43 protein-coding genes and 1 pseudogene are annotated in these 57,671 nt (G+C 56.6%); 36 read left to right on the top strand and 8 right to left on the bottom strand.

What is annotated here, in order from left to right; all coding sequences use genetic code 11:
• Positions 1–251 precede the first annotated feature (251 nt).
• The 3 genes from FKG94_RS18065 to FKG94_RS18050 form a co-directional block, all read right to left on the bottom strand.
• Positions 252–1,574, bottom strand: a complete 1,323-nt coding sequence (locus FKG94_RS18065) for an amidohydrolase (protein WP_142928333.1) — start codon at positions 1,572–1,574, stop codon at positions 252–254.
• 212 nt (positions 1,575–1,786) lie between these two features.
• Positions 1,787–4,834, bottom strand: a complete 3,048-nt coding sequence (locus FKG94_RS18055) for a PKD domain-containing protein (RefSeq protein ID WP_179957702.1) — start codon at positions 4,832–4,834, stop codon at positions 1,787–1,789.
• Positions 4,835–5,245: 411 nt separating this feature from the next.
• A complete protein-coding gene (locus tag FKG94_RS18050) occupies positions 5,246–6,181 on the bottom strand; it encodes a LysR family transcriptional regulator (RefSeq protein ID WP_142928330.1) in 936 nt (311 codons plus the stop codon).
• A 172-nt stretch (positions 6,182–6,353) separates the two neighbouring features.
• On the opposite strand from FKG94_RS18050, the gene FKG94_RS18045 reads away from it, so the two are divergent.
• The 5 genes from FKG94_RS18045 (at position 6,354) to FKG94_RS18025 (ending at position 11,890) form a co-directional block, all read left to right on the top strand.
• Complete coding sequence (locus FKG94_RS18045; RefSeq protein WP_142928329.1) at positions 6,354–7,376, top strand: zinc-binding alcohol dehydrogenase family protein; 1,023 nt, start codon at positions 6,354–6,356, stop codon at positions 7,374–7,376.
• 548 nt (positions 7,377–7,924) lie between these two features.
• Positions 7,925–9,043, top strand: a complete 1,119-nt coding sequence (locus FKG94_RS18040; RefSeq protein ID WP_218943573.1) for a D-alanine--D-alanine ligase — start codon at positions 7,925–7,927, stop codon at positions 9,041–9,043.
• Between the two features lie 93 nt (positions 9,044–9,136).
• Positions 9,137–10,921, top strand: a complete 1,785-nt coding sequence (locus FKG94_RS18035) for a bifunctional lysophospholipid acyltransferase family protein/GNAT family N-acetyltransferase (RefSeq protein WP_142928328.1) — start codon at positions 9,137–9,139, stop codon at positions 10,919–10,921.
• On the top strand, positions 10,905–11,444 hold the full coding sequence (locus FKG94_RS18030) for a hypothetical protein (protein WP_142905730.1): 540 nt from the start codon (positions 10,905–10,907) through the stop codon (positions 11,442–11,444). The genes FKG94_RS18035 and FKG94_RS18030 overlap by 17 nt, the downstream gene beginning before the upstream one ends.
• On the top strand, positions 11,432–11,890 hold the full coding sequence (locus FKG94_RS18025) for a YHS domain-containing (seleno)protein (RefSeq protein WP_142905729.1): 459 nt from the start codon (positions 11,432–11,434) through the stop codon (positions 11,888–11,890). Before FKG94_RS18030 ends, FKG94_RS18025 begins: the two co-directional genes overlap by 13 nt.
• Positions 11,891–12,616: 726 nt before the next feature.
• Here the strand turns inward: FKG94_RS18025 and FKG94_RS18020 are convergent.
• The gene (locus FKG94_RS18020) at positions 12,617–13,831 is read right to left on the bottom strand and encodes a mandelate racemase/muconate lactonizing enzyme family protein (RefSeq protein ID WP_142905728.1); all 1,215 of its coding nucleotides are present in this window, start codon (positions 13,829–13,831) and stop codon (positions 12,617–12,619) included.
• A 361-nt stretch (positions 13,832–14,192) separates the two neighbouring features.
• On the opposite strand from FKG94_RS18020, the gene FKG94_RS18015 reads away from it, so the two are divergent.
• The 3 genes from FKG94_RS18015 (at position 14,193) to FKG94_RS18005 (ending at position 18,433) form a co-directional block, all read left to right on the top strand.
• Entirely contained in the window at positions 14,193–15,572 is a 1,380-nt protein-coding gene (locus FKG94_RS18015) for a 3-keto-disaccharide hydrolase (protein WP_142905727.1), read from the top strand.
• A 26-nt stretch (positions 15,573–15,598) separates the two neighbouring features.
• Entirely contained in the window at positions 15,599–16,942 is a 1,344-nt protein-coding gene (locus FKG94_RS18010; protein WP_142905726.1) for a Gfo/Idh/MocA family protein, read from the top strand.
• Between the two features lie 285 nt (positions 16,943–17,227).
• On the top strand, positions 17,228–18,433 hold the full coding sequence (locus FKG94_RS18005) for a Gfo/Idh/MocA family protein (RefSeq protein WP_218943572.1): 1,206 nt from the start codon (positions 17,228–17,230) through the stop codon (positions 18,431–18,433).
• Positions 18,434–18,568: 135 nt separating this feature from the next.
• On the opposite strand, the gene FKG94_RS18000 is transcribed toward FKG94_RS18005, so the two are convergent.
• Both FKG94_RS18000 and FKG94_RS17995 read right to left on the bottom strand, forming a co-directional pair.
• Positions 18,569–20,035: a sensor histidine kinase gene (locus FKG94_RS18000; RefSeq protein WP_142905725.1), complete on the bottom strand. Its 1,467-nt coding sequence runs from the start codon at positions 20,033–20,035 to the stop codon at positions 18,569–18,571.
• Positions 20,025–21,455: a sigma-54-dependent transcriptional regulator gene (locus FKG94_RS17995; RefSeq protein ID WP_142905724.1), complete on the bottom strand. Its 1,431-nt coding sequence runs from the start codon at positions 21,453–21,455 to the stop codon at positions 20,025–20,027. The genes FKG94_RS18000 and FKG94_RS17995 overlap by 11 nt, the downstream gene beginning before the upstream one ends.
• Positions 21,456–21,738: 283 nt before the next feature.
• Between FKG94_RS17995 and FKG94_RS17990 the strand changes: the two genes are divergently transcribed.
• The 25 genes from FKG94_RS17990 to FKG94_RS17875 all read left to right on the top strand — a co-directional run bounded on the left by FKG94_RS17990 (position 21,739) and on the right by FKG94_RS17875 (position 51,228).
• Positions 21,739–23,049: an efflux RND transporter periplasmic adaptor subunit gene (locus FKG94_RS17990; protein WP_142905723.1), complete on the top strand. Its 1,311-nt coding sequence runs from the start codon at positions 21,739–21,741 to the stop codon at positions 23,047–23,049.
• Between the two features lie 222 nt (positions 23,050–23,271).
• The gene (locus FKG94_RS17985) at positions 23,272–23,955 is read left to right on the top strand and encodes an ABC transporter ATP-binding protein (protein ID WP_142905722.1); all 684 of its coding nucleotides are present in this window, start codon (positions 23,272–23,274) and stop codon (positions 23,953–23,955) included.
• Positions 23,956–23,975: 20 nt separating this feature from the next.
• On the top strand, positions 23,976–26,408 hold the full coding sequence (locus tag FKG94_RS17980) for an ABC transporter permease (RefSeq protein WP_142905721.1): 2,433 nt from the start codon (positions 23,976–23,978) through the stop codon (positions 26,406–26,408).
• Positions 26,409–26,435: 27 nt separating this feature from the next.
• Positions 26,436–27,680, top strand: coding sequence for a serine hydrolase domain-containing protein (locus FKG94_RS17975; RefSeq protein WP_246125251.1), 1,245 nt, complete (start codon positions 26,436–26,438; stop codon positions 27,678–27,680).
• A 625-nt stretch (positions 27,681–28,305) separates the two neighbouring features.
• A complete protein-coding gene (locus FKG94_RS17970) occupies positions 28,306–33,504 on the top strand; it encodes an Ig-like domain-containing protein (protein WP_179957701.1) in 5,199 nt (1,732 codons plus the stop codon).
• A gap of 61 nt (positions 33,505–33,565) precedes the next feature.
• Positions 33,566–34,213 (top strand): hypothetical protein, encoded by a 648-nt coding sequence (locus FKG94_RS17965; protein ID WP_142905718.1) that lies wholly within the window; start codon positions 33,566–33,568, stop codon positions 34,211–34,213.
• A complete protein-coding gene (locus FKG94_RS17960) occupies positions 34,210–34,983 on the top strand; it encodes a phage baseplate assembly protein V (RefSeq protein WP_142905717.1) in 774 nt (257 codons plus the stop codon). Before FKG94_RS17965 ends, FKG94_RS17960 begins: the two co-directional genes overlap by 4 nt.
• 98 nt (positions 34,984–35,081) lie before the next feature.
• On the top strand, positions 35,082–35,441 hold the full coding sequence (locus FKG94_RS17955) for a GPW/gp25 family protein (protein ID WP_142905716.1): 360 nt from the start codon (positions 35,082–35,084) through the stop codon (positions 35,439–35,441).
• A 96-nt stretch (positions 35,442–35,537) separates the two neighbouring features.
• Positions 35,538–36,857 carry a phage tail sheath family protein gene (locus tag FKG94_RS17950; protein WP_142905715.1) on the top strand — a complete coding sequence of 440 codons (1,320 nt, stop codon included), beginning with the start codon at positions 35,538–35,540 and terminating at the stop codon, positions 36,855–36,857.
• Positions 36,854–37,354 carry a phage major tail tube protein gene (locus FKG94_RS17945; protein ID WP_142905714.1) on the top strand — a complete coding sequence of 167 codons (501 nt, stop codon included), beginning with the start codon at positions 36,854–36,856 and terminating at the stop codon, positions 37,352–37,354. Before FKG94_RS17950 ends, FKG94_RS17945 begins: the two co-directional genes overlap by 4 nt.
• 444 nt (positions 37,355–37,798) lie before the next feature.
• Complete coding sequence (locus FKG94_RS17940) at positions 37,799–38,047, top strand: phage tail assembly protein (protein ID WP_218943571.1); 249 nt, start codon at positions 37,799–37,801, stop codon at positions 38,045–38,047.
• 32 nt (positions 38,048–38,079) lie between these two features.
• Positions 38,080–38,202 (top strand): hypothetical protein, encoded by a 123-nt coding sequence (locus tag FKG94_RS29385; protein ID WP_281284257.1) that lies wholly within the window; start codon positions 38,080–38,082, stop codon positions 38,200–38,202.
• 4 nt (positions 38,203–38,206) lie between these two features.
• Positions 38,207–39,313 (top strand): hypothetical protein, encoded by a 1,107-nt coding sequence (locus FKG94_RS28775; protein WP_179957700.1) that lies wholly within the window; start codon positions 38,207–38,209, stop codon positions 39,311–39,313.
• A gap of 46 nt (positions 39,314–39,359) precedes the next feature.
• Positions 39,360–40,769 carry a baseplate J/gp47 family protein gene (locus tag FKG94_RS17930; protein ID WP_142905713.1) on the top strand — a complete coding sequence of 470 codons (1,410 nt, stop codon included), beginning with the start codon at positions 39,360–39,362 and terminating at the stop codon, positions 40,767–40,769.
• 50 nt (positions 40,770–40,819) lie between these two features.
• On the top strand, positions 40,820–41,782 hold the full coding sequence (locus tag FKG94_RS17925; protein WP_142905712.1) for a baseplate J/gp47 family protein: 963 nt from the start codon (positions 40,820–40,822) through the stop codon (positions 41,780–41,782).
• Positions 41,763–42,443, top strand: coding sequence for a phage tail protein I (locus FKG94_RS17920; RefSeq protein ID WP_179957699.1), 681 nt, complete (start codon positions 41,763–41,765; stop codon positions 42,441–42,443). The genes FKG94_RS17925 and FKG94_RS17920 overlap by 20 nt, the downstream gene beginning before the upstream one ends.
• A gap of 30 nt (positions 42,444–42,473) precedes the next feature.
• Positions 42,474–44,390: a hypothetical protein gene (locus FKG94_RS17915; RefSeq protein WP_142905710.1), complete on the top strand. Its 1,917-nt coding sequence runs from the start codon at positions 42,474–42,476 to the stop codon at positions 44,388–44,390.
• A gap of 5 nt (positions 44,391–44,395) precedes the next feature.
• Positions 44,396–44,830: a phage tail protein gene (locus tag FKG94_RS17910; RefSeq protein ID WP_142905709.1), complete on the top strand. Its 435-nt coding sequence runs from the start codon at positions 44,396–44,398 to the stop codon at positions 44,828–44,830.
• A 16-nt stretch (positions 44,831–44,846) separates the two neighbouring features.
• The gene (locus FKG94_RS17905; protein WP_142905708.1) at positions 44,847–45,170 is read left to right on the top strand and encodes a tail protein X; all 324 of its coding nucleotides are present in this window, start codon (positions 44,847–44,849) and stop codon (positions 45,168–45,170) included.
• On the top strand, positions 45,158–46,198 hold the full coding sequence (locus tag FKG94_RS17900) for a phage late control D family protein (RefSeq protein ID WP_142905707.1): 1,041 nt from the start codon (positions 45,158–45,160) through the stop codon (positions 46,196–46,198). Before FKG94_RS17905 ends, FKG94_RS17900 begins: the two co-directional genes overlap by 13 nt.
• On the top strand, positions 46,195–48,144 hold the full coding sequence (locus FKG94_RS17895; protein WP_142905706.1) for an ATP-binding protein: 1,950 nt from the start codon (positions 46,195–46,197) through the stop codon (positions 48,142–48,144). The genes FKG94_RS17900 and FKG94_RS17895 overlap by 4 nt, the downstream gene beginning before the upstream one ends.
• Before the next feature lie 19 nt (positions 48,145–48,163).
• Positions 48,164–48,517 (top strand): hypothetical protein, encoded by a 354-nt coding sequence (locus FKG94_RS17890; RefSeq protein WP_142905705.1) that lies wholly within the window; start codon positions 48,164–48,166, stop codon positions 48,515–48,517.
• Between the two features lie 29 nt (positions 48,518–48,546).
• Positions 48,547–49,578 carry an eCIS core domain-containing protein gene (locus tag FKG94_RS17885; RefSeq protein ID WP_142905704.1) on the top strand — a complete coding sequence of 344 codons (1,032 nt, stop codon included), beginning with the start codon at positions 48,547–48,549 and terminating at the stop codon, positions 49,576–49,578.
• On the top strand, positions 49,578–50,021 hold the full coding sequence (locus FKG94_RS17880; RefSeq protein ID WP_142905703.1) for an SMI1/KNR4 family protein: 444 nt from the start codon (positions 49,578–49,580) through the stop codon (positions 50,019–50,021). Before FKG94_RS17885 ends, FKG94_RS17880 begins: the two co-directional genes overlap by 1 nt.
• A 424-nt stretch (positions 50,022–50,445) precedes the next feature.
• Positions 50,446–51,228 (top strand): hypothetical protein, encoded by a 783-nt coding sequence (locus FKG94_RS17875; RefSeq protein ID WP_179957698.1) that lies wholly within the window; start codon positions 50,446–50,448, stop codon positions 51,226–51,228.
• A gap of 164 nt (positions 51,229–51,392) precedes the next feature.
• Here the strand turns inward: FKG94_RS17875 and ilvD are convergent, their stop codons facing one another.
• Positions 51,393–53,075, bottom strand: a complete 1,683-nt coding sequence (gene ilvD, locus FKG94_RS17870; protein ID WP_142905701.1) for a dihydroxy-acid dehydratase — start codon at positions 53,073–53,075, stop codon at positions 51,393–51,395.
• 895 nt (positions 53,076–53,970) lie between these two features.
• Between ilvD and FKG94_RS29235 the strand changes: the two genes are divergently transcribed.
• Positions 53,971–54,945, top strand: coding sequence for a hypothetical protein (locus FKG94_RS29235; RefSeq protein WP_246125234.1), 975 nt, complete (start codon positions 53,971–53,973; stop codon positions 54,943–54,945).
• A 20-nt stretch (positions 54,946–54,965) separates the two neighbouring features.
• Here FKG94_RS29235 and FKG94_RS17865 read toward each other — a convergent pair.
• Positions 54,966–55,871, bottom strand: a pseudogene (locus tag FKG94_RS17865) (integron integrase); the annotation flags it as partial.
• 341 nt (positions 55,872–56,212) lie between these two features.
• Between FKG94_RS17865 and FKG94_RS17860 the strand changes: the two are divergent.
• Together FKG94_RS17860 and FKG94_RS17855 are read left to right on the top strand one after the other, a co-directional pair.
• Positions 56,213–56,545, top strand: a complete 333-nt coding sequence (locus tag FKG94_RS17860; RefSeq protein ID WP_142905699.1) for a hypothetical protein — start codon at positions 56,213–56,215, stop codon at positions 56,543–56,545.
• A gap of 109 nt (positions 56,546–56,654) precedes the next feature.
• On the top strand, positions 56,655–57,311 hold the full coding sequence (locus FKG94_RS17855) for an SMI1/KNR4 family protein (RefSeq protein ID WP_142905698.1): 657 nt from the start codon (positions 56,655–56,657) through the stop codon (positions 57,309–57,311).
• The last annotated feature ends 360 nt before the right edge of the window (positions 57,312–57,671 follow it).

Here is a 57,671-nt window from a genome sequence, read left to right as displayed (position 1 = left end):
TGCAACAACGGCGGGCATGCGCGGTGCCGGCCTGCCAAGCAGATTACCCGTACAGAGGAGGGTCAGGTGCTATTGTAGGGAGAAATATGATCGCACCTAACATCAATGTTTGACATGCCTGGCGCGAGTTTTTTGTTCTGTTTGCCAAGCTAGTAGCTAACAAATTGTGCGTGAGTTCACGTTGTCGGCGCCGACCGCATCACGCTGCGGCCGGGGTTTATGACAGTCCTGTTGCGGGGGCGATGTCACGCCTATTTTTGCAGCAACTCCATCAGTGCGATCACGGTTGCCTCCACGCCTTTGGTGATCGCCGGTTGCGGGCTGATTTTAAACAGCGGGCTGTGGTGGCTGGGTACCGGCGCACCGCCGGCGGCCTCCCGCTCGAAGTCCGCTTTGGGGGTGCCGCCCACGGCGAAATAGACCGACGGAATATAGGGGTCGATGGTAAAAAACGGAAAGTCTTCCGCTCCCATACCCAGGCGCCGGTAGTTTTGATCGAAGGCGTCCTCGCCCAGCCGGGCGCGCCAGACTGCTTTCAACCGCTGGGTCAGGGGAATGTCATTGACCGTGGGCGGTGTCGGCTCTTCGCTGTGGATGACCCGGGGCAAGTTGTCCTCGGGCAGGCCGGCGGCGCGGCCGGTGTTGACGGCCACCCGCTCGATGGCGCGCATCAGATACTCGCGGGTTTCGAGATTGTCGTTGCGCACCGTGACCTGCAGCTTGGCCTGATCGGAAATGATATTGTGCTTGGTGCCGGCGTGAAACGAACCCACGGTAATGACCGCCGGCTCTTTCGGCGCAATCTCGCGGCTGACGATGGTTTGCAGGGCGAGTACGATCTGCGCGCCTATCACCACCGGGTCTTTGCCGCGGTGGGGCGAAGCGCCGTGGGCGCCGATGCCGGGCACGATGATATCGAGGGAGTCGACACCGGAGTAGGGCGAGCCCTCGACCGCCACCAGTTTGCCCGCTTCAATTTCGGAGCTGACGTGAAACGCCATGGCGTAGTCGGGCTGGCCAAAGCGCTTCCAGATGTTGTCCGCCATCATGCCCTTGGCGCCGCCCACCCGCTCTTCGGCGGGCTGCCCGATCAGCATCAGGGTGCCGGACCAGTCGCTGCGGCGTTTTGCCATCTGCTTGGCGGTACCCACCAGGCTGGTGATATGCACATCGTGGCCGCAGGCGTGCATCACCGGCACCAGGTTGCCGTCCCAGTCTTTTTGTTTGGCGGTGGAGGCGTAGGCCAGGCCCGACTTCTCCAGCACCGGCAGGCCGTCCATATCGGCGCGCATCATCACCAGCGGGCCCGCGCCGTTTTCCATCATCGCCACGATACCGGTCTTGCCGACGCCCTCGGTCACCTTGAAGCCTGCAGCGCGCAACTCTTTTGCCAGCCGTTTGGCGGTTTCGAATTCTAAATGCGACAGTTCGGGATTGCGGTGAAAGTGTTCGAACAGCGAGCCCAGGTGTGAGCGGTAATCTTTGGCGATATCGGCGGCCAGATCATCTGCCGCCTGTGCGGTTTGGGCGGCGAGGGCAAGGGAAAGCGAAAGGGTCAGCAGTAAGCGGCGCATAGAGGTCTCCTGTGTTTAGACTGGGACGTTTGGAGGATATAACGCCTCAACCCTATAGGAAAGCCGATACTGCGCTGAGTCCCGAGTCCCGAGTCCCGAGTCCCGAGTCCCGAGTCCCGAGTCCCGAGTCCCGAGTCCCGAGTCCCGAGTCCCGAGTCCCGAGTCCCGAGTCGCGGTGCCGGGACGATCCCGGCACCGGTGCGGTGATGACCTCAGTTGAGGCCGGTGATTTCAATATCGTCGATCGCCATATCGCCGCGGAAGCCGCCGTCGGCGACAGCGCGAAAGCGCACCCGCAGCGGGCCGCTGAAGCTGCCCAGGTCGATTGACACCGGTGTGTAGGCGGCGTCATTGTCGTTTTGCTGCTGGCCGCTGATGCTCCACACGCCCTCGTCCCAGGCGCCGTCGCTGTACACATCGACATTCAGGGTACCCATATCCGAGCCATACATATGATAGAAAAAGCTCAGCGTGCGGGCCGCGCCGCCGACGCTCGGGCCTTCCAGGATGGCGGTATCGCCGGCGTTAAAAGCCCCGCGACCGTCCGAGGTTTCCAGGTAGGTGTACCACTGGCTGCCGTTGTTGCCGCTGTCGGGGCCGGTGCGGTTGGAAGCGGTGCCGCCGGCATCGCGGGTCCAGTCTTCGTCATCACCGGTGCTGACATTGCGCCAATTGCCGAGTCCGTTTTCGAAGTCTTCCGCTTCGAGCACCACCGGGGTACCGGCATCCACAAAGGTGATCTGTATATCATCGCTGGCGCTGAGCTCGGTATCGTCGGCGCTCAGGCGCAGTACATAGGTGCCGGCAACCGAGGCGCTGGCGCTGGTGTCGACAGCCGCCGCATTGCCGAAATTGACAGTGCCGGGCCCGGATACCCGGCTCCAGGCAGTGGTGATACCGGCGCCTTCCGGCAGTCCGTCGTCGCTGACTTCGCCGTTGAGTGTTGCCGCGTTCGGCAGCACCACGGTTTGATTGACGCCGGCGTTGACCCGCGGGGCGCGGTTGATCGCCGGGCCGGCGCTGCCGCCGCTGGCCACCAGGGCGTAGACGGCGTCAGTGGTCGCAGTGGGCGGGTGTCCGTCGAGCACGATATCATCCCCCAGCACCTCGATGCTCCAGGTGCCGGCGGCCGGTGTCTGGATAAAGACATTTTCCACCGTATCAATGGTATTGGAGCTGCCGCCGGGCGTCGACCAGTTGCCGTTGCGCAAACCGTTGTTGCCCCAGTAAACGGTTCCTGCCGGGCTGGTGACTTTGAGGCTCAGGTCATTGATGCGATGGATGGCGGCGGCCGGGTTGCCGCGCAGGTCGCGGTAGACCAGCGTCGCCTTCAGCGGTTGGCTGCCGTCGACATTGAGCGCGTAGCTGTTGGTACCGCCCGGTGTCAGCACGTCCTGTTCATCGACCAGAATGGGCAGGCGCCAGCCGTTGTCCCGGGCGGTGTCGTACAGGTTTCTCAAATCGGGCGCGCCCCAACCCTGGTGCACCCGGCTCATATTGGCGTTGTCGCCGCCGCTGAACGCGTAGCGGTAAGCGCTGTGTATCATCAGGGCCTTGGCGGTGGCGGCATGGGGTCGCGCGTCGAACACATCGCGGTTTTGGCCGGGGCCGCCGGCGAATACCCCGTCGGCCCACATTTCGAACATAATGCCGAAGGCGCCGGCGACCGTGGGGGTGGCGCCACTGGTGCCGCCGAAATTCCGGTAGGCGGTGTTGCTGGCGTCGTCGATGGTGCGAATGCCGCCGTACTGGCCGGACAGGTCCGGTTTTATACGGTTGTCGGCGGCCGGGCCGATACTGGCGCTGCCCCAACTGTCGTCGCTGCGCTCGACGGTATTGTTGGTGTCAAAACCGCCCACAGCGACGACATTCTTGGCCCAGGCGGCCGGGCGCGAATTGCGATTGCCGGTGTTGCTCTGGGATTGCAGTTTGACCAGATCCAACTCGAACAGCACCTCGTCGTATTCCGCCGACCAGGTCGTGTAATTGGTGGTGGTCGAATAGTCGGTGCTGCTGGTTTGCACGACCGCCCGATAATCGCCGGCCGGGTCGACCAACTCGGCCAAGTGGCCGCGCAGTTGCGACTCGGTGGGCCGATTGTTGCCGGGAAAGGCGCTGAACCTCGAAAACACGATCGGGCGCGCCGCGCAACGCAGTAAGCCGCTGCTCATGGCGATGCCATCGGCATAGAGGATGCCGGCGATCTCCGTGCCGTGGTTCAGGCCGCCGGAGCCGGACGCCGCCGGGCTGCGCACCAAAATGGATTTGTTGACCAGTTCCTGGTGTGAGAGGCGAAAGCCCCTGTCGTAGACTTCGATGCCGACGCCCCGGCCGCAGTAGCCCGCCACCTGTTCGATATAGTCGAACTCCTCGCGCTCGCGCACCTGGCCCAGGTCCTCGCTCTCTTCGCCGCGCAGGTCGATAAACAGGGTTTCCGGTCGCCGGCTCACCTGCAACAACTGAGCCGCGTTCAGTTTTGCGGAAAACCGGCTGCCGTCGTTGACACTGGTGGCGAGAGCGGCGCGTTGTGTTTGTGCCGGGTCGCCTTTGAGCACGATGCCGCCGATGGACTCCGTGAAGCGCACCAGCGCGGCGCGGTGGGATTTGCTGACGCTCATAATCGAGTAAGTCTGTAAATCGGCGCCGGCCGCGGCGATACGATTTTCCAGGCCCTGCTGTAACTTATACGCCGGCAGGTAATCGACCGTTGCCCGCACAAACGGCCGCGACTCGATCGCCGCCCGGGTGGTCTTGTCCATCAGGCCGACGACGGCGTTGGGTGGCAGCGCAGTAACAATTTCCACCCCTGCCGCTTGCAGGGCCCGCTGGTAAGCGGGCAGCGCCTGGGTGTGAAACTGGATGATATAAGCATCGACGACGTTGGCAGTATCGCGCCTGTAGAGATCGGGCGCGGGGGAGGTCAGACGCTGTGGCAGAGTCAGGTGAACGCCCGTCAGCGGATCGAAGGGCGGTGCGCGGCGCAATTGAATCAGCTTGCTGGCCTGGCGCGGACGACTCAGTGTGTTGTCGTCGGCACGAATGCGGTAGGTGCCGTCGGCATTGCGTATTTCCCGGGTGCCGGCAACCTCCTGCGGTGTCTGCTTGTCGTAACCGGCGGCGTCGCGTCCGGCGCCGGTTGCAGGCAGGGCCAGCGCGACACCGGCGAGCACCAGTGTTGCCAGCTTATAGGTGAACCCCACGACGGTTTTTATTCCGCGGATGGAGGAAAGTTTTTTTATTTTATAGCGTTTTTTTTTCACGATAGCTCCCGCTCTGCATGTCTGAGCATGCATAAAGAATGGTTGATTGACGGATGGTTCTACCGGGGCAGAACCGGGTTCGCCGGGATATCGCATCAAGCGGTACAGTCTCAACCCGTACTACTGGTAAGCGCACACTACCGCCACCAGGTTTTGGTGTGGGCGTGTTAGTTTGAGCGTGCACCGGTGCAAGATCCGGGCTGGGCGGGGAATTACTGAGTGCTACTGCGTTACTGCCTGACTGGCCTCGCCGTTTTTATTTTTTACTGCCGAATCAGATTAACAGATCGACCGCGCCGGCTTTATGTTATTTCCGTCATATCTTATGACGGAAAAACATTGGCGGTTTGGCGCAAGGGTGATCTCGTAGAAAATATTCTGGCTATAGTGGGTCGTTTAAGTGCTTGCCGTTTAATCCGCCCAGTTTTGGTGCTTGCTACTGATCACCGCCTCGATTTCGCCCAGCAGGTGTTGGCAGCGTTCCCGCAGGTAGTCGCGCAGCAGGCGAATCGCCGGCGTGATCGAGTTGCGCGAGGGACACACCAGCCACAGCTCCGAGGCCAGCGGCCGATAGTCCGGCATAACGATATCGATCCTGCCGGCCATTAAATCCGGCGCCATATCCAGCGCGGATTTCGCCGCTATGCCTTTGCCGGCCACACACCAGCGGCGCACCATATCGGCGTCGTTGGCAACGCGGTCGCCGCGCAGCCTGACCCGGTAGCGCTCGCCGTTGCGGGTCAGGGTCCAGACATCGTGGGTGACGTCGCGCATCTGGTAGAAGAGGCTGTTGTGAGCGCTCAGCTCAGACGGGTGTTGTGGCGCCGGGTGGCGCGCCAGGTAGTCCGGCGACGCATACAGAAAACGGGGCACATCACAGATTTTAAAACCGTATAAATTGCTGTCCTCAGGCGAGCCGTAGCGCAGTGCGGCGTCCACCGGGTCGCGGTAGAAATCGAGCAGGGCATCGCTCAGTGTCAGTTTCAGGCTCAGTTCGGGATGGTGCTCCAGCCATTCGTCGAGCCAGGGTGCCAGCAGGTTGCGACCAAAATCCGATGACACGGTCAGGCGCAGTTCCCCCGCAATCCGCTCGCCGCCCAGGGCTTCGGCACCCGCCCGCTCCAGCATAGCCAGTGCCTCCCGGCACGGGGGCAGGTAGCGTTCCCCCGCCCTGGACAGCCGCAGGCGGCGGGTCGAGCGCACGAACAACTCGACGCCGAGGACCTTTTCGACCCGTTTGATCGCCGCACTTGCCGTCGCCACCCGCAGGTCCAGCGCGGTGGCAGCCCGGGTGATACTGCCCAGCTCAGCGGTTTTGACGATTAGATGCAAATCTGAGATCAACACGATTTATGCCTGCCGCTCTTTGTGTAGGTTACTATTCATGCTCGTCACTATTTATGCATAATTTATGCATAGAACTATCAATTTTTATTTGAATATAATTCATTGATTTTACTGTTTTTAAAGAAAATAAAAAGGCTTACAGTCTGCCCGTCATTTACTGGAGGGCGCTGTCATGAAAGCCGTAGGCTACAAAGAATCTCTACCGATTACCGACGCCAACACGTTAGTTGATTTCGAACTGCCCCAGCCGGTGGTCGGGGGTTACGATATGTTGGTTCGCATCGACGCCATTGCGGTCAACCCGGTGGACTACAAGGTCCGCCAGACTATGCCGCCGGCCGGCGGCGCATACCGTATCCTGGGTTGGGACGCCAGCGGCGAAGTGGTGGCTGCCGGCAACCAGGTTAGTCAGTTTCAACCCGGCGACAAGGTTTTTTACGCCGGCGATATTACCCTCCCCGGCAGCAACGCCGAATACCAGCGGGTGGATGCGCGCCTGGCGGGCCACAGGCCGCGCAGCCTGTCCGCTGCCGAAGCCGCTGCCCTGCCGCTGGCGGCCATCACCGCCTGGGAGATTCTCTTCGATCACCTCAAACTGTCGCGGGTCAACGGCAACCGGGACGGGGCGCCGACGCTGCTGGTCACGGGCGCCGCGGGCGGAGTGGGTTCCATGTTGGTCCAGTTGGCCAGGCGGCTGACCAACGCCACGGTCGTGGCAACCGCATCGCGACCGCAAAGCCGAGACTGGGTAACCGCACTCGGCGCTCATCATGTCATCGACCACCACGGCGATATGGTGGCGCAACTGCGGGCGCTCGGTATCGACCAGGTCAACCATGTCGCCAGCCTGAACGGCACCGGCCGGCACTTCGCTACCCTGGTGGAGGTGCTCAAACCTTTTGGCAGCCTGGTGCTGATCGACGACCCGGTCGAACTGGATATTGGCAAGCTCAAGTCGAAGAGCCTATCCTTGCATTGGGAGTTTATGTTTGCCCGCTCGATGCATCGGGCCGACGATATGCAGACACAGGGCGAACTGCTGTCGCGCATAGCCCTGCTGGTGGATGACGGTTTGATTAAAACGACCCTGGGGCAGAACCTGGGGACAATAAATGCAGCCAATCTGCGCCGCGCCCATACCCTGCTCGAAGCGGGCGATACGATCGGCAAGATTGTGCTTGAGGGATTTGACTGACAGTTGCAGCGTCGCCCAGAGGTGACACTTTACCGTGGTTGGCGTCGATATGGGGTAGAGATGGACGGCGCTCGCTGAAGTAAACAAGTGCCACTCGACCGGTCTGCCTCTGGAGAGGGCTTTCAGAAACACGTTGTGAATCCCCGCAAGCGGGTCCAGCCCAAAACCAGAGGTTTTGGGCGTTCCGCGGGGCGAAGCGGGGCTTCGCTGTTTCCCGCTCCACCCCTGGGAACTCGCCTAAAGCGCCTACTGTTGGTCGCTACAGCATCCCTGCTGTCGAGAGTTTCTGAAAGCCCTCTCCAGAGGCAGGCCTCCCCCCAATGTTTTTAACCGGGGTTGGTCGGGATGGCATGCGGAGTCGTAGACAGTGCAAATCCCCTGATGCAAGCGCCACTCGGGTTTGAGATATGGCTCGATGCCAGGGCGTGAATTGTTTTGACAAGCCTGGCCATGGCCGCTTAAGCAATGGCGCGATTGAGTAATGAAACCTTTTTAACATTATCCAGTCTGATTGAACCAATAAGACACACTCGAGTTAGGAAACCCAATTGCCAGCGCCGAACCGAACCACGCCTTATGTCACGCCCGGGATGCCAGCGCTGGATACCTCGGGCAAAGCGCTGTCGTTTTTCGAATTCTGGCCGACCTGGTTAATGTATTTTCCAGTCGTTATCCAGTGGTTGTTGCTCAGCGTGCGCCACGGCTCGGTTACCCTGCCGTTACTCGCCAATCCGAAGCTGCCGCTGGCCGGCATGGCGGGTGTACCCAAGAGCACCTTGTTTGCGCAGGCCGAAGGCGAGTGCGAGGCGGCAATACTGCCCTGGTTTACCCATACCGTCGGCGCGCAGGACTGCGCGCAGCAGGCGCAAACGTTGTTGCAGTTGATCGAGCGTAAGGGCTTGCAACTGCCGGTCGTGTGCAAACCCGATATCGGTTGTCGCGGCGCCGGTGTGAAACTGATCGACAACGCCGGCGATCTTGCCCGCTGCCTGTCCGCCTACCCGGCCGGGACCTCATTGATCATCCAAAAACTGTCGCGCTGGGAGCCCGAAGCCGGCTTGTTTTTTATCCGCCATCCGCAGCAGCCACAGGGAACCATCGTGTCCCTGGCTTTGAAATATACGCCCTATGTTGTCGGCGACGGCGAGCACACGCTCGCGCAATTGATTGAACAGGATACGCGGGCGGGAAAACTCAGCCACCTCTACAAGGAGCGCCACCGCGACCGCTTGTCTGACGTTATCGAAAAAGGCAAGCCCTATAAACTGGTCTTTTCTGCCAGTCACTGCCGCGGCGCGATTTTCCGCGATGCGCGGGAATTTATTACACCGGCGTTGACCCGGCGTATCAATCAGATCATGCAGGGGTTACCCGAGTTTTACTACGGCCGTATGGATATCAAGTTTCCCGATATCGAGCAGTTGCAGTTGGGGCAGGGTTTGGAAATCGTCGAGATCAATACGGCCAGTTCCGAGTCCCTGCATATTTGGGACAGGAATACATCGCTGAGAGAGGCGGTCGGTGCGTTGCTGTTTCAATACCGCACGCTGTTCCAGTTAGGTAGCCAGAACCGCAAGCGGGGTTTCAAGACCCCCGGGATCAGGGCTTTTCTCAAAGGCTGGCAGGCCGAGCGCCGGCTGCACGGTTTTTATCCGGCGACAGATTAGCGGCTATATTGATGTCAAGGTGTAATACACATTTTAGAGAAGAGTTTGAAGCTGGTTTAAAGGCCGGGTTCAAGGCAGTGTATGAGGTTATGGATGAGCACCGGTGACAACCCATTTCGACTGCCACTGAAAAGCCGTTTTCTCGCTGCGACACTGGAGCGACTGCTGGGCTTATCGCCGTTGGCGCAGGCCTATGAGCGGCGCCCGGCGCTGGATATCAACTCCCCGCAGGCGGGCCCGGCATTTCTCGATTTTACGCTGGCGGCGCTGGATATCGGTCTGGATATCGGTAATCCGCAGTTACTGGAAACCGTGCCGCGTTCCGGCCCCGTGATCTTTGTCGCCAACCACCCACTCGGTGGTCTCGAAGGGGTGGCGATGACGCAACTGCTATTGAAAACCCGCCCCGATACCAAAGTGCTGACCAACAAGTTGCTCAGTCGGATCCCCGAATTCAACCAGTTGTTTATCGGTGTCGATGTCTTGTCGCGAGATGCCGCCCGGGACAATGCCAGAGGTATCCGCGCTGTCTATCAACACCTGGGCAACGGCGGCGCGCTGCTGATTTACCCGGCCGGTATGGTCTCCGCACTCAATCTAGGCAGCGGCGCTATTGAGGATCGTCCCTGGAATCCCCTGGTCGGCCGCCTGGCACGGCGCTATGCCGCCCACTGTGTGCCGTTTTTCGTAGAGGGTTATAACAGCCGTTTGTTTTATCTGCTCGGTTTGATCCACCCGCGTCTGCGCACGCTGATGTTGGCGCGTGAACTTGCCAACAAGCGCGGCCGGCGGTTCACCCTGCGTATCGGCAGGGGCGTGCCGCCCGCCGAACTTGAGGCGTTGGACAGCGAACAGGCCGTCACGCACTACCTGCGGCTGGCTACGGATATATTAAAGTTGCCGCCGGAGTCCGCACCGGACCCGCAGTCGGCCACTCAGCCGGTGCAGCAGGACCCGCGCAGCACGCGCGGGCTCGCCGAACTGCGCCGGGATATTGCCGGGCTGGCCGATTGCCGGTTACTGGCGCAGCGCAAGTTTGCCGTTTATTGCGCGCCCTATGCAAGGCTTGGCAGTGTTATGAATGAAATTGCCCGGGTCAGGGAGTTGACGTTTCGCGCCGCCGGTGAAGGCACCGGCAAATCGCTGGATAAGGATCAGTTCGATCCTCACTATTTGCATTTATTTGTCTGGGATACCGAGCGCGAACAGATAGTCGGCGGCTACCGTATGGGCAGGGTGGATGAGATTGTGCGCGAGCGGGGTTTGTCCGCGCTTTACAGCCGCTCTCTCTACCATTTTGACCAGCGTTATCTGAAATCCCTGGGCAATACCCTGGAAATGGGCCGCTCCTTCGTGGCGCCCGACTACCAGCGCCATCCCCGCGCCCTGGACCTGTTGTGGCGGGGTATCGGTGCCTACCTCGCGCAACACCCGCAGTATCACACGCTGTTTGGGTGCGTCAGCATCTCCCAGGAACACAGCAAATTGGCGCGCGCGTTTTTGTCCGAATCGATGATGCACAGTTTTCGCGTCGAGCAGGAGCATTTGGCCGCGATCCGGCCGGTGAAGCCGTTAAAGGTGCGCGGTAAGGTCTGGACCCGGGAGGTCCTGGCATCGTTGAGCAGTTTAGTGGTTATCAATAAACTGATCGGCCGCTGGAACGCCGGCAAAACGATACCGGTTTTGTTGCGCCATTACCTGGCGTTGAACGGCCGCTTTGTGTGCTTCTCCGTCAACGCCCAGTTCAATAATTCACTCGACGGGCTGATCCTGGTGGATTTGCGCAAGACACCGCACAAGTACCTGCAGCGCTATTTAGGCAAAGCCGGTACTCAACAATTTCTAAAACGATGGGGCCTGGATGAAGTTGCCGCCTGATACCGATGTACTGACCGACCAACTCAGCGACGCCACCCTGGCAGTGCTGCAACAACTGGCAGCCCTGGTTGGCGCCGTGGGCGACTGCTACAGCCGCGAGCCGGAGGCGAACGCTTCCAGTATTGGCTGTCACGTTCGCCATATTCTCGATCATTTTGCCGCGCTGCACGGCGCCGCGCAGACCGGTCGCATCAACTACAATACCCGCAGCCGCGGCAGCGATATTGAAGTCGACCCTGCATCAGCGCTGGCCAGGATAGCGGTGTTGAGCAGCTGGGTCGACAATCGCGGTCTGCAGGACAGGGCGATAGAGATAGAATCGGAAGTATCCGTCAGTCACTATGAAAATGTGTGTATGCCGGGCAGTCTCTACCGCGAAGTGATCTATGTCATCAACCATACCATCCACCATATTGCCTACGCTCGGATGATTGCCGGGCGCATGGGTATTACGTTGGATGATTATCTCGGTATTGCACCGGCCACTGCCACTTATTTAAGGTCAACAGAATGTACCCGCTAGATTTGCGTCGTTCGCTATTATCATTTTTGCTGCTGTTCGGTTTGGCTGCAGGCGCGCAGGCTGCCGATCCGATCTATACGTCCTGGTTCAACAACCTGGCTATCAAAGGTTACGATGCCGTCGCCTACTTTACTGAAAATGCGCCGGTAAAAGGCAAAAAACAATGGCAGCTTGAATGGCGCGGCGCGCAATGGCGCTTCAGCTCTGCCGAGAACCTCGATGCGTTTCGGGCCAATCCGGAAAAGTATGCGCCCCAGTACGGCGGTTACTGCGCATGGGCGGTGGCGCACGACAAGCTGGCGGGCATCGACCCGCAGCAGTTCAGTGTGGTCGACGGCAAGCTGTATCTCAACTACAACGCCCAGGTGCAGAATAAGTGGCTGGCTGAAAGGGATAAGCTGATTATCGATGCGGACCGGCGCTGGCCTTCAGTGCTTGAGCGTTGAGGTTGGCCTCGATTGATCTGCTTGGATAGTTTAGCGTTTTAAATTTTTTATGTGCCACTCCACGGCCCGGCGGGGGTGCGCGGTCCCGATCGGGCGCAAGCTTGCCTGTCGCCCCGGCGGCTGCGGAACTCGACCATTTTTGCTGAAAAAATGATTCAAATACGCTAAGGCGTATTTTCACCCTTCGGGCAGCCTAAAGGCTGTCGAAATTGCATGCAATTTTTCGGGACTCAGACAATCCTCGCCAAAAAACGCCGGGGCGACAGGCAAGCTTAAACGCGCCCTGAATGATCGGGACCGCGCACCCCCGCCGGGCCTTACCTCCTGCATACTTTATTTCGTATTGAGAAAACCGTAACAGGCAGGATAAATTTACAGTCTTGAGGGACGCCTGCAACTTAGCAACTGACTTAACACTTGGCGCGTTTTGCCAAACTGGCGATGTGCGCTTAAGTAGCAAAGTTGCAGGCGTCCCGCGAGGGTTCCCAACTTGCAGTCATCTGCCCAACCAGGGACGGGGTGGTGCAGGGTGTTTTTTAGCCCCACACCGGAATCTTGTGCCAGAAGGGGAGTGTAGTAGCAAGCAGTACCGGACTGCAGAGGCTCTCCTACCGGAAGGCTAAAAAATACCCTGTACCGGCGCGGCCCGTGCCGGGTGGCACTCCCCTGACTCGAAATACCGGAACCACAAGCAAACGTAAAGAAGCACTCTGTGCCGACCGCCAATCAAACTTTATATTTTTTTATCAGATCCGCCGCCGGCTCCATCCCGAGTCCCACCGCCTGCGGTGCCTGGATTTTACCTTTTGTAACGGCAAAGGCCGGCAGCGCGGGGTTGAAGTCGCGGGCTTTTTTCGGATAGGTTTCCAGGATCAACGCGTTCGACAGCGACGCCACCACATGCACATTCATATGGGCAAAGCCGTGGGGCGCCACCGGCACATGATGGGCCGAGCAGAGCGCTGCGATCTTGCGCATTTCAGTAATACCGCCGGCTTTGATCGTGTCCATATTGATAATGTCGCAGGCGTCGTTGCTTAGCAGGTCCAGCGCGCCAAAGCGCGTGTACTCGTTTTCACCGGCGACAATGGGAATATCCAGTTGGTCTTTGACTTCGTGATTGCCCCTCCAGTCATAGGGCATAACGGGTTCTTCAAACCAGTAGAGGTCCAGGTCCTCTACCATACGGCCAAACCGAATGGCCTCGTAAGCACTTTTGTAACCGTTGTTGGCATCGATCATAATTTTGGTGTCGGGACCCAGCGCTTTACGCACCGCCCTGACCCGCTCGGCATCGCGGCGCGGGGTCAGGTAGCCGACTTTCATTTTTACGGTGTCGTAGCCTTCGTCGATATAGTCTTCCATCTCCTTGACCAGATCGCGGATACCTTTGCCATCGGCGTAGTAGCCGCCGGCGGCATAGACGGGAATCTGCTCGGTATAGGTGCCGAGTATCCGGTGTACCGGCTGGTTAAGGGCCTTGCCGACAATATCCCACACTGCCAGGTCGACACTGCCGATCGCGTGAATCTCTTTGCCTTTGGCAACCGGTTTGCGGTTGTGAAAGAACATATGATCCCAAACCTGCTCGGTATTCAGCAGGTTTAAACCTTTGATTTTATTTGCGAAGGACGCCACATCGCGGGCGCTGCCCTTAGTGCCCGCATAGCCGACGATACCCTGGTCGGTCGTTATCTTGAGGTAGGTGGCGCTGGGGTAGGTGCCGCCGGATTTTTTGATGGCATTCCAGGTCAGCGGCGTTTTTTTGTCGAACTTAAGCCGGAACACCTCTACATCCTTGATAGAGACATAGCTCAGTATATCCTTGACTGCGCCGCGCTGGTTGTCAGTCGCCGCCAGTGCCCGGGCGCTACCGGCCGGTACCAGGGCGGCGGCGCCGGCGGCACCCAGTGTTTTGAGAAATTGTCGTCTCGCTGTCATTATGTCTGCTCTCCCCCTAGTGCCGAGTAAGGCGGGCGCGGAGGCCCCCGCGGTCGGTGCCCGGCGGTGCTGGTCTCTCAATCTGGCCTGACCGGACTTGCAGCGATATTAGCACCTTTATCTATCGCAGTCATATAGGTTGGGGCTGGATTTTCCAGGAAAAGCCATAAAAAACAAATAGTTAATACTCTTCTGGTCATCAGGCTGACTGCTCCCGGATATCGCCTGTAATAATTGACCAGACCAGTCTGACGATTTATTATGCAATCGGTCATGCCAATTGAGAGATAAAGTGTACATTGCGGGCTTGGGCAGCGGCGGCCGGACCCGGTTAGAAATCGATAACTAAGGCTTAAACACGATGAATAAACTGAAACTGTTCTTGTTCCTCCTGGTCTGCGCCAATGCGGGCTGGGCCCAGGCGGACAGCTGGGAGTTGCTGTTTAACGGCAAGGATCTGGATAACTGGACCAAACTGGGGGGCACTGCCGAATACCGTATCGAGGGCGACGCCATTGTCGGCACCTCCAAAGCGGATACGCCGAATACATTTTTGACCAGCAGGAAAACCTACTCGGATTTTATTCTGGAGTTTGAGGTAAAGGTCGACAACCGCCTGAACTCCGGCGTGCAGATTCGCAGCCTCAGTAAAAAGAGCTATCAAAACGGCCGTGTTCACGGCTACCAGGTGGAGATAGACCCGAGTCCCCGCGCCTACTCCGGCGGTATCTACGACGAGGGGCGGCGCAAGTGGTTGTACCCGCTGGCGATCAACCCGCAGGGTCGCAAAGCCTTTCGCACCGGGCAGTGGAACAGCTTTCACGTCGAGGCGGTCGGCGACAGTATCCGGGTCTGGGTCAACGGGGTGATGACCAGCAATCTGGTGGACGATATGACCGCCAGGGGTTTTATCGGCTTACAGGTTCACAGTATCAAACAAAAAGAACAGGTCGGGACCGAGGTTATGTGGCGCAACCTGCGCATCAAGACCAGGGACCTGGAAGCCTCGCGGTGGGACGTGCCCCCCGACGTCAGGGAAGTCAGTTACCTGACCAACCGACTGTCCGATTGGGAACAGAAAAAAGGCTTCCGCTTGTTGTGGGACGGCAAAACCTCGAAAGGCTGGCGCGGCGCCAAGTTGGACCGTTTCCCCCGTTCGGGCTGGACCATCAAGGACGGTGTGCTGACGGTGCTGGCCACCGACGGGGGCGAGGCGACCGGCCCCGGCGATATTATTACCGAAGCGCAGTTCGGCGACTTTGAACTGGAGCTGGATTTTAAAATCACCGAGGGCGCCAACAGCGGCATCAAATATTTTGTCGATCCCGAACTGAACAAAGGCGCCGGCTCGGCGATTGGCTGTGAGTTTCAAATTCTCGACGATGCCAGACATCCCGATGCTAAACAAGGTGTCAGTGGCAACCGCACGCTCGGTTCTTTGTACGACCTTATCGCCGCGCAGAACCTGTCCAATCCAGCCGCTTCCAAATCCAGGATGTTCAAAGGTATCGGGCAGTGGAACCGGGCCCGGATTGTCTCGCGCAACGGCAAGGTGGAGCACTGGCTGAACAATGAAAAAGCCGTGGAGTACGATCGATACTCGCAGATGTTTGCCGCCCTGGTCAATTACAGCAAGTATAAAGACTGGCCCAATTTTGGTCGCTGGCCCGAGGGACCGATTCTCTTACAGGACCACGGTGACACCGTGCATTTTCGCAGTATTAAAATCCGGGAATTTTGACTTCTAAACGACACAGGTGTCTGACTATGAGCGATAAAAAACATACGCGGCGGGATTTTGTCAAAAAGTCCGCCGCCGTAACCGCCGGGCTGTACTGGGCCGCGTCTGCCCGAAGCTACGGCAATATACTCGGTGCCAATGACCGTATCAACTGCGCGGCGGTGGGCGTTCACGGGCGCGGCAAGGCGTTGATCAGGTCGCTGGCGACGGCGAAAAATAGTGCGCTCACCGCTGTCTGTGATGTGGACAAAAGAGAATTTGATCTGGCGGGAAAGCTGGTGCAGGAGACTTTCGGCAGCTCTGCCGCCAACGCTGTCACCAACTACGTTGACTTCAGGAAGCTGCTGGAAAACAAGGATGTCGATGCGATTCTTATCGCCACCCCGGAACACTGGCACGCGCCTATGAGCCTGATGGGGGTGCAGGCCGGCAAGCATGTCTATGTGGAGAAGCCCTGCAGTCATAACCCGCGAGAGGGAGAGCTATTGGTCGAGGCGCAGCAAAAATACAAGCGCGTTATCCAGATGGGCAACCAGCAGCGTTCAGCGCCCACATCCATCCAGGCGGTAGCGGATATCGGGGCCGGTCTTATCGGCGATGTCTACTACGGCAAAGCCTGGTATGCCAACAACCGGAAATCCATCGGCGTGGGTAAGTCGGTCGCCGTGCCCGATTGGCTGGACTGGGATCTGTGGCAGGGCCCGGCGCCGAGGGAAGGCTATAAAGACAATTACGTGCACTATAACTGGCATTGGTTCTGGAATTGGGGCACGGGGGAAATCAACAACAACGGCACCCACGAGATCGATATCTGTCGCTGGGCGTTGGGGGTTGAGTTTCCCAAGTCCGTTATTTCTTCCGGCGGCCGTTTTCACTTTAAAGACGACTGGCAGTTCTACGATACGCAAAACGTCAACTACGAATTTGAAGGCGGTAAGATGATTACCTGGGAAGGCAGAAGCTGCAACGGGTTTAAGCAGCATGAGCGGGGCCGCGGGGTCACTCTACACGGCACCAAGGGCACTATCCTGTTGGACAGAAACGGCTACAAGGTATACGACAACGAGGGCAAGCTGATCAAGGACGTCAAAGAAAAAGGCGAGAGCGCCACCCTCAATACTGTGGGCGGCGGCTTCCTGACCGACTTGCATATGCAGAACTTCGTCAATGCCGTGCGCCAGGGCGAGCGACAGAACTCGCCGATCCGCGATGGTCATATTACCAACCTGCTCTGTCACCTCGGCAATATCTCGCAGAAAGTCGGCAGAAAACTGATGTTGGATACCGATAACGGTCGCATTCTTCGCGATCGCGGCGCCCGCAAGTACTGGAGCAGGGACTACGCGCCGGGTTGGGAAATGAAAGTTTGAGTCATCTGTATGCCGGCAGCCCGGGTCCGGCCGGCAGCCTGGTCGGACGCCCGGGTTTCGCATTGACGAATCACGGAAAAAGTTGTCGCAAAAAGCGACGCCGGCATACCCGCGGCAGCGAGGAGCGATAGAAACCAGTCGCAAATAGAGGCAGCAGGCGGAGAGAGAAAATCGACAGGGCTTCGGCCCCTGCGCTATAATTTGGTGCACTTTCGCCATCGGTACAACCTGTTCCCTTCTTCCCAGCCAGCGGTGCCGGCTATTTAAGATGATCAGCCATTTACGATGAATAGAAAAACAATTTCGAGAAGGAAGTTTCTAACGGACGCCGCCCTTGCCGGAACCGGCGTGGCACTGGCGGGTTATAGCTACCCCGGCCATGCCGGTGAGCGGGCGCCGGCCGTCAATATCGGTATCATCGGCACCGGCGATCGCGGCGGCGGCCTGGCCTCCATTATTCAAAAGATACCGGGTATCCGGCTGGCGGCCTGTTGCGATCCGTTGCCGTTTCGGCTTGCCAACGGCATGAAATACGCGGACCGGCAGACCCGGGAATACAGCGATTACCGGTTTTTGCTCGACAGTAAGCAGGTTGACGCCGTTGTTGTCGCCACACCGTTTAACACCCATGCCGATATCGCTGTCGACGCTCTCGATGCCGGTAAACATGTCTATTGCGAAAAGACAATGGCTTACGGTTACCGGGATATCGGCAGATTGTGTAAAAAAGTCAAAGATGCGAATCTGGTTTTCCAGACCGGCCACCAATACCACAGTTCGAGGTTGTATCGACATATCGTCGAATTGGTACAGCAGGGAAAAATCGGCAGGGTTGCCGCGCTGGAATGCCAGTGGAACAGAAACGGCGACTGGCGGCGACCGGTCCCGGACCCGAAGTGGGAAAAGTCGATCAACTGGCGCATGTATCGCGAGTATTCCGGCGGCCTGATGGCGGAGCTGTGTTCCCACCAGATCGATTTCAGCAATTGGGTCTTGGGTGCTCACCCGGTGAAAGTAACCGGATTTGGCGGTATCGACTTTTGGCAGGACGGCCGGGAGACCTATGATAATGTGCATGTCATCACTGAGTACCCGTCGGGTGTAAAGGCCAAATACAGCAGCCTGACCACTAACAGAAAAGACGGTTACCAAATAAAAATTATGGGGAAAGAAGGCACCATCGTTATCAATAAAGGTCAGGCCTGGTTATTTTCGGAAGCGGGAAAAAGTAAAGACAAGGCTATTGTCGACGGTGTAACCGGCGCGACTCAATCCGGCTGGGGGCCTGCCGGTGTGGCGATTGATATAGAACACAAAGAACCGAGTTTACAGGCAATGCTGGATTTTAAACAAGCCGTGCTGAGTCGCACCAACCCCCAGTCCAATGTAAAGTCGGGCGCCGAGGTTTCGGTGGTGGTGCAGATGGCGCTCGATGCCATGGACAACGGCCGTGTCGAGCACTGGAAAGACGAGTACAATTTCGCCGGTTGAAAACGCTTGCTGAGGGCTTTCCCGGGGCGGGGCAGTGCGCCCGGATTGAGACCGGGCCGGCTAAGGACACCAAGGCTCGTTTTGGGTGAGACGATTTACTGTCCAGAATACCAGGCCGCCTTCAAAAAAACGCCGTCAAAACACCAGGGTAAATTTGGCCCCACTCTTATCCGAAGTCTGTACCGTAACGCTGCCGCCGTGGGCGATCATAATCTGCCGTGTCAACGCCAGGCCGACGCCGGAGCCCTGGTGTTTAGTGGTAAAGAACGGCACGAAAATCTCGTTGACGATAGCAGCGGGAATACCGGGGCCGTTGTCCGCCACCTCCAGTAACACTCGACCGCGCTGATTCAGGCGTCCTGTCATGGTAACGGTGGGGCCGGTATGCGGGGGTTCAGCAGTTGGGTGAACAGGCGTTGGATGAACAACAGTTGCTGGAGACGCCGCTGAGGATGATGCCGCCGGGTGCGTCGCCGCCCGGGGTTTGTCGCCGCCGTCCAGCGCCTGCCCGGCATTTTGCAGAAGGTTGATCAGCATTTGCTCCAGTAAATCGGGGTCGGCAAACAGTTGCAGTCGCTGCGGTTCCAGCCTGACTTGCAGATCGATACCCCTGGCCGCCCAGTCGACTGCGAACAATTCCCCGACCCGCTGAAATATATCCGCCAGTAACAGCGTTTGTTTTTGCGGTGCCGGCAGCAGCGTGAGGCTGCGGTAACTCTGCACAAACTGCGTCATACCGTCGGCACGCCGGGCCACCGTGTCCACCGCCCGGCGCACGTCGGCGAGTGCCTCCGCCACCGCCTCGACACCGGCGTTGGCGTTTAACTTCAGGCGGGTGTCGTCCACCAGGTCGGTCGCCGTTTTTGCCAGCGAAGCCACCGGGGTAATGCTGTTCATCAGTTCGTGGGTCAAGACCCGCACCAGGTCCTGCCAGGCCTGCAACTGCACGCTGTCCAACTCGCTTTGAATGTCCTGCATGCTGATCAGGTGCTCGCGAATCTTTCCGGTGGTAATCTGTGTCGCCACCACCGCCAACTGCCGCTCCATGCCGTCGTGGGAAAAGTTTACCAGCCTGCGGTTGCCGGGTTCGAGGTTTTGAATAGTGTCTGCAAAGATCTGGCCGAAAGCCCCCAGTTTCTCGACTCGATTGACGTTCACACTGCCGAACAGGCGCCGGGCAGCATTGTTGTGCAGCCGAATGCGACCGTCCGGGTAGAGCGATAACAACGGTACCGGTATATGATCGGTCAGCGACTTCAAGTGTCGCAGTTGTTCCTCCTGCTGTTGCCGGGTTGCCTTGAAACGCTGCACGATATCGCCGAATACGGCGGACAATTGCTCGAAGCCCGCGCCGCTGCTGCCCGGCGGGTAGCGCTGGGCGAAATCGCCGTGGCGGGCGGCGTCCAGGAACCGCGCCAGTTCGGTGTTGGTTTTGCTCACAAAGCGGTAGAGTTCATATAGCAGCGCCGCGGTAACGGCGGTCAGTAAGATGGTGATACCGTGGAAGCCGGTGTGGGTAAGGGCCGCGCTCAGGCCCATCAGGGCGAGCGCCAACAGCGATACCCGCACCATCATCGCTACGGCAAAATGATTAGAAGCCATACTTTTCCATCCGTCTGTACAGGGCTGCCCGGGTCAACCCCAAATCTTTTGCGGCTTTACTGATATTGTAGCTGTGGCGTTGCAGCGCGGCTTGCACCAGGCGTTTCTCCATACTTTCCAGATGCAGGTCTCCCGCCGCAGGCCCCGTTGCCGAATGGGTTGCGGCACTGCCGGCGGCGCGCCCGATATTGCCTGCGAAACTTTCGCCCCCGGCGGGGACGCTATCGAGTTGCAAATCCGCTGTTTCAAACTGCTTTCCCTCAGAGAGAATAACCGCCCGCTCCACCGCGTGACGCAGGGCGCGGACATTACCCGGCCAGGTATAAGCGCGGGCTGCCGAGAGCGCGGCAGCGGAGAACGATTTTTCCGGTTTGCGGTATTTGCGCGCGTAGAGCCGGGCATAGTGGATGGCGATTTCCGGGATATCCTCCGCCCGCTGCCGCAGCGGTGGCAAGGTGATTTCTACGGTGTTTAAACGAAACAGCAGATCCTGCCTGAACTTTTCCCCGTCGTTCAGCGCTTCTCGCGACAGATTGGTTGCAGCGACGACCCGCACATCGATAGCGATGGCCTGATTGCTGCCCAGCGGCGTCACCTGGCGTTGCTCCAGCACGGTCAACAGTTTGGCCTGCAAGTGCAGGGGAATATTGCCGATTTCATCGAGAAACAGCGTGCCGCCGCTGGCCGCCACCAGGCGTCCGATGCGGTCCTTGCCGGCACCGGTAAATGCGCCTTTGTGGTGACCGAACAACTCCGACTCAAACAGGGTCGCCGAGACCGACCCCAGGTCGACGGACATAAAGACGTTGCCGCGACGCAGGCTCTGTTGATGCAGTTCCCGCGCCACCAGTTCTTTACCGGTGCCGTTTTCACCCAGGATCAGCACATTGGCATCGGTGGGCGCGGTGCGGCGGATCATCGAGTGCACGGCCGCCATTGCCGGCGAGTTGCCGAGCAGGTTTTGTCCGGCGCCCCCGGCGGCCTCTACCAAGAGTTGATTGCTGCGTTTTAAGCGGCTTGCCTCCGAGCGGCTGTGGCGCAGTTGCACGGCGGCGGACAGGGTGGCCACTACTTTTTCGTTATGCCAGGGCTTGGCGATAAAATCGGTGGCGCCGTGCTTCATCGCCTCGACCGCTATATCGACTCCGGCGTGGGCGGTAATCACCACCACCACGGCATCGGGGTCGATGTCCCGTATTCTCTGCAGCCAGACAAAGCCCTGCTCGCCACTGCTGGCGCCGGGGGAGAAGTTCATATCCAGCAGGATGGCATCGAATGTGCGCTCGGCCATGGCCTGGGGTATATGCTCCGGGCGGTTACAGGTCACGACTGTGCCGAAATGCCTTTTCAGCAGCAGTTGTCCGGCGGTGAGAATATCCTCGTCGTCATCGACAATCAGGATGCATTTGTCGCTGTTCAAGACTGTCGCGCCTCCTGGTTCAAGACTGTCCTTTCTTCTGGTTCAAGACTGCCCATCTCCCGGCTTTCCGTTGCTATCAAGTGTTCGTTATCGTACAGGCTGTGTCCGAACTCGAACACTATTTTTGTCCGAATATGAACAGTTTTCCAAGTTTGATGGAAAAATAATATATATATCAATGAGTTATATTTTGGCCTGGGCTTTGCTATCTATAACTAGTGGGCTCAGTTGAGTGGCAGGTACGGAGCCCGAGAATTGACAGCATAGAAGTTTGGTAATCGAGATGGCACAGACGTTAACTGCCAATAAAAACAATCCACCGCCCCCTTTAGGGGGCATGGACAGACCGGTCGCCAAAGCCGCGTTGCCCGGCAGGACCCTGATAAAAATCAGCGCCGGTCTGGCCCTGCTGGCGGCCGGCTACTTCGTGGCGGCGGACCGGTTTGCCGGACGCTCGCTGCATATTGCCGGCGACCGGGTGATTATCGCCTCGGCGGCCAGCGGTATTTTTGAAGATTACATTCCGGTGCGAGCGCGGGTGGCGCCGTTGCGAACCGTCTTTCTCGATGCGGTCCAGGGTGGTCGGGTGGAAGAGGTGCTGGTCGAGGACGGCGCCGCCGTCGCGGCCAACCAGGTGATTCTCAGGCTGTCCAATGCCGACCTGCAACTGAGCGTGATGAGCACCGAATCACGGGTGATGGAACAGCTCAACGCCATGCGCGACCAGGAGCTGCGGCTGGAGCAAAACCGCCTCGATCACAAGCACTCGCTGGTGGAGCTAAACTATAATATCGGCCGCCTGACGCGCGCCGCGGCACGCAAAAAAGAACTGATTGCCAAGGCTCATATTTCGCAATCGGAATACGACGATTTGCTGGATGAATTGCAATATTTGCGGGAAAAGCGCGCGGTCACTCTCGAAAGCCAGGCATCCGATGAGAAGTTGATGGCGGCACAATTGCGATTTTTTAAAGAAAAAACCGCCACCATGGAAGCGAACCTGACTTTCGCTCACCGCAGTTTGCAGGACCTGACCGTGCGCGCGCCAGTGGCGGGTCGCCTCTCCGGTTTCGATATGGAAGTCGGCCAGAATGTGCCGCGCGGCTCGCGGTTGGGCCAGATCAGCAATCCCGAAACCTTTAAGCTGGTGGCCGATATCGATGAGTATTATCTCGATCGTATCGATCTGGGCCAGCAGGCCGACTTTGAGCGCGGCAGGCACAGGTATCAACTGCGGGTTGCGAAGATTTATCCGAATGTGAGGAACGGCCAGTTCCAGGTAGACCTGAAGATGGTCGGCGCGGCGCCCTCCGACCTGCGTCGCGGGCAGTCCATACAATCGAAACTGACCCTGGGTGACTCGGAGCCGGCGCTGCTGGTGCCCAATGGCCAGTTTTTCCAGGATACCGGAGGCCGGTGGGCATTCGTTATTAACGGCGCGGGGACCGAAGCCTATCGACGCCAGTTGCAACTGGGACGACGCAACAATCGGTTTATCGAAGTATTGGCGGGTCTCGACCCTGGCGAAGAGGTCATTGTCTCTTCTTATGGCAACTTCAGGGATATGGACAGACTCAAGCTCGACAGGAATTAAGCGCTATTTCGTAACGGCGTGCGTGGCAAGGTGAATTTTATACAGCGGCAGACCGGTCAATTGGCACGCCTACGCCTAAGGAAGTGTGATTGGGGTGGTTATCTTTGTTTAACGAAAACAAACACACTGTCTGAGTTATTGACTGGCACCACAATGACCCGGCCGTTATGAAATAGCTGTCGATCCCGACTTTTGAATCATTGTACTCAGTGGGAAAACACCATGTTGAAATTACAAGACGTTTCCAAAATCTATCGCACCGACGAAGTTGAAACCGTCGCCTTGAACGCGGTGAATATCGAGATCAACGCGGGCGAGTTTGTGGCCATTATGGGGCCATCCGGGTGTGGTAAGTCCACCTTGCTCAATATCATTGGCCTGTTGGATGAAACCAGCAGCGGACGCTATGAGTTTATGGAGCGGGATGTCACCGGACTTGGTGAGAGGGAACTGGGGCGAATTCGCAAGCAAAATATCGGTTTTATCTTTCAAAATTTTAACCTGATCGATGATTTATCGGTCGAGGAAAATATCGAGCTGGCGCTGCTTTATCACGATGTCGGCAGCCGCAGGCGCAAACAGCGGGTCGCCGAGGTGATGGATAAGGTGGGCATTGCCCACCGCGCCAGGCATATGCCCGGACAGCTTTCCGGCGGCCAGCAGCAGCGGGTGGCCGTGGCCCGGGCGGTGGTCGGCAACCAGGCGTTGATCCTGGCGGATGAGCCCACCGGCAACCTCGACAGCGCCCACGGGCAGGAGGTGATGGATATGCTGCGGATGTTGAACGACGAAGGCACCACCATTGCGATGGTGACCCACTCGGCGACCCACGCCGATTATGCCCGCCGAACGATCAATCTTTTTGATGGCCATGTAGTGACAGAAAGTCTGCGCGCAGCTTGCTGACGAAGTCCAGGAGATAGCGAATGATATCCATCTATATAAAACTGGCGCTGAGGTATTTGGCCAAGTACCGCCTCTATGCGCTTATCAATATCCTGGGGCTGGCGCTGGGCTTGACGATTTTTCTGTTCGGCTCCATGGTCATTGACTATGAGAAAGATCACGACAATATGTTTTCCGAGCGTGATCGCACGTTTATCGTCGGCAGCATCTTCGCGCCCGCTGCCGGAACCGGCATCCTGGAGTACCCGAATGTCAAAACGACTTACGGGCCGCTGTTTGATCTGGAAATCGAAGAGGCGGAAGTCGTGGCGCGGTCTATTTACAGGGCCCCCATTGTTACCGTCGATAACAGCCACTACTACCAGGGTATTCGCTTTGTCGAGGCCGGTTTTACGGATATTTTCGACTTTCGTTATCTGCACGGTGACTCGACCGCTGTGAACAATCCCCGCGGCCTTATCGTCACGGTCTCGACCGCCAAAAAATTATTTGGCCATGCCGATGTGCTCGGAGAGGTGGTCTCTCTGAATCACAAGTACGATATGCATATTGCGGCGGTCATCGAGGATGTGGCCCTGGACAGCCATTTCAACACCTCTTTTCTCCCCGACAATGATCTGGCCGCTATCGCGTCACTGCAAGCGTTGGTTGCCCTCGAGGGGTTTGATATGGCGGGAAGCTGGAAAGGGCTTTCTCCCTACAACATGACCTACATCCTGCTGCCGGAAAACCGAGATCGGCAGTGGCTGCAAAACCAGGTCGACGCCGTCGCTGAACGCCATGCGCCGGAGGATGAGCATGAGCTTATCAGCGCCTTGAAAGTGCGCCCGCTCGTTGAGGTCAATACGCAAATATGGGATGCGTTTGGTTTTCCGGTGCTGGAGTCGATTCAGTTGCTGGGACTGCTGATTCTGGTCGTCGCTTGTCTCAACTATACCAACCTGGCGACGGCGCAGAGTTTCGGGCGCAGTCGTGAAGTCGGATTGCGAAAAACGCTGGGTGCGACACGCTTGCAGCTATTGAGCCAGTTTCTGATTGAAAGTCTGAGCCTCGCTGCTTTCGCGATGCTGCTTGCACTCGCCGGTATTGAACTGCTGGTGCCGGCGTTTAACGGCTGGGCCGGCAAGGGGCTGGCGCTCGACTATCTGGGGATTCTGCCCGGGCTGGTGCTGGTTACCTTGCTGGTAGGCTTGCTTGCGGGTGCTTATCCGGCTTTCCTGATTTCCCGCTTGAACCCCATTGAAGGCTTGCGCAATGTCGTGATGAAAGGGCGCAGGGGGAATCGGTTCCGGGCTTTTATGATCGCTGCACAGTTTGCCATTTCAATCTTTATGCTGGCGATGGTGATGATTATCTATTTCCAAAACGAGAAGATAAAGGAGATCAGCAGCACCTTTCTCAAAGCCCAGACTGTGATTTTAAAACGCATCAATACAGAGGGAGTCGTACCCAAACACGATACCCTGCAGCGGGAGTTGAGTCGAATCGACGGCGTGCAGGCTGTGACTTTTTCCAATGATGTGCCCTACAACAGCGGCGGCCTCTCGGCGGAGGTCACCCCTGTTTCAGGGGACGAGACCCTCAGCTTCGACACAAAAATCATATCTGTCGATACCGACTTTATGGCGGCGTATGATATTGAGCTGTTGGCCGGGCGCCCGTTTGACGAAACGGTTGCCAACGACCTATATAGAGAAGAGGTCGGACGGGTCAATGTCATCGTCAATCGGCTGGCTGCGAAAAAGCTGGGTTTTGACGAAGGTAGGGAGGTTATCGGTAAATCTTTTTATAAATTAGCGAATGACGAAGACGGACAAACCTTTGAGTACACGGTTATCGGCCTGGTGCCGGATCACTATTTCGACGGTGCGCACTCTGCGATAGCGCCGATGACATTTCTGATGCAACCGGATAGTTACTCCTTCGCGTCGCTCAGGGTGAGCGGCCATGACTTAAACCAGACATTGAGCGATATCGACGCGGTCTGGGATCAGGTCGTCGGGGATTATCCGATTCAAAGGACGTTCCTGGATTTTTATTTCAATCTTTTCTTTCGCTTCCCCGAGGGCATCAACAATGTGTTGGCGGCGTTTGCCGGTGTCGCGCTGTCGCTGGCCCTGATCGGCTTATTTGGGCTGGCGGCGTTTATGGCACAGCGCCGCACCCGGGAAATTGGTATTCGCAAGGTCATGGGGGCGAGTGTAAGCCAGATTGTACGGTTGTTGATCTGGCAGTTTTCCCTGCCGGTGATCTGGTCGCTTTTGGTCGCCACACCGCTGGCTTACCTGGCGTCCAGTATCTATCTCGACTTCTTTCCGGAGCGCATCGACTTTACCCTACCGGTTATACTCCTCGCCAGTGCCCTGGGCGTGTTGACGGCCTGGGCTATTGTGGCGGGGCATGCTATTAATATAGCCAGGACGACACCGGCGCGTTCATTGCGGTATGAATAACCTGATTCGAGGCGATATGTGAAATTGATGATTCGGCATTTGTTGATATTGCTCTCGCTTTGCGGACAGTCCGCCGCTTTGTCAGCGCAGTCTTTGCCCCGCCAACTCGACGATTTAATGAGCCGGCTGTTGCGGGAGCACGATGTACCGGGTGCTACCCTGGCTGTAACCAAAGACGGGCGCCTGGTATACGCCAAAGGCTTTGGTTACGCCGATAGTGAAGCCAGGGAGGCCATGCGGCCGCAGCACCTGTTCCGCATTGGCAGCGTGTCAAAACCGATTGCCGCCGTGGCCGTTTTAAAGCTGGTGGAGCAGGGTAGATTGCGGCTGTCCGACCGGGTTTATCGTCTTGTTGGTGAGGTGCCGCTGCCGGCGGGTGCAACAGTCAACCCCGCAATAGACGCTATCACCATTGAGGATCTGCTGCGTCATTCGAGTGGCCAGGCGATCTATAATGCATCCGGGCGCATCAGCTCGCCGATGCAACCGCCCGTTTCCAGGGATATCAGCCGGCTGTTTTCCATCGCCCATCCACCGCCCTTTGCGTATGTGGTCGGTTATATGAAAACGCGGCCCTTGCTGCATACTGCCGGCAAACGTTTCAAGTATTCAAATTACGGCTATGCGCTGTTGGGGCTGGTCGTCGAAAAAGTGACGTCCATGCCGTTTGATGCCTATGTCAAGAAGACTATTCTCGCACCTGTTGGTATCCACTGCATGCAGTTTGGCGCGACCTTGAAATCGCAAAAAAAGGTAAATGAAGTAACCTATTATGACCTGGCGGGGAGACCGCCGGTGCGTTCGGTGTTGGCCGGAGAGCCGCCCGGCCCCTTCCCCTATGCCGGTCGCCATCACGAGGGTTGGGGAGCGGCGGGGGCGTGGATTGCTTCGACTGTCGATATTGTCAGGTTCGTCAATCATGTCGATGGGCAGCGATCACCGGCTATTTTGCGGGCGGCGACGGTGCGCCGGATGCTGGCAAGGCAGGATTTTCCCGAGCACGACAGAGAAGGCTTTTGGTACGGACTGGGTTGGCGGGTTCAAAAAAAGCGCAGCGGCCACCACTGGTATCACAACGGCTCCTCAAACTCCGGCTCGGCGGCGATTATGTTGAGAACCGCCGACGGTATCGCCTGGGCGGCCCACTTCAATCGCAGATTGCCGGCTGGCAGGGCATTGTATGAAGCCTTTAACCGGGAAATGTGGCGAATTGTCCGCTCGGTCGATAGCTGGCCCAGGCACGACCTGTTCCGGCGCGATGACGCCTGTTAGTGCACCGATGTAAAAGAGGGGAGGGGGTCAAGTCTTGACTAATAGTTAATACTTAACCGCAAGGCATGCTACACCCCTTTCTAAGCTGACAAAAGTATCGTTGTAGACCCAAATACTATTAGTCAAGATTTGACCCCTCATCTCTCTCTCATCTCTCATCTCCTCTCATCTCCTTTTGCGGCACCTTGCCGCCGGGGTAAAAATGGGGTGTTTACCTATCTTGGCGGCCCGGGTCGGGCGCTATATTATCCCCTGACATCCAGACATTCTGCCCGCTGCAGGCTGTTTCTGCACTACAAAGCTCGGGTGTACTTACTTGGGGTCAGCGTGTGCCAAAGGGGGTGGTGATGGATCAGGCGGTTGGTGTTTCCCATTTGCCGAATAGAGATCGGTTTGATTTTGACGGGATCAAGTCAGTAAACAACCGTATGTCGACTATATAAAACCGGTCTTCAGCACGACCGTTTAATCGTTTTATACAGAGTTCCCGCTTCTTCACCGTTAGCTGTATGCCCGTGCAGCGGGGTCCCTTTGTCTTTTAAAAACACAGGTTGAAATGTTAGTAAAACTGAGACAGATTAAACAGCACAAAAATCGGCTCTTAAAGCGATGGGCGGTGCTGTCGATGCTGGTCCTGCTGGCGGCCTGTGACGACAATGGTCCGGCTGAGAATCAACCGCCGCAAGCCCCTCCACTGGCGCTGACAACGGCGGAGGATACGCCCCTGAGCATTACTTTGCCGGGTACGGACAGTGACGGTTTTATTACCTATCACTCTGTAGTCACCGCGCCGGTGCACGGAACGCTGGAAGGCGTAGCCCCCGATCTGCTTTATATACCCGATGCCGATTTTTTCGGCAGCGACAGTTTTGTATACCGATTGACTGACAATGCCGGCGCGGTCTCCTCCGCGACCGTTAGTATTGAGGTCACCGCCGTCAATGACGCGCCGGTGGCGGTTGACGACAGCTATACGGTAGCGGGATACACATCGACCACCATTGCCGCGCCTGGTGTGTTGAGTAATGACAGTGATATCGATTCAGCCAGTACCGATCTGACCACCGCCGCGGCGACCCTGGATACCCGTGAGGGCGGCACTGTGACCATGGCTGTGGATGGGGGCTTTACCTACACACCGCCTTCCACGGTAGGGTTAACCGAAGACAGCTTTGAGTACACGGTCAGTGACAACCACCCCACTGCGCCCCAATCCGCGACTGCCCGCGTTACACTGGTGTTGACAGACACCGGCAACCAACCGCCGCTGGCCCGCGACCTGGCGCTGACAACCAGCGAGGATACATCGCTCAGTATACTGTTGCAGGGGGAGGACGCCGATGGTGTGGTTACCGCCTATTCCGTAATTACACCACCGACCCGCGGTCGTCTGAGTGGTGCGGCGCCGGCAATGACCTACACCCCCGCCGCCAATTATTTCGGCAGCGACAGTTTTGTTTACGGCGTGACGGACAATGCCGGTGCGACGTCCACGGCCACGGTTACAATTACCATCACCCCGGTCAATGACGCACCGGTTGCGCTTGACGACAGTTTTACGGTTGCCAGAAATAAACCGACGGTTGTTGCCGCGCCCGGGGTTCTGGCCAACGACAGTGATATCGAGTCGGCGCCTGCGAGCCTGACGGTCACAGCGCAGACCATCACCACCGCCCGCGGAGGTTCCGTCAATCTCGATAGCCGGGGCGGTTTTATTTATAGCCCGCCGCTCACAGCGGGTGTAGCCGAGGACAGTTTTCAGTACACCTTGAGCGACAATGATCCCACCGGTGCGCGATTTAGTACCGGCAGGGTGACGCTGATACTGACAGGTGCGGAAAATCAGCGTCCAACTGCCGTCGACCTCAATCTCGCCACCCCTGAGGACCAGCCACTCGGTGTCACCCTCAGGGGCGAAGACGGCGATGGTGTCATTGTTTCTTACGCGGTAACTGTGCCACCGACCCGCGGCCGCCTGACCGGCTCGGCGCCCAACCTGACTTACACGCCGCAACCTGATTATTTCGGCGACGACAGCTTCACGTACCGGGTTACCGATGATGTCGGCGCGACTGCCACGGGCACTGTCAGAATTACTGTCAGCACTGTCAACGATGCGCCGACGGCCGCCGCGGATAGTTTTAATGCCGTGAGAAATGCCTTGACCACGGTGGCGGCACCCGGCGTGCTTGCCAATGACAGCGATATCGAGTCAGCAGCTGCGACGCTGACCGTTACGGCGACGACGCTGGCAACGGCGCAGGATGGCGTTGTCACCCTCAACGCCGATGGCGGTTTTACGTATACGCCACCGCCGACGGCCGGTTTGACTACGGACAGCTTCCAGTACACGCTCAACGATAATGACCCTGTCGATCCACTGTCCGCTACCGGCGAGGTCACACTGATACTGACCGGTGCGGAGAACCTGCCGCCCAGTGCCACCGATCTCACCCTGACCACCGCGGAAGATTCACCGCTGAGTATTACCCTGCAGGGTGCCGACAGCGACGGTGCCGTGGCGACCTATACGGTGACCACGCCCCCGCAACACGGGCGGCTGACCGGCGTCGCTCCCGATCTGACTTATACGCCCGACGCCGATTACTTCGGCAGCGACAGCTTTGTCTATGAGGTGACCGATAGTATTGGTGCCATCGCTTCGGCCACCGTCACCCTGACGGTCAATGCCGTCAACGATGCGCCGACGGCCGCCGCGGATAGTTTTAATGCCGCGAGAAATGCCTTGACCACGGTGGCGGCACCCGGCGTGCTTGCCAATGACAGCGATATCGAGTCGACGCCTGCAGCGCTGACCGTTACGGCAGTGACACTGGCAACGGCGCAAGGTGGCGCGGTCACGCTCAACGCCGATGGCGGTTTTACGTATACGCCACCGCCGACGGCCGGTTTGACTACGGACAGCTTCCAGTACACGCTTAACGATAATGACCCGGTCGATCCACTGTCCGCTACCGGCGAGGTCACACTGATACTGACCGGTGCGGAGAACCTGCCGCCCAGTGCTACCGACCTCACCCTGACCACCGCGGAAGATTCACCGCTGAGTATTACCCTGCAGGGTACCGACAGCGACGGTGCTGTGGTCGCCTACACGGTAACCACGCCCCCGCAGCACGGGCAGCTCGCCGGCGTCGCGCCCAACTTGATTTATACGCCCGCCGCCGATTACTTCGGCAGCGACAGCTTTGTCTATGAGGTAACCGATAGTATTGGTGCCATCGCTTCGGCCACCGTCACCCTGACGATCAATGCCGTCAACGATGCGCCGACCGCCGCCGCGGATAGTTTTAATGCCGCGAGAAATACTTTGACCACCGTCGCGGCACCCGGTGTGCTCGCCAATGACAGCGATATCGAGTCGGTACCTGCGGAGCTGACCGTGACAGCGGCAACGCTGGCAACGGCGCAAGGTGGCGCGGTCACGCTCAACGCCGATGGCGGCTTTACATATACACCGCCCGTGACAACAGGTTTGAGTACCGACAGTTTCCAGTACACACTCAACGATAATGACCCGGTCGATCCACTGTCCGCTACCGGCGAGGTCACACTGATACTGACCGGTGCGGAGAACCTGCCGCCCAGTGCTACCGACCTCACCCTGACCACCGCGGAAGATTCACCGCTGAGTATTACCCTGCAGGGTGCCGACAGCGACGGTGCCGTGGTCGCCTACACGGTAACCACGCCCCCGCAGCACGGGCAGCTCGCCGGCGTCGCGCCCAACTTGACCTATACGCCCGCCGCCGATTACTTCGGCAGTGACAGTTTTATCTATGCGGTGACCGACAATCTCGGAGCCACCGCCAGTGCGACTGTCGCGCTGACCATCAGCGCCGTCAATGATGCGCCGACCGCCGTGGATGACGATTTTACCGCGCAGGGCAATATCATCACCCTGATTGCGGCGCCGGGTGTGCTGGCCAATGACAGTGATGTCGAATCGGCGGATGCCGATTTGACTGCAACCGCGGAGACCATCGCTACCGACCAGGGCGGCTCTGTCACCATCAACACCAACGGCAGCTTGCTTTACACGCCGCCGCCGGCAGCCGGTGTCACCGCAGACAGTTTCCACTATACGCTGAATGACAACGATCCTGTCGATCCGCGCACCAGCACCGGTACTGTTACTATCGCGCTTACCACTTACACGGAAGGTTTGTCGGTGCAGGGGTTGCCAGCTGCCAGCGGTGACAGCGCCACGGCGCGGCTCTACCTGAGTGGCACCGCCGAATCCATGCTCAGTTACCAGTGGTCTGCAGATGGCAGTTGGGTTATCGACTCGGGCCAGGGTAGCGAGGTCATTACGCTGACCGCGCCAGCGGCTGCCGGTGCGGCGAATGTCAGTGTGGTCGTTGAAGATGACAGCGGCAACCGCGCCGTCGCGAGTCTGCCGCTGAGCAAAGCCGGCGAGACGGCGCCGGTGCTTGAGAGTCTCTATCTGGAATTGCCGCCTGCATCGGCGCCTGTTGAGCTGGCCGTGACGGCTTACGACCCCGACGGCCTCGCACTGGATTATACCTGGAAGAGTGCCGGCGCAACCGTAGCCAGTGGCGCTACAGCGCAGTGGCAACCACCGCTGCCGGGCCGTTACCAGATTGATATCGAGGTGGACAACAGCAGCCTGGTGGCCGGCGGATCGCTGCAGCGCCATTATACCGGTGGTGCGCCCTGGGCATTTTTCCGCGGCTCCAGGCAGGGCACCGGTGTGCGTATCCCGGCGGATACGAGCAGTAACAGCGGCGCATTAAAATGGCAGCGCCCGTTTACGATGGCCAATTGCGCTGTGGCGGATAACTTTGTTCCCGGGGTGGTGCAGGGTGAGGACGGCACACTCTATGCCGGCTCGTCAACCGAGGGCAAACTCTATGCCTTCAATCCCGATGACGGCGTGATAGCGTGGTCATTCACGACGGTGGGCACACGCATCGACGCTACGCCGGTGATCGCCGAGGACGGCAGTATCTACGTAGTGGAAAGCGGCGGCACCGTCTATGCCGTCAACGCCGATGGCAGCGAGAAATGGTCGTATGCCATAGGTGCGCCGGTGAGCGGGTCGCCGGCCATCGGTGCGGACGGTACTGTCTATGTGGGTACCGATAACGGGGGCGCCAGCGTGCTGTTAGCCTTGAATCCGGCGGACGGTTTACCAAAATGGAGCGCGCCTTTTGCCCTGGCCGCAGAAACCCGCAGTTCGGTTAATATCGGTGCCGACGGCACTGTCTACGCCCGCGATTTCGCCGGTAATCTGTTTGCCATCAATCCTGCTGACGGCACCCAGCGCTGGCAGATCACCCTGGGTGGTGGCTCGGGTTCGACGCCGGTCATCGCCGCCGACGGCACACTCTACTTTGGTTCTTTCTCTCCGCCCCGGCTCTATGCGGTGGGTCCCGATGGCAGCCCGAAGTGGGACACGGCGATGGGAAATCCGTCGCTGGCGGGGATTGGCGCCACGCCTTCTGTCGGCGCTGATGGCACCGTCTATGTGGGGGTTTGGGAGGCGGGACTCAACGGGTCGGTTTATGCCATCGATCCCGTCGGTGGCACTGTGGTCTGGCGCCGCCAGTTGGATTCGTTTGTACAGTCTGCCGCCACTGCGGTCGGTGCCGACGGTCGGGTTTATGTGGTCAGTGCGCGGGGTGTTTTTTATGCGCTCGATCCCGATAACGGTGCCGTGGACTGGTCTTTTGATATTGGGGCCGCTACCAATGAAGAGAGTCCCAGCCCGCTTGCCATCGGTACCGACGGCAGTATTTATGTGTATACCTGTGATGGTGTGTTACGTGCGTTTCAATAATCGGGCGGCGATTGTCCCGTGCCTGGCGATTGAAAAGAAGCAGCGAGGATAACCCGAGCACATGAATTATATCAGCGAGTATATCGAGTCGGTTGCTGCCGGCATTGAGCAGATGGGGGCCGAGCTGGCGCCGCCGTTGCAAAGCCGGCCTCTGGCCGGATTGGTGGAAACAACACTGGATACGGCGGCGCTGCGCAGCGACAAAAAATCCGCCGTCTATGTCACTGCGGTCGGATCGGGAGAGACGCTGTTGGTCGAGACCGGTGCCAATGACGTAACGCTGCGAATGGTCGCCTATTTGATGGTGGTGGAGCCGGATTCAGAGCAGCGGACAACCGTTACCCAGAACCTGTTGGTGCGGTTGATGGGCCATATCTCCGGTCAACGCTGGGGGCTGCCCTACGCCTACCCGGCGGCCACAGTTGAAGCCGCCGATCTGCACGGCCTCACCAAAGGTTTCAAGCCCGACACGTCGAGCTGGCGTCTCAGTGTGTCGGTACTGGCCCATGCCGCCGACCTGTACGGCGACGACCAAGGGGGCAGTCAGCTGTCCCTATGGGCGATTACTTGGGAGCAGAAACTGCGCATCGACGGATGTGCCGGGCCCGACGCTAAACCGACACTGCCGCCGCGGGGCCTTCCCTACAGCCGCTTTCCCGGCGAGGTAGCGCAGCGGGTCGATACATGTAGTGTGGAGAAATCCGAGTGAAAGAGCCGTTTGCCCCTGCGCAGTCCGATGGCAGCGATCCCTTTGTGATCATGCATGATCATATGCTGAGCAACGTCATTCAAATAGGAAAGATTGTCAAACCGGAGGCGGACGATCCTCCGCCACCACCCACCGGCGCCGCGGTGCTGGTACATATCGGCGGTGAGGAGAAGGGCACCTATACGCGCAACTGGATGCCGTGGCTCACCGCCCGCAGTGGCAGCGATGCCGAGTGGTGGCTACCGGAAGTTGATGAACAGGTGGTAGTGGCGGCGCCGTCGGGCAATCTGGCGCTGGGGGTGGTGCTTGGCACGGTGTATCGCGGCAATTGGCTGCGGTTTGCCGAAAACAACGATTTTTCCAAACCACCGGCCGCCGAAAATCAACTGCCCCCGGCGCCGCAGGCGCATATCCATCGCCGTATTTATAAAGATGGTTCGCAGTTCAGTTACGACCGGGAGACCCATGTTTTTAACTGTGAGCTAGCCGACAGGACCGACGCTGAAGCGCCCGCGCTCCATATACAGGCGTCAGTAAGCCAGAGTCGGGGGAAGTTCACGTTGTCTATGAGTGGGGAAAACGACGAGGAAGAGCAGACCTGTATCGAGCTGGAAGCGGGCACGGTAAAGATCAAAGCGCCGGAAAAAATCATTCTGTCCGTGGGAAAGAGCAACCTGGTTATGGATAGTGATACGGCCCGCCTGAAAGTGTCTGATAACGGGGATGCCACTGAGCTGGTGGTCAACAAGATGCGTGTCGATGTCGTTTGATGCGTGATGATTTTACCAAGATTTGTTGAATTCACAGCCAGGCGAAGCGTACAGCGGTTGTGTACACATACGATAACAGAGGCAGGCAGGTGCGCTAAATGCTGGGGATGAACGCCGAGACCGGTAAACCCATAGAGGGCCTGGAGCAACTGCGGCAGTCGGTGCGCGATATCTTGTCCACCCCGATCGGCTCGCGGGTTATGCGTAGAGACTATGGCTCAAACTTATTCGAACTGCTCGATCGACCCGTTAACCGGGAATTGCTGGCGGATATCCAGGCGGCTGTAGTGATGGCACTCAGCGCCCAGGAACCCCGTATTCGCTTGAGCAAAGTCAAGGTCAAAACGGCTGCGGTCGGTGGCCAAAGCGGACTTGCCCGGGGGCGGGTGCTGATCGATATCGAGGGGTACCACAGTATTGACGGAGAACAGTTGGTATTGGAAAACCTCGCGTTCTAAAAACAGTTGTGGGTAGCACAGGCTTGTTGTTGAAAGACAGTTATAGAAAGCGGTATATCGACGGTTAAACCACCACTCTACAGTGAGAGACTAATTATGGGTGACTTTTTACACGGTATTCAGATTAACGAGGATGATTCCGGGCCGCGCCCCATTGCCGGCAGCAATAGCGCTATTATCGGTCTTGTCGGCACCGCTGCCAGTAGCGAGCTGAAAGCCAATCAGGTGATCTTGATTGCCGGTAGCCGTAAGGACGTGGAAAAATACGGCTTGGCGATCAGTAAATCAGAGTCACCAAGCGACGACTCAGCGTCCAAACTGCCCCCTGTGGCTACTGAGCCTGAGTCAGTTGCAGGGGCCGAGTCGTCCGCCAACGCCAAGAAAAAAAGCGAAAGAAAGGCTACAGAATCCGCAGCGCCGGTCATGGCGGCCGATGAAGTGCCGGTGCCCGACAGCTTTAAAAAGGACTCATTGCCCTACGCCCTGGCCGGTATTCTCGACCAGACCAGCGCCTTGATTGTCGTGATCAAGGCAGAAAGCGATGCCGATACGCATATTAAGGCGGCCATAGACCGACTGAAGAGTGCGGAAAGCGTGGTGCATCAATGCCCGCGCATCCTGGTTGCCCCCGGGTTCAGTGACAACAGTGGTATTCGGGACAAGCTGGCGGAAGTGGCTGGCATCGTACGCGGTGTGGCTGTAGTCGATGCGGTCGATAGTGAGGCTTATACCGAGGCGCTCACCGATATTGCCGGCGATACAGCGGGCGGCAAACCGGGCATCAGTGACCCGCGCGTTTATGCCGTCTACCCCCCGCTGACAGTAGCCGTCGATGCAGAGACAACCATCGACGAACCGGCATCGGCCCGGGTGGCCGGTGTTATCGCCCGCTCGGATGCACAGCGCGGCTTCTGGTACAGCCCGTCCAATCAACCTGTCAAAGGCATTGTCGGCACCAAGTATCCTATTGATTTCGCGCTGGACAATGTCAACTCGACAGCCAACCGACTCAACGGCGGTAAGGTGGCGACGATTATCCAACAAAACGGTTACCGACTGTGGGGCAATCGCAGCACCGCGACTGATGCCAAATGGCAGTTTATCAGCGTGCGCCGCACGGCTGACCTTATCAACGACGCGTTGTTGCGCTCGCATCTGTGGGCGCTGGATCGCAACATCACCAGCACCTATGTGGCAGACGTCACCGAAGGGGTCAATGCCTACCTGCGCTATTTGAAAAATATCGGTGCCATTATCAACGGCCGGTGTTGGGCCGACCCTGCTGACAATACACCGGACCGAATTCAACAAGGTAAGGTGGTATTCAGTTTTGACTTTACGCCACCTTATCCGGCGGAGCATATCGTGTTTAACAGTCGGCTGGTCAATGATTACCTGGTGGAGGTCTTCGCATGATTCCGAAAACCCTGAAAAACTTCAATCTGTTTGTCGACGGGCGCGGCTATGCGGGGCGCGTCGAGGAGCTGACGCTGCCCAAGCTGAGTATTAAAACCGAGGAAATCAGGACCGGGGGTATGGATGCACCTGTTGAGCTGGATATGGGTATAGAAAAACTCGAGTGCGACCTTAATATCGCCGAATATGATGTCGACATCATAGCGTTGTTTGGTCTGGAAAACGGCGCCCAGGTGCCGTTGACGCTGCGTGGCGGACTCGATGGCGAGGACGGTGTGGTACCGGTGGTGGTGACCCTGCGCGGCGCCTGGCGCGCGCTCGATTTCGGTAACTGGAAGGCCGGGGAAAAAGCGCCGCTCAAAGTTAGCGTTGCGCTGCGCTATTACCGCCTGGAGATCGGGGCCCGAGAGCTGATCGAGATCGATGCGATCAATATGGTGCGCAAGATCGACGGCAAAGATCAATTGCAGGCGATGCGCAGCGCGCTGGGGATTTAGTGTGGTTAATTGATACTTAAGCGAAGAGGTGCCAACTTTCCAGAGGCAGGCCTACCCACAGTATTCTTAATTAAGGTCGGTGGGACTGGAATAAGAGCTGACAAATTGGCGCAAGCCCTCTTAAGTACTATTACTTCGACCAATAAAGATTTTCACCCAAAATAGGTTTTGGTGTCCTAGCCGACACGGTCTCGATCAGGGGGGGCGCCTAGCCTATAGCCCTTCGGGACACGGACTAGGCGTCCCCCCGGTACATACATCCCTGTAGGCTCTACGCCAGCATCCCTGCTGGCGAAGGTCCCGAAGGGCTATGCCCGGATCGAGACTTCAGTGCCACCGAAGTAAAAATTTTTTCTGGTCGAAGCACTAGAAAGTAGGCACCCGAAACGAGTGCCATTCCGGTCATTTTTTTTAGCTTATGCAGAAAAACGGTAGGAATTTACAGTGGATAACACTATCGCAATCACATTGACATACCCCATTGACAGCAACGGTGGTCGACTCGAAGAATTGACCATGCGGCGACCAAAGGTACGCGATCGGCTGGCGGCGGAAAAGATCCAGGGCAATCAGGCGGACAAAGAGGTACGCTTTATCGCCAATCTTTGCGAGGTTGCGCCGGAAGAAATCGAAGAGCTCGATATGGCGGACTACGCCAGGATTCAAGCGGTGCTGTCCGATTTTTTATCCTAGACCCTCCCGGCTTACGGGAGGGGGTCTATCTTTTGGCGCGCCAAACCGGCTGGGGACTGCATGAATTGTTATCGCTGGAGGAGCCGGAGTTGCTGGACTGGCTGGAAACCGGCACCCTTATCAAACGGCAACAGGATATGATCAATGAAAGGTAGATGCATGCTGACTCAGGTTCCGGGTGCCGCCGTCGAGCGCTGCTTTCGAACCCTGCCGGCGTTCCCGGTGTACCGGGAGAAGTATGGGTGTCTGGTAAAGCTTTCATTCCGGTCGCTATTTGATGGAGAGGGCGGCTACGCTTTCGCCTGTCCGTCGAGTTACCGTCAAGCGAATCCGAATCCGAATCCGAATCCGAATCCGAATCCGAATCCGAATCCGAATCCGAACTCGAACCCCGACTCTAATCTGTTCCTGAAGCCTGATCCGACCCTTTCGCAGCTAAGGGTAAATGTAGCCAATAGCGGCAGTTTTTTTGTATCCATAGGTGCGATTTTTAATCAGTATACCCGAGCAACCTTCATTAGAATTAAAAACGGCATCGACCCCTGTATCGCAATAACCGGTCCGATCCGTACGGAGCAGCCCATGGTTTCGGGGGTGGTCTCCAGCAATAGACTCGTGCGTTTGTTTCAACCCAGTGCCGGTGCGGGTGATAGAGCTCCAGTCTCTGAGGCGACACCTGTGGTTGGACGGTCGGGCGATATTGCCCGAACTGTTAGCAATAGTGTCGACTGGCTCACAAGCAGGGTCATCCGATCACCTTTCAGTCAGATTCCGCAAATGCGATCGCTCGGCACTGCCGTCGATCCTGTGGCAGTGAGTGAGCGAGCAGGCATTGCCGATCAACTGACATGGCCTTCGACATTCACTGGGGTCAGCAACGCTCGCGGGTATAGGTATGAGAGTGTTTTGCCTGAGTATCAGCCCGGTGCAATATGGCATACCCGGGCTGGTAGTGCCCGCGCCGGTGATACGAAAGTAAGCAAAGAAAGCAGTGAAAAACTAAAACAGTTTGCGGCTGTTGTATCGGCGCCCGCCAAAGCCGTCGAGCGTAAAACGCCCGAGGCGAAAGTGAGTGTGCTCTATCACCAGAACCAACAATCTATCAGCCAGCTGATAGAGACTGTCTCAGACCTGCGGCAAGCGAGTGAACATGAACTCAGCGAGGTACATCGGGCTGTGCATAAGCTGGCCGATCAACTACAGCGCCAGGCACCTAGCGGAATAAGGTCGGGTATTAAACCCTTGTCTTTCCTGGGCAGATTATAAAACTTCAAGCACTTATCACAGGCGCAAATTTTACGGATCACACGCTATGTCGGATGGAAGACTACACGATCGGGACCTCGCCGCTTTACCGGCTCCGGCCGCAGTGGAAGCGCTCGACTACGAAGCGCTGCTGTCGGCGTGTAAAGAAGAGCTGCAGCAGCGTATACCCGAACTGAATATGGCGGTACTGCCGGAGAGTGATCCCATCAGCAAGGTGCTTGAGGTTCTCGCCTATCGGGAGTTATTGATCCGCCAGACCCTTAACGAGGCGGTAAGAGGCAGTTATCTTGCGCTGGCAAACGGCCCGGACCTGAACCGGCTGCTAAGCTTGATGCAGGTGGGGGCGGGGGCATCAGAGGCGGGTTCGATGCGGATACCACCAGTCTTCAACAGCGTCCATACCGCAGGGTCGAAGTCCGCTTATCTGCACCTTGCCGGAAAGTTTGCCTCGGACCGGGCCGCAGATATTGCCGTTCATATGGACAGCCTCGGCGAAATTCTAATAACCCTGTTGCCAACCATGCTACCTTTGCATCAGGGAACATTGTCGGGGCAGGCCGCCGGAGCGGGTCGCATTAGCCTGATCGGTGCGCGAGGCGAGACGGATCGGTTACCGGCACAGGAAAAAGGTGTGTTCGATAGCGAAAGCCCGCGACCGGAAGATATGCTACAGCGCGTCCACGACAGAGGCGGATGGAGCAGTCTGATCAATGAACAGACGCTCGGAGAAACGACCCGGGCAGCCGCGCTGGAACAGCAGCGCCGCGAGATGGAGGAGAAATTCCTGGATGATGAGACTCGACCTATTACCCACAAGGTGACGGTAAGTCTTGCCGACATTAACTACTATGAAATCAAAGCCAGGATTGGACTGGACCGCAAGCCGGGCAGCGAGCAGGTGCTCGGCGCCGTTGCCGCCGCCGTAGTCGCCTATACCCAAAAAAACTACCGGCTGGGGATGCCGGTGCTCAAGTCCGGCTTGCTGGCGGCGTTCCAGCAACCGGGAGTGAGATATATCTTATTGGAAACACCGGCTGCCGATGAGCTGCCGGGTAAGCCTCAACAGGCAAATTTCTGCCCCTATATCGATATTCGCATCAATCAACAAGTACCGGTCTCCACGGTGACGGAGCTGCAGGTCGAGCCGAAAAATTCCGAGCAGGATATCTCTATCTTTCAGCTAAAGTTCAGGCGGGTGGAAAATGAAACGTTACTTACTCATTACATTGTCTATTGGGGCGATAAAAACCAAAAGCGGCTGGCAGGCAGTTACCCCCTGGCTACTGTGCCGGTGGGCGGCCCCGGCGCGCCGGATGGCGGCGAAGGAAGTGATAACAGCGTTTACCGCTACCATGAATTCGATTACAGCGCTAAGCCGGTGGGCGCAGAGTATCTTCTTGTTTATACGGCTAATGAGAATGGAGAGGCTTTGGAAAATGCGCCGGTCGGACTCTAGTCAACAGGCTCTTCAGGGAGCTGCCGGGATGTCGGGGAATTAGTGTTGCCATGAGTGTATTCCCGGTTATTGATCTCGCCGGCTTGCGAAGCCCGGTCCTCGCCGATGCTCCGGATAGGGAGGCTATCGTGGCCGAGTTGAAAAGGCAGTTGTGTCATGCCGATGTCGAGGAGGTGATGATTGACCGTATTATGCATGTATTTGCCTCGCGCGAATTGGCGCTGCGTGAGCGGGTGGATGAGGCGTTGAAAGCGGTGATGCTGGCCAGTGCCGGCGGCAGCGATCTCGATCACACAGTTGCTCTGTATGGTGTTAAGCGTTTGATTGTTAAACCTGCCGATCCCGAAGCCTCGCCACCTGTCGATGCCATATTGGAGTCCGACGAGAGACTCAGGTTGCGCGCCCGGCTCAGTCTTGCAGCGCTTAGCCAGGCGGGCTGTCAGGGGGCTTACCTGTTTCAGGCCCTGTCCGCCAGTCCGCATATCAGAGACGTGAGTATTCAGGTTCCGAACGTCACGCAGACCCGAGCGGACAGGCAAAGGGAAGTGCAAATTACCATTTTGCTGGACCCCGACGCACCTTTGGCAGATGAACCGGATAAGTCTTCACAGGACCCGCATCAGGAAATCATCACCAAGGTTGAGGAGGCGTTGAGCGAGGTGTGCTCTATCACCGATCGTATTGCCGTCAAGCTCGCCAATCCTTATCCCTATGACGTGAGGGCCTCGGTTACACCGGCGTCGGGCGCCGACGAGCGACAAATCAAACAGGCTGTAACGGCGGCGCTGGCCAGACTGGTTGTGCAAAACCATCGCCTGGGCAAGCCGATTTTGCGCAGTGAGTTTTTCGCTGCTCTCTACCAGCCCGGTGTCGAACGGGCGACCCTGGGCGCACCGAAGGCGGACCGCGCCATCCCGATGGATACCGTAGCTGTCTTGTCAACGGCTAGTGGGCGCGACAATCCAGTCATCGAAATAAAAGCAGGCAATGCACATGGACAATCCGGTACCTGACCGACGCGAACATGATCTGTTGCCGGTCAACGCCACGGCGTTGGAGCGGGACCTGGCACTTGCCAGCGCCGCGCTCCACAAGGTGCCGGTTGTTATCAATCAGTTGTGGGACCCCTACAACTGCCCGGACTCACTGCTGCCCTGGCTGGCCTGGGCCTTGTCTGTGGATGCCTGGCAGGAGCATTGGACTGCCGCACAAAAACGCCGGGCGATCGCCGCCAGCCTGTCGATACATGCCCATCGAGGCACGCGCCGGGCGGTTGCCGACGCCATCACCCATGTCCTGCAATTACACAGCGACGCCGATGGCGATAGCCCGCCGGACTTCAGTAACGCGTTTACCATTATCGAATGGTGGGAACAGCTTGAGGGTGAATCGCAGCCGGCATCGACTCAGGCCGGCAGATCGCAACCGGAACCGCTGACATTTAAAGTGATATTGTCGCACCGGGCCCTGCAGGGCATCGGGTTGGAACTTCGGGGCCAGCTTTACAATGACCTGATGCAGGCAATCAATGCGGCCAAGCCGCTTACCAGTCGTTTCAGGCTTGAGGTGGGTGGCCTGGCGTTAACAAGCGAGTTGCTACTCGCCGGCGGTATATCGGTTATGCAAATGCTGCGTTTCACGGCGGCAGTAAACGAAAAGCACAGTGGTGGGTAAGATCACCTAATTTACAGAGGCAGACCAGGTATGCAAGTTCAGACGGACAGCAACACTATTACACCTGTGTTGACGGCGCAAGGCCGCAGACTGCTGGCCGAGGCGGTGGGCACCGGGGAAAACTATCACATCAGCCATATTGGTCTGGGGCCGGGCAAGTCGGACGTCAATGACAGTGAGATGAAAAACGAAGCCCAGCGTGTGATGGTGGACGGTCACAGCGGCAGCGTTGATATCGATGCTGGCGGACAGCATATCCATGTGACAGCGAAGGTGCGACCTAAAAAAGCCTACGATCTCAATGAGATCGGCTTTTACCTCAACAACATCACGCCTGCAGATAAAAGCCCGGATCGGACCACCGCTGAGGAGAAACCGGTTCTCTTTGCGCTATATTCCCATGATAAGGATATACCGCTGTTGAAAACCAGCCCGAGCAGCGATCTGTTGTTCAGCTTTGATTTACTGATGCCCGCCGATCTGAAGCCGCTTACTATTACCAATCAATCCCTGTTTAACCTGCCGGCAGCCACGCCCAGCCAAAGCGGCATTGTGCGACTGGCGGCTTTGGAAGACGCGGTTGACGGCCGGGACAGCCATATGGCGATTACCCCGCAATCGCAAAGTGGTCTTTACAGCTACCAAAGAGCTCAACTCTCACTAAGTGGCGGTGGGCGGATAACCTGGCAATGGCAGGACACCCATGGTCTGCTGCGCTGGAGTCAGCGTTTCACCGCCACCGGTATGGGCGCCAGCGAGGTGGTTCCGGACGGCGTCATTGATATTGAGCCTCCCGGGGACGGGCAGGCTATTGAAATCTATCTCGAAGAGGGTATTGAAACGCGGCCGGTTGCTGCTGACAAAGGCGTCGAGCTAAGAGATTGGGAGGCGCTTTATGCAGCGCATGTAATCGGTGGCGACCGACATTCGGTAGTGTATAGAATTGTCGATCACCGGTATAAGCGGCAACCACTGCCTGCCAACTGGCTTTTAATCGCCATAGTCAATGGTGATGATAAAACCGTAAAGCTGTGTAATGGGACGGCTTTGGCTAGTGGGAATATTTTTGCCGATGGCAGGCATCAGATTTTTGGTGATATAGCGGTCGATAAGTTAGCAATAATGACAAAAACATCGAAGCAGGGAGCCCCTGGTATTGTCGGCATAGACATGGGTAATAGTGTTATGACCGGTGCCGCCAACGACTACCGTCTCGCCCAACTCACCTTGGCTGACACAGGACGTATCACCTGGTACTGGGAAAGCGGAAAATCCAGTGGACGACTTTACTGGTACCAGCCTTTTGTAGCTTATGGTCTGGGAAAAACGGCTGCGGTCCCGGATGGTTATATCAGTGTCCCCCCGCCGGATACCCGTAAAGGCGGTCATCTTTTGAAGGAAAGGGAAGCCCTCTACGCTGTTCATAAAGTCGCGGGTAAAAGCAATGCGGTATCTTTAAAGACCGTAAGCTACAACCAACAACTGGATATACCCAGTAATTGGCTTTTGATCGCAGTGGTCAATACGGATAAAACCATCTGGCTGAGTACCGGTGTTGTACTCCATAGCGGTAGGCACTATATAGGCGGTAAAGTCTTTGAAGCAAAAGAGAGTGAAACACGGCAGTTGGAGGGTGATCACCCGTTGTCTACATTTTTCCGTTATAAAATTGATCCCGGTGGTATGGTTGAACTGATGGGGACTATTCCGCCCGGTTCATATGGGGCGTTTCCAACTCCGTATAAACCTGTAAGACTTGGATATCTTCCAGAGGGATATCGTCCAGTGGCGGCGGACAGTTTTCTGCTACAGGACGGTTCGGGGAGGCTGGAGATACAAGTTACTCCGGACGGTAGCATCAGCATCAAACCGATTTTTTCGGGAGGTGGAGGGTGGAGAGAGCCCTATCATTTTAAAGCGTTGTTTTTTCCCGCTAAACTGGATTAGCCGCCATGCCCGCCCCCTTTATGCTAATGCTCGGCCCGATCCGCTTTGCGGTAGATCAGGGCGCCTATCAAAAACTCACCCGCAACAGCGCCTATACCTGGGCCTCGCGCCCCCAACCCGGCCACCCGCTGTTGAAGAAGAAAGGGCTGGGCGGCGCGGCGCGGCAATACAACGGCCCCGGTGACGACAGCCTGACAATCAGCGGCACCCTCTATCCCCAACACAACGGCGGCGCCTGGCAGTTGACACTGATGCGACTGTCTGCCGGCATTGGCGTACCCCTGCCACTGATAACGGGCACGGCGGTAATGGGCCGTTGGGTTATCGAAAGTATCGGCGACGATCGCAGCGAGTTTCTCGACAATGGGGCGGCCCGTAAAATCGAGTTCACCCTGTCGCTGAAGCGGTACCAGCGCGATTATCTCCAATCGCTTACCTAAACGGCGGACTCCTTCGATGGCGCAGCACTATGTGACCAAGCAAAATGAAATGCTCGACTGGATTTGCTGGCAGCACTATGGTCAACGCCGTCAGCTCGAACAGGCGGCGCGCGAACTCGACCCGCTTGGCGATGAAATTGACGATACGCTGAGTCAGGCCCTCTCCTCGCTCAGCCAGGCCAGCCCGCAAAACCTGGCCGGTATGGTGGAAAGTATTTTACAGGCCAACCCCGGTCTGGCGGCGCTGGGCCCGGTATTGCCGGCCGGGGTGACACTGGTACTGCCGGACTATAGCCAGGCGGTGGAGGAAACACAGGTGGTGCAACTATGGGACGATTGATGCGTTCGCTTGCACTGTCGCTGCCCGGTCTGCTGGACTCGAACAGCTCTCCCTGCTACCGCCTGCTCGCCGGCGACAAAGCCGTGGGCGATGCCCTGCAAAGCCGTCTGATCTCGTTGCATCTGCACTTATACGATGGTGAGCAGAGCGATCAATTGGTGTTGGAGTTGGATGACGGTCCGCACCAACTGGCGCAACGACTGGCCGTGCCCAAAACCGGCAAAAAGCTCACACTCTGGTTGGGCGATACGACTGCCCAGACGCTGATGGGTGACTATCATGTCGACCAGATCAAGGGCGGGGCCGACGAGGCCAGCTCGCTCACCATTACCGCGGTGCCGAAACTGTTGATCAGGGAAACCACCCGCACCTGGGCCGCTATGGCGCTCGGTGATATTGTCGAGACGATTGCCGCCGAGCACTCGCTCAAGCCGAAAGTCAGCCGCCGCCTTGCCGCCTTGCGGATCGAGGCCGAAAACCAAATCGCCGAATCCGATATCCGTTTTTTAACCCGCCTGGCCACCCGTTTCGATGCCGTGGTGAAGCCCGCCGGCGGCAGTCTGCTGTTTTTGGAAAAAGGCCGGGCACAGACGGCCGGCGGCGCGCCGCTGGCGCCGGTACTGATCAAACCGGATGATATCGTGGACTGGAGCGGCTATATCGCTTCGGACCGCTCGGCTTACGGAGCGGTGGTTGCCTCCTGGCACGACCGCCTCAGGGCTGCTCATAGGCCGGTGGTGGCGGGAACCAAAGGAAAGGCTGAGACTTTCTACTTACCGCACCTGTACACCGGGGAGGCCGATGCCAGAATGGCGGCCGAGGCCAAGCTCGAAGCGTTACACCGTGACACCGCCAGCCTTGAACTGAAAGTGCTGGGTAAACCTGCGATCAGTGCCGGTGGTGCTATTGCCGTCACCGGCCTGCACGCTGAGATGAACGGTGAATGGCGGGTGAAAGCCGCCACTCACACGCTCGACGGCAGCGGCTACTTGACGGCGCTACACTGTTATAAAGGGACTCGACCATGACTGCTGTTGCCAGGGAATCGCAAAATAACTTCTACTACCTGGGTGCGGCACTCGACCAGTTGCGCAATCATATGCGCCGCTACCTCGGGCAGGCGGCGCCGGCCAGTGTGCTGCCCCGCTGTTCGCCCGATGCACCACCGGCCCTGGAACGGCTGTGCCACCAGTTTGGACTCGATACCTTTGAGCGCGAACTGCTGCTGCTGTGCGCCGGTGTCAGTCTGGATGGGGAGTTTGCCGAGTTGTGCGCAGCGGCGCGCGGCGATTCGCACAAACACTGGGTCAGCTTTGACCTGGCATTACAGGTGTTTAACGACGGGCAGTGGCGTCCCTTCAGCACCCATTCGAGTTTGCGATACTGGTTGCTCCTGCGTCTCGAAGACCCCGCCAACCCCCAGCTCAGTGCGCTGCATATTGATGAGGGCATCCTCCACTACCTGACCGGCCATGTCGCACGCGACCCCCAGGTGACGCCGCTGTGTCTGCCGCTGGCGCCGCCGGCGCCATTGATCGACAGCCATCAACAGATCGCTGACCGTATCGCCCGCGTATTGGCCGATACACCGGGGCAACAACCCGGCCCGCTGATCCAGATTACCGGTTCACAGGCGGTTGCCGGTGCTGCGGTGGTGCAGCAGGCCTTTCATACCCTGGAGGTGCAGTGTTACCGCATCGATGCCCAGTCTCTACCCCGTGAGCTGCAGGCCCTGCACAAGCTTTTTCTGCGCCTGGAGCGCGAGGCCCTTTTATATCGGGTGGGCTATCTGTTTGAAGCCCATTACGACAGTGACCAGGCCGATACATCGTGCAGCCTGGACTATCTGCTGAAACGCCTGACAGCTCCCTGTGCTATTGCCCGCGAAAATCCATTGCAGATACCGGGAAGGGAGATATTGACTTTCGCTATCGGTCGCCCCTCCTATCCTGAGCAGGCGCAGTTGTGGCGCCAGGCGCTGGCCGGCGATGCCCAGGCAAAGGATTTGCAGGATTGCTGGCCGCGCCTGCCCGATCAGTTTGATCTGAGTGAACAGCAAATCCGCACTGTCGTGCGCCAGTGGCGTGCTGGCGACGGTATTGCTCAATGTGACGATACGGGCGAGCGGCTCTGGTCTTTATGCCGGCAGCATACCCGTCAGCAGATCGGCGCCATGGTCCGCGTGATCGAACCCGCCGGCACCGATCCGGCGGCGCTGGTCCTGCCGGCGGAGGAGAAGCAGATTATTGATGCCATCCGGCAACAGGTGCTTTATCGGCATCAGGTCTACCGGCAATGGGGCTTTGCCGGCAGTGGCGCTCAGGGTCTGGGTATCAGTGCGCTGTTTGCCGGCAGTAGCGGCACCGGCAAGACGCTGGCCGCAAGCGTTATCGCCGCTGATCTGGGTCTCGATATTTATCATGTCGATCTCTCCGCCGCGGTCAGTAAATATATTGGCGAAACGGAAAAAAATCTGGAAAAAATATTCAGTGCAGCCGAAAACAGCGGGGCCATCCTGTTGTTTGATGAGGCCGATGCCCTGTTCGGTAAACGCAGTCAGGTCAACGACAGTAAAGACCGCTATGCCAATATGGAAGTCAGTTATCTGTTGCAGCGTATGGAGTCCTACAGTGGACTTTCGATCCTCACCAGCAACTACAAGAACCATCTGGACGATGCCTTTCGGCGCCGGCTGCGCTTTATCGTGCAGTTTCCTTTTCCGCAGGCGGCACAGCGCCGGCAAATCTGGCGCCAGGTTTTTCCAAACAGAACGCCCGTCGGTGAACTCGATTATGAAAAACTGTCGCGCCTGGAAATCCCCGGCGGCATTATCCGCAATATTGCCGTCAGTGCTGCGTTTTATGCTAGTGGCGACAGTTGTCCCGTAGGTATGGCGCATATTCTGCAGGCGGTTCGGGACGAGTACCGCAAGTCTGAGAAAACCCTGCAGACCAACTTGATAGCGGGTTGGTGAGTGCTAAGGAGATCGGAGAATGAGCACAGAGATTGGTATTGATAACAGTGTGAAGGCAACGCCCGGGGAGATATGTTACACCGGCGCGAGTGAAGGTGACTGGACCGCAGGGGAGATAACCCTGGTGCTTCACAAAAAAATAGCCGTTAAGCAGCAGCAGGCGGTTTACAAAGCGACGTGTAACTTCAAGTTCACAGGCAGCAATCCCAAGGGTGACCCGATTACCGGCAGTGAGAAGCTGGAGTTGAAAGCCGCTGATACCAAACTCAGCGGCAAGGACGGTGGAATGCTACGGGTTGAGTCCAGGGTAGAGGGGGCGTTTGGTAATGAACTCGAGATCATTGCCAGTCAATCCAAACTCGCAACCGCGTAAATCACCTATCACTAACCGAGAAACCCGTTATGTTCGAGCGCGCAGCACAGAAAAACTTTAGCAGTAGAGAGCGAGCGAAAACACAGGCGAAAGACGTAACACAGGGCAAGTCTGTAGCCGGCTATACACCTGTCCAGTGTCGATTTGCCGGACCCAAAAGTTCGGCGATGGCGTCGAGAGATACTGATGCCCCTGCCCAGTGCCGGACTGGTGTCGGACCGAAAAGTCCAGTGACGACAGCAGCCAGTGCTAACCGCACCGGTCTGCCGGGTTACTTGAAAAGTGGTATCGAGAGCCTCTCAGGCTACACCATGAATGATGTAAAAGTGCATTACAACTCCGACAGGCCGGCGCGGTTGAACGCGCAGGCCTATGCCCAGGGCAGTCAGATCTATCTCGGCTCGGGGCAGGAACGGCATCTACCCCATGAAGCCTGGCATGTGGTGCAGCAGAAGCAGGGCAGAGTCAAACCGACCATGCAGTTGCAGAGAGGTTTGAGTATCAACGATGATCGGCACTTGGAGAGAGAGGCCGATATCATGGGGCGCAGGGTGCAGCAGGCAGGTGGGGGGAAGGGTACCCCGCGACCAGCCCGCAAAGCCCGGCCGGTTGCGCAGGCAAACGTCGCACAATTGGCGAAGAAGCGTGCAGTGTTGCGCCGCAGCGGTCGTATTGCAGAAATGGAACAAAAGAAAGCGCGGGCACGCAGAAGCCAGCGCGGCGCCAGGTATAAGACCATAGTTCGCTATCAGGGTGGTGTTAAGCCTGCCACTTACCAGCGGTGGGTCCCTGCTTTAGGCGGTAATGGATTGGTGTGTCCACGTGGTTCTTACGAAGAGAAAATAAGGCAGTTTCAATATACGGGCAGCCGCGCCGGAGATAATGCCAGACTGGGAACCCGCAAAGGCTATGTCTGGCATCACTCTCACGATTTTGTTTCTACCGGACCTAATGCCGGCTATGGTACGATGTTTCTATTACCTATTTCCTCACACAGACTTTCCCACCGGGGCGGTGTGTATCAGTGGAACCGCACACCGGGCAACAGGCGGTATAGATAATGATACCTATAATTAATTCCACCGCAGCGCCTGTTTCTCCGGCGCAACTACGTCAGGCAGAAAAAGAACTCGGGCTGCTTTTGCCGCAACCTTACCGGGATTTTCTGCTTAAGCATAACGGCGGTGAGCCGGTACCGAATACCTTTCGGTTTGCGGATGGAAAAACCCGTGAAGTCCTCAATTGGTTTTTTTCCATTGAAGACAAAGAGGATAGTCTTGTTGATCTTGCTAAGGCTTATCGAGGTTGTCTGCACAGTGATTTACTGCCCATAGCTGCTGACCCATTTGGCAATCTGGTTGCTATTGGTGTCAAAGGCACTTGTCTGGGCCAGATCTATTTTTGGCTGCATGAAACGGAGTTGCCTGCCGATACGCCGCTGCCAAACAGAGACTGTCTGCTGGTGGCTTCATCGTTTAATGTCTTTATCAATGGATTCGGATGATTTTCAACCGAGGGGAAAAGCTGGAAAAAATAAGGCTGGCGGGTAATGTCTGGGGCTGAGTTGCGGTATAGCCAAGTGGGTCTCAAACCTGGTTTAACGATATTGAAATGAAAAGCATGAGTCTGGACTACACAGCGGGTTGCCGATGATCAGGCACGCGTTGACAAAGCAGGCGCGGGGGTTTTCCAACGTGGAAACAAAAGCTGCCGATACCCATAGTATGAAACCTATAGCTGATGATACCGATGCTGTGGTGCGGTGTCGCTATGGCTATCGGGCTGGCCCTTCTAAGGAGGCGGGTATAAGACCGGCTTCTGAGCAGTCCATACCGCCGGGTTCTGCCGTTATTCAGGGTAAGTTTTTTGAAAAACGGAATAATGAGTACCTTTGGCATCAAGAGAGACCTGATAGGACCTATACGCTGTTGGACGAAACGCGGTATTTCTATAGAGGCGGCGCAGTCAATCCTCTAAATCTTGCCTATGGCGCTTATCCGGTCTACACACACAGCGCCGTGGATCGTTCTGGCTCGGTTGTTGGAGGCGGGCTGGAGGAGGAAGAGCAGGCCAGGCTAGATGCTATATTGCAGGTTCTGTCGCGGCCGGAAAACGCGCCCTATCTGGAAATTTTGAATGTGCTGCAACAGCGTATTCTCGCAAACATGGGACCATCCGTGGTGGATCAGTTTCACAAGGGTGCCCATATCGTATTTGAAGACGGCGGTGCGGTTTATCACGATATTTTTCGGATCGCCGCCCACAGGGGTATTGCCAAACTGCGCAAGAGAAGTTGGTGGGAGTATTTCACCGGTGCCCAAATCGAGCCGGTGCCAACCAATTTGTCTTCTTCCGACAGTCCGCGGGGGCCGGGTGTGGGTTCGAGACGGCCGGAAAAGCGGCAGACCTCCCACTATGAGCGGGACGTGCTACCACAGTTGGGGATCGATCTGCCTGGCGGTCTTATCGGCCATATTCTCGTCGGTATGGTGCCCAACAGGCGCAGTCAATATGGCGACTCCGCCGGCAATACCTTTATCCAGACCGAGCAATACGGTTTCAAGTCTTTTTATGATCACAGAATCGGCCACGGCTTCGGGTTGTTTTGGAACCTGGCCAAGGGTTGGCAGAGTGGTTTGGCCGGTCATACCAAACACAGTGAAAAAACCGGGACGGAAATCCGCGAACAGGATAATCGGCACCGCAGGTAGATACGCGGCTTTAGGGAAATAGCATATTGCCTCTCAACCGGGCGAATTGCTGTCGAGGGACTGCCCGACAGCATCCCTGCTGTCGAAAGTTTGAAAGTTTCTGAAAGCTCTACCCGGCGGCAGACCTCTCTCCGATACTCTTAATCAAGTTCGAAACCGCTTGACTAGGATTCGAAAGCATCAGTTACCGCACCCAGCGACGCCGAATTAACCCCCCGCGCATACTTCGCCAGCACCCCGCGCCGGTAGCGCAGCGGCGGTGCCTGCCAGCGCGACAGGCGCGCATCGATCTCCGCTTGCGGCAGCTTCAGGGTCAATTCATTGGACTCGGCATCGATAACAATTTCATCGCCGTCCTCGACAATCGCAATGGGGCCGCCCTGCTGTGCCTCCGGCGTCACATGGCCGACCACGAAACCGTGACTGCCGCCGGAGAAGCGCCCGTCGGTAATCAGCGCCACATCCTCCCCGAGTCCCTTGCCCATAATGGCCGAAGTGGGGCTGAGCATCTCGCGCATGCCCGGGCCGCCCTGCGGGCCCTCGTAGCGGATGACCAGCACGTCCCCGGCTTTGACAGTGCCGTCGAGGATACGCTCGAGGGTTTCCTCCTCGGAGTGAAAGACCCGGGCGCGGCCGCTGAAGGTCAACCCTTCTTTACCGGTAATTTTGGCCACCGCGCCGGTGGGGGCTAAGTTGCCGTAAAGAATGCGCAAATGACTGTCCGCTTTGATCGGCTCGCTCAAGGGGCGGATAATGGTCTGATCCTGCGGATAGGGCTCGGTACCGGCGAGGTTCTCCGCCAGGGTCTTGCCGGTTACGGTCATACAGTCACCGTGCAGCATGCCGGCATCGAGCAGGGTTTTCATCAGTGGCTGGATGCCGCCGATGGCCACCAGTTCCGACATCATATAGCGGCCGCTGGGGCGCAGGTCGGCCAGCACCGGCACGCGCTTGCCGAGCCGGGCAAAGTCGTCCAGTGTCAGCGACACCCCGACCGCCTGTGCCATGGCCAGCAGGTGCAGCACCGCATTGGTGGAGCCGCCCAGGGTGATGACCACGGTGATGGCGTTTTCGAAGGCTTCCCGGGTCATGATATCGCTGGGCTTGAGGTCCTTTTCCAGCAACTGCAGCACGGCGGCACCGGCGGCGCGGCAGTCATTGGTTTTATTGTCCGATACCGCATCCTGGGCCGAGCTGCCCGGCAGGCTCATACCCATGGCCTCAATGGCTGAGGCCATGGTGTTGGCCGTGTACATGCCGCCACAGGAGCCGGGACCGGGGATGGCCGTCTCCTCGATCTGCTTGACCTCGAGCAGGGTTTTATCGCCTTTGGCGTGGGCGCCCACGGCCTCGAATACCGAGATGATATCGGTGTGATTGGCGCCCGGGCGGATGGTGCCGCCGTAGACGAACACCGCCGGCCGGTTGAGCCGTGCCAGGCCGATCATGCAGCCGGGCATATTCTTGTCACAGCCGCCGATTGCCACCAGGCCGTCGAAGCCCTCGCAGCCGGCAACGGTTTCAATGGAGTCGGCGATGACTTCGCGGGACACCAGCGAGTACTTCATACCCACGGTGCCGTTGGCGATACCGTCGGAAATAGTGATGGTGTTGAAAATCAGGCTCTTGCCGCCGGCCTCATCGGCTCCCCGGGCGGCCTCCTCGGCCAGTTGGTTGATATGCATATTGCAGGGGGTGAGATTACTCCAGGTGGAGGCGATACCGACCTGCGGCTTGTCAAAATCGGCGTCGCTAAAGCCCACTGCCCGCAGCATGGACCTGGCCGGCGCCTTGGTAACGCCATCGACAACCGTACTGGAATATTTGCGCCGTTTATCCGCCGCCATAAGATAAGTCCTCTGTTGTGTGTGTTCTGGTCTACTCGCCTGCACTGTACATTACTGCATGTTGCGGCAATACCCTTAAAGGCCCCTGTGTGTGCTCGCGGGAGGTGTGCAGGTCCTGGGCAGAATATGCTGTGAATATTGTACCTCACTTGAGAATAACTTTATCCATTCGCGTCATTCTTGTCATGGTTTTCCAGCTCCTGGTGTATTTCTCTCTCTTCATTTTTGCGACGAGGTGTCCTGCTTGATTCTTTAAGCTCTTCAGTGGTAACCCAATGCTCCATATTTGAATGGCCACGTTTTCCGCCGCCACCTCCTTCCGTAGGACCTTTTATCGTATCCGTACGTATACCAATGTCAGTTTATTAAAGTGCTTTCTTTTCGCATAACAATTAGATCAAAAGACATTTTTCCCACTATCTCCTTTTCGCAATGAATATTCATAGAAGAGTTTTACTTTCTTAAAAAAAATCAATAGCTTAGCTAGAGGCGCAATTCTATCAGAGCCGATAAACTGGGACAAATAGGTATTATAAACACTTCCTTATTCGATCATCTTGTATCAGTTGCCACTCATTCTTTTGGGGGGTAATGGCAAGGGTATAAAACTTCCTGTTAGCGGCATTTCTTTTGATCTGTTATAAAGACTACCATCAAGGCCAAAGTAAATTTATACTACTTTTTCTCGCTCAATAAAGTTTTCGTTGCACACCGCAATAGTACCCATAGTTTGCGTTAGTTGAAGACTTGTCGGCACAGAAATTTTAAGCCCACGCGGATCGACTTCCTTATAATGCTGCAAGGAATGATCCGAAATGATGGAAGAATTACTAAGAAATATAATAAATCACTGAAACGGTGCAACGCCTGGCGTTGTATTAAAGTGGAGATAAAGATGGAATGGATTGAACAACATTTTCAAATGGTCGATGAGTTCCCCAGGCCTGACTGGGGCGCTATCGCCGCTGTTGCAGAGGAAAACTTTCGCGATATCGACCAGCATAAACTTTGGTGCAGTATTGCCAGATCATGGATGCAGCGGCTGATATCCGTCTTGGACTCAAGTTATTCAGTTTATGAGTCGGACAATTTTATTATTTTGACCTCGGAATCCAGCAAATACGTAACTATTTTTCAGAAATTCCTTGAGCGAACGCTCAAGCGTATTGTAAAGATGCTACCCGGAATTGCGTCGGATGAAGGTGATGGGAAATATGTCGTTCTAATTTTTGACGATATAGATATGTATTACTCTTATTTATCTGATTTCTATGATAAAGATGGAACATATGGCCTCAGTTCGGGAGTCTATCTTAACCAAGGATATGGGCACTTTGCGTTTCCACATCGAGAGCTTGCCCATGCTGAAAGTATAGCGGCGCACGAAATGACCCATGCGCTGTTGTCGCATTTGCCCATTCCAACCTGGCTGAATGAAGGTATTGCAGTAACGATTGAAAATATGCTTACCGGGTCTGCCCCGCTAGAAATGAACGATGAGCTATATGCACAGCATCAGTCGTTCTGGGGTGACAAAGAAATACAAGAATTCTGGTCGGGCGATTCATTCTATCGTCCGGACAAAGGGCAGGAACTCAGCTATCATTTAGCACAATTTGCGGTTCATTCACTATCCCAAGACTATGACAACTTTATAGCGTTCGCCAATCAAGCGCACTTCAATGACGGAGGCGAGAGTGCTGCAAATGAAGTGTATGAGGGGAGCCTGGGTAACCTTATTGCCCAGTATTTTGGTGAGGGCGAATGGACGCCACGACCGGAAACCTGGGCAGGGGTACAACCCAGCCATGGGCTCCAATCCGAAGCGGCAGAAATGCCCTTGCCCTCACGATTGATGACGTGCGTATAAATCTCAGTTGTAGTAATGTCCGAGCACCCCAATAACTCCTGTATGGTTCGCAAATCGTAACCTGCTTCGAGTAAGTGAGTAGCGAAACTGTGGCGAAATGAATGAGCTCTAGCAGGCTTGTTTATTCCGGCAGCTCGAACAGCTTTTCGTATTTGTTTAGTTAACGCCGTTGGGTGCAAGTGGTGGCGTCTTTCTACTCCGGAGCGTGGGTCTCGCCCGATCCTGCTTGAGGGGAATAAGAACTGCCACGCCGTTTCCGTTGCCGCTCTTGGGTACTTGCGTGCCAGGGCATCCGGTAGATATACCTCACCAAAACCATCAGCTATATCCTGGGCATGCAGCGCTTTAACCGTTGCTATTTGTTGTTCAAGGCCTGGAATTAGACGTTGTGGAAGCATGGTGGCGCGGTCCTTATCCCCTTTGCCGCTGCGGACAATAATATTGCTACTGCCAAAATCGATGTCCTTTATTCGCAAAGATAACAACTCCGCGCTTCGCAAGCCGCTGCCATAGAGCAGCTCCACCATGAGCTTGGGCGTTCCCTTTAAGTGGCCGAGTATCGCAGTAATCTCGAGTTTACTGTACACAACCGGCAAGCGTCTGTGCATTCGCGCTGGTTGAAACGCCAACTCTCGTAGGTCCAGACCAAAAAACCTCTTGTAGGTGTAGACTAGCGCGTTTAATGCGATTCGTTGAGTACTGGTAGAGCAATGGCGGTTGATAGCTAAGTGATTCAAAAATTGTTCAATTGACGTTTCGTTCAAACTCTTGGGATGTTGCTTGTTATGAAAATAGATGAAACGTTTGATCCAATGTATATAGGTTTGCTCCGTTCGATAGGAGAGCCCTGCCTGTCGAATACTCAGGCGTAATTGATCTAGGAATTTGACTGGTTTATCCGGTAGTTTGTGGGGAATATCATCCATGATTAATCATCCTTGTCCTGTGTATAAATACAGTATATTTTGGCTGTGATTAAGTCAAATTCGCCTTTTTCAGAAGCCACAGGCTTTATAACAACGGGCAAAGCTTCCTAACCTATTGATTTGCCAGCCACATCGGTTATATTCAGTGGGCCAGATAGAGGTGGGTATGCAGTCAAGCGGTGGCTTGTTTAGCCAGAGAACAGAAATACCGAACTCCTCTGAGTCCCTTGTGACACGGAGCTTTTAGTCCGATCAGTGAATTTTCTCCTATGTTATAAGGCCAAAGTGTTATAAAGCCATAGGCTTTATAATTAACTGTTATGCACAAGGAAAAGTTAATCATGAAAGTTAAAATTTTGATATTTATAACACTACTCTCTGTATCTTCAGCCTCTTCTGCTGCGATGGTATGGACAGATGGGGCTGCTTTTGGTCCGGGAAAGGAAGTGGATGCAGTGTATCCCCAGTTTGCAAGTAAGTGGCTGATTTTTAGAACAACTGATGGAAAATATTATTCGTATCGGTGGGGTGAATCGGAGCAGATGACAGAGAATGCGAAAGCAATAATGTCGTTGTTGCTTACCGCAATTTCAACAAAGAAAAGAGTTAGTTTTTATTACGACGATTCTATAAATTCATATACCCCTATTTCACTAATTAATATCCATGACTGAGCATAACAATACGCTGAAAGCTCGCCCACGAAAAACGTGGGCTGGACCTCCGGCAAAAAACGCCTCCGGCCCTTTAGCTCTGCGTTATGCGCTAAAGGAAACGTAGCAATTGAAATCCCTTTGCAATCAAATTGAAAAAATTTTGCTGGAGCCAATGAAAGTTCCAGATGCCTTTGTGAAACTATTTGAATGGATTGAAAAAAATGGTTTTTACGAGGATACCGAGCATGGAAGGGTTGGTTATCTATATCCAATAAATGAGTTACGTGCTCAGTGGGGAGATACTGAAAGACCTGGTGGGACTCTTGTCGAATTTTACGCAGAGAAGAACAGCGACTTATTCTATTTCATGAACGAAAATACAAAAGGTCGTCTCCGAGTCTTCGCAAGAACTGGCGGTGATGGGTCTATGGCAGCCTTTTGGATTGATGATCATGGTCAGCAAAAGATCGTGCATATCGGTTCTGGCTCTGGATCAATGCTCGCTTGCGTTTTGTGTGATGACCCATTGGATTTTTTGAGGCTAATTGCAATAGGATATGATGAAATCTGCTGGAATGATGACTTTGAATATACGCCCAGAGAGAGTTTTAAAAACAGTAAATTTTTGGTTCAGCCAAACCTAAAGTACCAAAATTGGTTAGTCCATGAGTTCCAAACTTCTATTCCAACCAAGGCTATTGAAATAGTTAAAGAGCCAGCTGAATTTGGAGATGAGGAATCAAACGACCCATTCTGTAAATGGTTAATCGAAAATGACGCATAACAAACGCAAGCTCGTGCCGAGATAAATCCGAAGTCTTGGGATGAATTTTATAAATTCGGAAATTGATTAATGTTACCCAGGAGGTGCAGGTAATTGAATTCACTCCAGTCCTCCCACAACCAAAGCTTAGCCAGCAGGTTAGTAGTGAAGCCCGGGTGCGACCAAGGTAACGAGGTGTGCGGAGCAAGGGTGGAACGAGAGTGTAGGCCATTTATTGAGCCCCGAAATATTGTAGAGTGGTGGTCATTGGATAATCATCGACGGATGGGAAAGCTGACGGCTTGCTTTGTACCGGAAAGCAGCAGTCTCAGTAACGTTATGGCAAGTTGCTGCGACACCGCCGGGGTCTGAGAACATGGC

Origin of the sequence: Exilibacterium tricleocarpae, assembly GCF_007004655.1 — a bacterium.
GTDB lineage: Bacteria > Pseudomonadota > Gammaproteobacteria > Pseudomonadales > Cellvibrionaceae > Exilibacterium > Exilibacterium tricleocarpae.
Note: the sequence above shows the minus strand (reverse complement) of the source record. Positions and strands in the feature narration are given on the sequence as shown.

Coding starts and splice junctions, on each gene's coding strand:
- FKG94_RS17925 (WP_142905712.1), top strand. CDS start 40,820: ATGAGTGTATTCCCGGTTATTGATCTCGCCGGCTTGCGAAGCCCGGTC.
- FKG94_RS17880 (WP_142905703.1), top strand. CDS start 49,578: ATGATACCTATAATTAATTCCACCGCAGCGCCTGTTTCTCCGGCGCAA.
- FKG94_RS17915 (WP_142905710.1), top strand. CDS start 42,474: ATGCAAGTTCAGACGGACAGCAACACTATTACACCTGTGTTGACGGCG.
- FKG94_RS17980 (WP_142905721.1), top strand. CDS start 23,976: ATGATATCCATCTATATAAAACTGGCGCTGAGGTATTTGGCCAAGTAC.
- FKG94_RS17860 (WP_142905699.1), top strand. CDS start 56,213: ATGAAAGTTAAAATTTTGATATTTATAACACTACTCTCTGTATCTTCA.
- FKG94_RS18000 (WP_142905725.1), bottom strand. CDS start 20,035: ATGGCTTCTAATCATTTTGCCGTAGCGATGATGGTGCGGGTATCGCTG.
- FKG94_RS17945 (WP_142905714.1), top strand. CDS start 36,854: ATGATTCCGAAAACCCTGAAAAACTTCAATCTGTTTGTCGACGGGCGC.
- FKG94_RS17965 (WP_142905718.1), top strand. CDS start 33,566: ATGAATTATATCAGCGAGTATATCGAGTCGGTTGCTGCCGGCATTGAG.
- FKG94_RS18015 (WP_142905727.1), top strand. CDS start 14,193: ATGAATAAACTGAAACTGTTCTTGTTCCTCCTGGTCTGCGCCAATGCG.
- FKG94_RS17900 (WP_142905707.1), top strand. CDS start 45,158: ATGGGACGATTGATGCGTTCGCTTGCACTGTCGCTGCCCGGTCTGCTG.
- FKG94_RS18035 (WP_142928328.1), top strand. CDS start 9,137: ATGAGCACCGGTGACAACCCATTTCGACTGCCACTGAAAAGCCGTTTT.
- FKG94_RS17955 (WP_142905716.1), top strand. CDS start 35,082: ATGCTGGGGATGAACGCCGAGACCGGTAAACCCATAGAGGGCCTGGAG.
- FKG94_RS17950 (WP_142905715.1), top strand. CDS start 35,538: ATGGGTGACTTTTTACACGGTATTCAGATTAACGAGGATGATTCCGGG.
- ilvD (WP_142905701.1), bottom strand. CDS start 53,075: ATGGCGGCGGATAAACGGCGCAAATATTCCAGTACGGTTGTCGATGGC.
- FKG94_RS17910 (WP_142905709.1), top strand. CDS start 44,396: ATGCCCGCCCCCTTTATGCTAATGCTCGGCCCGATCCGCTTTGCGGTA.
- FKG94_RS17890 (WP_142905705.1), top strand. CDS start 48,164: ATGAGCACAGAGATTGGTATTGATAACAGTGTGAAGGCAACGCCCGGG.
- FKG94_RS17905 (WP_142905708.1), top strand. CDS start 44,847: ATGGCGCAGCACTATGTGACCAAGCAAAATGAAATGCTCGACTGGATT.
- FKG94_RS17920 (WP_179957699.1), top strand. CDS start 41,763: ATGGACAATCCGGTACCTGACCGACGCGAACATGATCTGTTGCCGGTC.
- FKG94_RS29235 (WP_246125234.1), top strand. CDS start 53,971: ATGGAATGGATTGAACAACATTTTCAAATGGTCGATGAGTTCCCCAGG.
- FKG94_RS18005 (WP_218943572.1), top strand. CDS start 17,228: ATGAATAGAAAAACAATTTCGAGAAGGAAGTTTCTAACGGACGCCGCC.
- FKG94_RS17885 (WP_142905704.1), top strand. CDS start 48,547: ATGTTCGAGCGCGCAGCACAGAAAAACTTTAGCAGTAGAGAGCGAGCG.
- FKG94_RS18065 (WP_142928333.1), bottom strand. CDS start 1,574: ATGCGCCGCTTACTGCTGACCCTTTCGCTTTCCCTTGCCCTCGCCGCC.
- FKG94_RS18010 (WP_142905726.1), top strand. CDS start 15,599: ATGAGCGATAAAAAACATACGCGGCGGGATTTTGTCAAAAAGTCCGCC.
- FKG94_RS17930 (WP_142905713.1), top strand. CDS start 39,360: ATGTCGGATGGAAGACTACACGATCGGGACCTCGCCGCTTTACCGGCT.
- FKG94_RS18030 (WP_142905730.1), top strand. CDS start 10,905: ATGAAGTTGCCGCCTGATACCGATGTACTGACCGACCAACTCAGCGAC.
- FKG94_RS18020 (WP_142905728.1), bottom strand. CDS start 13,831: ATGACAGCGAGACGACAATTTCTCAAAACACTGGGTGCCGCCGGCGCC.
- FKG94_RS18045 (WP_142928329.1), top strand. CDS start 6,354: ATGAAAGCCGTAGGCTACAAAGAATCTCTACCGATTACCGACGCCAAC.
- FKG94_RS17985 (WP_142905722.1), top strand. CDS start 23,272: ATGTTGAAATTACAAGACGTTTCCAAAATCTATCGCACCGACGAAGTT.
- FKG94_RS17975 (WP_246125251.1), top strand. CDS start 26,436: ATGATTCGGCATTTGTTGATATTGCTCTCGCTTTGCGGACAGTCCGCC.
- FKG94_RS17990 (WP_142905723.1), top strand. CDS start 21,739: ATGGCACAGACGTTAACTGCCAATAAAAACAATCCACCGCCCCCTTTA.
- FKG94_RS28775 (WP_179957700.1), top strand. CDS start 38,207: ATGCTGACTCAGGTTCCGGGTGCCGCCGTCGAGCGCTGCTTTCGAACC.
- FKG94_RS17970 (WP_179957701.1), top strand. CDS start 28,306: ATGCTGGTCCTGCTGGCGGCCTGTGACGACAATGGTCCGGCTGAGAAT.
- FKG94_RS18025 (WP_142905729.1), top strand. CDS start 11,432: ATGTACCCGCTAGATTTGCGTCGTTCGCTATTATCATTTTTGCTGCTG.
- FKG94_RS17895 (WP_142905706.1), top strand. CDS start 46,195: ATGACTGCTGTTGCCAGGGAATCGCAAAATAACTTCTACTACCTGGGT.